The 57,671-nt window shown below is 43.4% G+C and carries 52 protein-coding genes and 1 tRNA gene (2 of these 53 cut by a window edge); 32 read left to right on the top strand and 21 right to left on the bottom strand.

Annotated features, from left to right (window positions below; genetic code table 11):
- The 4 genes in view from AB4Z08_RS00415 to AB4Z08_RS00400 are tightly spaced (at most 18 nt apart) and all read left to right on the top strand, a layout consistent with a single transcriptional unit that may run on beyond the window.
- Window positions 1–27, top strand: the 3' portion of a protein-coding gene (locus AB4Z08_RS00415; protein WP_441571786.1) for a DUF3822 family protein. The gene continues 843 nt to the left of window position 1, outside the view; the window shows 27 of its 870 coding nt (coding positions 844–870); its start codon lies off the left edge, out of view; its stop codon occupies window positions 25–27.
- Window positions 18–572 (top strand): RsmD family RNA methyltransferase, encoded by a 555-nt coding sequence (locus tag AB4Z08_RS00410; RefSeq protein WP_441571785.1) that lies wholly within the window; start codon window positions 18–20, stop codon window positions 570–572. Before AB4Z08_RS00415 ends, AB4Z08_RS00410 begins: the two co-directional genes overlap by 10 nt.
- A gap of 17 nt (window positions 573–589) precedes the next feature.
- The gene (gene coaD / locus AB4Z08_RS00405; protein WP_441571784.1) at window positions 590–1,066 is read left to right on the top strand and encodes a pantetheine-phosphate adenylyltransferase; all 477 of its coding nucleotides are present in this window, start codon (window positions 590–592) and stop codon (window positions 1,064–1,066) included.
- Between the two features lie 18 nt (window positions 1,067–1,084).
- On the top strand, window positions 1,085–1,516 hold the full coding sequence (locus tag AB4Z08_RS00400; RefSeq protein WP_441571783.1) for a hotdog fold thioesterase: 432 nt from the start codon (window positions 1,085–1,087) through the stop codon (window positions 1,514–1,516).
- Between the two features lie 92 nt (window positions 1,517–1,608).
- Here the strand turns inward: AB4Z08_RS00400 and AB4Z08_RS00395 are convergent, their stop codons facing one another.
- Window positions 1,609–2,229, bottom strand: coding sequence for an NUDIX hydrolase (locus AB4Z08_RS00395; RefSeq protein WP_441571782.1), 621 nt, complete (start codon window positions 2,227–2,229; stop codon window positions 1,609–1,611).
- Window positions 2,230–2,416: 187 nt separating this feature from the next.
- Between AB4Z08_RS00395 and pyrE the strand changes: the two genes are divergently transcribed.
- From pyrE to AB4Z08_RS00380, 3 genes are all read left to right on the top strand, one after another.
- A complete protein-coding gene (pyrE, locus tag AB4Z08_RS00390) occupies window positions 2,417–3,052 on the top strand; it encodes an orotate phosphoribosyltransferase (RefSeq protein ID WP_441571781.1) in 636 nt (211 codons plus the stop codon).
- Window positions 3,053–3,104: 52 nt separating this feature from the next.
- On the top strand, window positions 3,105–3,482 hold the full coding sequence (locus AB4Z08_RS00385) for a heavy-metal-associated domain-containing protein (protein WP_441571780.1): 378 nt from the start codon (window positions 3,105–3,107) through the stop codon (window positions 3,480–3,482).
- Between the two features lie 208 nt (window positions 3,483–3,690).
- Complete coding sequence (locus tag AB4Z08_RS00380) at window positions 3,691–4,116, top strand: hypothetical protein (protein ID WP_441571779.1); 426 nt, start codon at window positions 3,691–3,693, stop codon at window positions 4,114–4,116.
- Here the strand turns inward: AB4Z08_RS00380 and AB4Z08_RS00375 are convergent.
- Window positions 4,102–4,557, bottom strand: coding sequence for an LEA type 2 family protein (locus tag AB4Z08_RS00375; protein WP_441571778.1), 456 nt, complete (start codon window positions 4,555–4,557; stop codon window positions 4,102–4,104). The genes AB4Z08_RS00380 and AB4Z08_RS00375 overlap by 15 nt on opposite strands.
- Before the next feature lie 415 nt (window positions 4,558–4,972).
- On the opposite strand from AB4Z08_RS00375, the gene AB4Z08_RS00370 reads away from it, so the two are divergent.
- Entirely contained in the window at window positions 4,973–5,602 is a 630-nt protein-coding gene (locus AB4Z08_RS00370) for a WbqC family protein (protein WP_441571777.1), read from the top strand.
- Window positions 5,603–5,863: 261 nt separating this feature from the next.
- Window positions 5,864–7,264 carry an arginine decarboxylase gene (locus tag AB4Z08_RS00365; RefSeq protein ID WP_441571776.1) on the top strand — a complete coding sequence of 467 codons (1,401 nt, stop codon included), beginning with the start codon at window positions 5,864–5,866 and terminating at the stop codon, window positions 7,262–7,264.
- A gap of 377 nt (window positions 7,265–7,641) precedes the next feature.
- Here the strand turns inward: AB4Z08_RS00365 and AB4Z08_RS00360 are convergent, their stop codons facing one another.
- Window positions 7,642–8,475: a hypothetical protein gene (locus tag AB4Z08_RS00360; RefSeq protein ID WP_441571775.1), complete on the bottom strand. Its 834-nt coding sequence runs from the start codon at window positions 8,473–8,475 to the stop codon at window positions 7,642–7,644.
- A gap of 328 nt (window positions 8,476–8,803) precedes the next feature.
- The gene (locus AB4Z08_RS00355) at window positions 8,804–9,256 is read right to left on the bottom strand and encodes an Hsp20/alpha crystallin family protein (protein WP_441571774.1); all 453 of its coding nucleotides are present in this window, start codon (window positions 9,254–9,256) and stop codon (window positions 8,804–8,806) included.
- Window positions 9,257–9,493: 237 nt separating this feature from the next.
- Between AB4Z08_RS00355 and AB4Z08_RS00350 the strand changes: the two genes are divergently transcribed.
- The 15 genes from AB4Z08_RS00350 (at window position 9,494) to AB4Z08_RS00280 (ending at window position 23,418) form a co-directional block, all read left to right on the top strand.
- On the top strand, window positions 9,494–9,907 hold the full coding sequence (locus tag AB4Z08_RS00350) for a BrxA/BrxB family bacilliredoxin (protein WP_133811681.1): 414 nt from the start codon (window positions 9,494–9,496) through the stop codon (window positions 9,905–9,907).
- A 127-nt stretch (window positions 9,908–10,034) separates the two neighbouring features.
- On the top strand, window positions 10,035–11,357 hold the full coding sequence (locus AB4Z08_RS00345; RefSeq protein ID WP_441571773.1) for a prolipoprotein diacylglyceryl transferase: 1,323 nt from the start codon (window positions 10,035–10,037) through the stop codon (window positions 11,355–11,357).
- A 9-nt stretch (window positions 11,358–11,366) separates the two neighbouring features.
- Window positions 11,367–11,798: a hemerythrin domain-containing protein gene (locus tag AB4Z08_RS00340; RefSeq protein ID WP_441571772.1), complete on the top strand. Its 432-nt coding sequence runs from the start codon at window positions 11,367–11,369 to the stop codon at window positions 11,796–11,798.
- 169 nt (window positions 11,799–11,967) lie between these two features.
- Window positions 11,968–12,903, top strand: a complete 936-nt coding sequence (locus AB4Z08_RS00335; RefSeq protein ID WP_441571771.1) for a DUF2167 domain-containing protein — start codon at window positions 11,968–11,970, stop codon at window positions 12,901–12,903.
- Window positions 12,904–13,236: 333 nt separating this feature from the next.
- Entirely contained in the window at window positions 13,237–15,714 is a 2,478-nt protein-coding gene (locus tag AB4Z08_RS00330) for a TonB-dependent receptor domain-containing protein (RefSeq protein ID WP_441571770.1), read from the top strand.
- 337 nt (window positions 15,715–16,051) lie between these two features.
- Entirely contained in the window at window positions 16,052–16,618 is a 567-nt protein-coding gene (locus AB4Z08_RS00325; protein WP_441571769.1) for an RNA polymerase sigma factor, read from the top strand.
- Window positions 16,618–17,175 carry a hypothetical protein gene (locus tag AB4Z08_RS00320; protein WP_441571768.1) on the top strand — a complete coding sequence of 186 codons (558 nt, stop codon included), beginning with the start codon at window positions 16,618–16,620 and terminating at the stop codon, window positions 17,173–17,175. Before AB4Z08_RS00325 ends, AB4Z08_RS00320 begins: the two co-directional genes overlap by 1 nt.
- Window positions 17,159–18,244, top strand: a complete 1,086-nt coding sequence (locus AB4Z08_RS00315; RefSeq protein ID WP_441571767.1) for a hypothetical protein — start codon at window positions 17,159–17,161, stop codon at window positions 18,242–18,244. The genes AB4Z08_RS00320 and AB4Z08_RS00315 overlap by 17 nt, the downstream gene beginning before the upstream one ends.
- A 41-nt stretch (window positions 18,245–18,285) precedes the next feature.
- Entirely contained in the window at window positions 18,286–19,020 is a 735-nt protein-coding gene (locus AB4Z08_RS00310; protein ID WP_441571766.1) for a head GIN domain-containing protein, read from the top strand.
- Between the two features lie 93 nt (window positions 19,021–19,113).
- Window positions 19,114–19,605, top strand: a complete 492-nt coding sequence (locus tag AB4Z08_RS00305; protein WP_089900782.1) for a YajQ family cyclic di-GMP-binding protein — start codon at window positions 19,114–19,116, stop codon at window positions 19,603–19,605.
- A 74-nt stretch (window positions 19,606–19,679) separates the two neighbouring features.
- The gene (locus AB4Z08_RS00300; RefSeq protein WP_079473370.1) at window positions 19,680–19,931 is read left to right on the top strand and encodes a type B 50S ribosomal protein L31; all 252 of its coding nucleotides are present in this window, start codon (window positions 19,680–19,682) and stop codon (window positions 19,929–19,931) included.
- Window positions 19,932–19,999: 68 nt separating this feature from the next.
- Complete coding sequence (locus tag AB4Z08_RS00295) at window positions 20,000–21,178, top strand: putative sugar nucleotidyl transferase (RefSeq protein ID WP_441571765.1); 1,179 nt, start codon at window positions 20,000–20,002, stop codon at window positions 21,176–21,178.
- A 13-nt stretch (window positions 21,179–21,191) separates the two neighbouring features.
- Window positions 21,192–21,953, top strand: a complete 762-nt coding sequence (gene tpiA / locus AB4Z08_RS00290; RefSeq protein ID WP_441571764.1) for a triose-phosphate isomerase — start codon at window positions 21,192–21,194, stop codon at window positions 21,951–21,953.
- A 135-nt stretch (window positions 21,954–22,088) separates the two neighbouring features.
- Window positions 22,089–22,685 carry a 2'-5' RNA ligase family protein gene (locus AB4Z08_RS00285; protein ID WP_441571763.1) on the top strand — a complete coding sequence of 199 codons (597 nt, stop codon included), beginning with the start codon at window positions 22,089–22,091 and terminating at the stop codon, window positions 22,683–22,685.
- Window positions 22,686–23,130: 445 nt separating this feature from the next.
- Window positions 23,131–23,418 (top strand): acylphosphatase, encoded by a 288-nt coding sequence (locus AB4Z08_RS00280; protein WP_133811668.1) that lies wholly within the window; start codon window positions 23,131–23,133, stop codon window positions 23,416–23,418.
- Between the two features lie 346 nt (window positions 23,419–23,764).
- Here AB4Z08_RS00280 and AB4Z08_RS00275 read toward each other — a convergent pair whose 3' ends face one another.
- The 7 genes from AB4Z08_RS00275 to AB4Z08_RS00245 all read right to left on the bottom strand — a co-directional run bounded on the left by AB4Z08_RS00275 (window position 23,765) and on the right by AB4Z08_RS00245 (window position 32,562).
- On the bottom strand, window positions 23,765–24,892 hold the full coding sequence (locus AB4Z08_RS00275; protein ID WP_441571762.1) for a C1 family peptidase: 1,128 nt from the start codon (window positions 24,890–24,892) through the stop codon (window positions 23,765–23,767).
- A gap of 113 nt (window positions 24,893–25,005) precedes the next feature.
- Window positions 25,006–27,387: a M56 family metallopeptidase gene (locus AB4Z08_RS00270; RefSeq protein ID WP_441571761.1), complete on the bottom strand. Its 2,382-nt coding sequence runs from the start codon at window positions 27,385–27,387 to the stop codon at window positions 25,006–25,008.
- Between the two features lie 10 nt (window positions 27,388–27,397).
- Window positions 27,398–27,787: a BlaI/MecI/CopY family transcriptional regulator gene (locus tag AB4Z08_RS00265; RefSeq protein WP_441571760.1), complete on the bottom strand. Its 390-nt coding sequence runs from the start codon at window positions 27,785–27,787 to the stop codon at window positions 27,398–27,400.
- Window positions 27,788–27,888: 101 nt separating this feature from the next.
- A complete protein-coding gene (locus tag AB4Z08_RS00260; protein ID WP_441571759.1) occupies window positions 27,889–28,854 on the bottom strand; it encodes a sterol desaturase family protein in 966 nt (321 codons plus the stop codon).
- A 24-nt stretch (window positions 28,855–28,878) separates the two neighbouring features.
- Window positions 28,879–29,745 (bottom strand): DUF4249 domain-containing protein, encoded by an 867-nt coding sequence (locus tag AB4Z08_RS00255; RefSeq protein ID WP_441571758.1) that lies wholly within the window; start codon window positions 29,743–29,745, stop codon window positions 28,879–28,881.
- Window positions 29,746–29,766: 21 nt separating this feature from the next.
- A complete protein-coding gene (locus AB4Z08_RS00250) occupies window positions 29,767–32,148 on the bottom strand; it encodes a TonB-dependent receptor (RefSeq protein WP_441571757.1) in 2,382 nt (793 codons plus the stop codon).
- Window positions 32,149–32,349: 201 nt separating this feature from the next.
- On the bottom strand, window positions 32,350–32,562 hold the full coding sequence (locus AB4Z08_RS00245; protein ID WP_441571756.1) for a hypothetical protein: 213 nt from the start codon (window positions 32,560–32,562) through the stop codon (window positions 32,350–32,352).
- Window positions 32,563–32,668: 106 nt separating this feature from the next.
- Here AB4Z08_RS00245 and AB4Z08_RS00240 point away from each other — a divergent pair, with 106 nt between their 5' ends.
- On the top strand, window positions 32,669–33,667 hold the full coding sequence (locus AB4Z08_RS00240) for a helix-turn-helix transcriptional regulator (protein ID WP_441571755.1): 999 nt from the start codon (window positions 32,669–32,671) through the stop codon (window positions 33,665–33,667).
- A 54-nt stretch (window positions 33,668–33,721) separates the two neighbouring features.
- Here the strand turns inward: AB4Z08_RS00240 and AB4Z08_RS00235 are convergent, their stop codons facing one another.
- The 8 genes from AB4Z08_RS00235 to AB4Z08_RS00200 form a co-directional block, all read right to left on the bottom strand.
- Window positions 33,722–34,351, bottom strand: a complete 630-nt coding sequence (locus AB4Z08_RS00235; protein ID WP_441571754.1) for an NAD(P)-dependent oxidoreductase — start codon at window positions 34,349–34,351, stop codon at window positions 33,722–33,724.
- A gap of 333 nt (window positions 34,352–34,684) precedes the next feature.
- Window positions 34,685–36,898, bottom strand: a complete 2,214-nt coding sequence (locus AB4Z08_RS00230) for a sodium-translocating pyrophosphatase (protein WP_441571753.1) — start codon at window positions 36,896–36,898, stop codon at window positions 34,685–34,687.
- Window positions 36,899–37,081: 183 nt separating this feature from the next.
- Window positions 37,082–38,599, bottom strand: a complete 1,518-nt coding sequence (locus AB4Z08_RS00225) for an NAD(P)H-hydrate dehydratase (RefSeq protein WP_441571752.1) — start codon at window positions 38,597–38,599, stop codon at window positions 37,082–37,084.
- Between the two features lie 100 nt (window positions 38,600–38,699).
- On the bottom strand, window positions 38,700–39,233 hold the full coding sequence (locus AB4Z08_RS00220; RefSeq protein WP_441571751.1) for a hypothetical protein: 534 nt from the start codon (window positions 39,231–39,233) through the stop codon (window positions 38,700–38,702).
- Window positions 39,234–39,321: 88 nt separating this feature from the next.
- Entirely contained in the window at window positions 39,322–40,533 is a 1,212-nt protein-coding gene (gene nhaA / locus AB4Z08_RS00215) for a Na+/H+ antiporter NhaA (protein ID WP_441571750.1), read from the bottom strand.
- Window positions 40,534–40,648: 115 nt separating this feature from the next.
- Entirely contained in the window at window positions 40,649–42,535 is a 1,887-nt protein-coding gene (locus tag AB4Z08_RS00210; RefSeq protein ID WP_441571749.1) for an OstA-like protein, read from the bottom strand.
- 6 nt (window positions 42,536–42,541) lie between these two features.
- The gene (locus tag AB4Z08_RS00205) at window positions 42,542–43,543 is read right to left on the bottom strand and encodes an MlaD family protein (protein ID WP_441571748.1); all 1,002 of its coding nucleotides are present in this window, start codon (window positions 43,541–43,543) and stop codon (window positions 42,542–42,544) included.
- Window positions 43,544–43,670: 127 nt separating this feature from the next.
- Window positions 43,671–44,903 carry an N-acetylmuramoyl-L-alanine amidase family protein gene (locus AB4Z08_RS00200; protein ID WP_441571747.1) on the bottom strand — a complete coding sequence of 411 codons (1,233 nt, stop codon included), beginning with the start codon at window positions 44,901–44,903 and terminating at the stop codon, window positions 43,671–43,673.
- Window positions 44,904–45,088: 185 nt separating this feature from the next.
- Here AB4Z08_RS00200 and AB4Z08_RS00195 point away from each other — a divergent pair, with 185 nt between their 5' ends.
- Window positions 45,089–47,863: a putative LPS assembly protein LptD gene (locus tag AB4Z08_RS00195; RefSeq protein WP_441571746.1), complete on the top strand. Its 2,775-nt coding sequence runs from the start codon at window positions 45,089–45,091 to the stop codon at window positions 47,861–47,863.
- Window positions 47,864–47,974: 111 nt separating this feature from the next.
- Here the strand turns inward: AB4Z08_RS00195 and AB4Z08_RS00190 are convergent, their stop codons facing one another.
- Both AB4Z08_RS00190 and ung read right to left on the bottom strand, forming a co-directional pair.
- Window positions 47,975–48,721: a lysophospholipid acyltransferase family protein gene (locus AB4Z08_RS00190; protein WP_441571745.1), complete on the bottom strand. Its 747-nt coding sequence runs from the start codon at window positions 48,719–48,721 to the stop codon at window positions 47,975–47,977.
- Between the two features lie 11 nt (window positions 48,722–48,732).
- Window positions 48,733–49,404, bottom strand: a complete 672-nt coding sequence (gene ung, locus AB4Z08_RS00185) for a uracil-DNA glycosylase (RefSeq protein ID WP_441571744.1) — start codon at window positions 49,402–49,404, stop codon at window positions 48,733–48,735.
- A 135-nt stretch (window positions 49,405–49,539) separates the two neighbouring features.
- Between ung and AB4Z08_RS00180 the strand changes: the two genes are divergently transcribed.
- From AB4Z08_RS00180 to AB4Z08_RS00155, 6 genes are all read left to right on the top strand, one after another.
- A tRNA-Arg gene (locus AB4Z08_RS00180) sits at window positions 49,540–49,613 on the top strand.
- Window positions 49,614–50,371: 758 nt separating this feature from the next.
- Window positions 50,372–51,190 carry an AraC family transcriptional regulator gene (locus tag AB4Z08_RS00175; protein ID WP_441571743.1) on the top strand — a complete coding sequence of 273 codons (819 nt, stop codon included), beginning with the start codon at window positions 50,372–50,374 and terminating at the stop codon, window positions 51,188–51,190.
- Window positions 51,191–51,230: 40 nt separating this feature from the next.
- A complete protein-coding gene (locus AB4Z08_RS00170; protein WP_441571742.1) occupies window positions 51,231–52,796 on the top strand; it encodes an FAD-dependent monooxygenase in 1,566 nt (521 codons plus the stop codon).
- Window positions 52,797–52,947: 151 nt separating this feature from the next.
- A complete protein-coding gene (locus AB4Z08_RS00165; RefSeq protein ID WP_441571741.1) occupies window positions 52,948–53,190 on the top strand; it encodes a hypothetical protein in 243 nt (80 codons plus the stop codon).
- Window positions 53,191–53,229: 39 nt separating this feature from the next.
- Window positions 53,230–55,083, top strand: a complete 1,854-nt coding sequence (locus AB4Z08_RS00160) for an outer membrane protein assembly factor BamB family protein (protein WP_441571740.1) — start codon at window positions 53,230–53,232, stop codon at window positions 55,081–55,083.
- A 284-nt stretch (window positions 55,084–55,367) separates the two neighbouring features.
- Window positions 55,368–57,671, top strand: partial view of a DUF3320 domain-containing protein gene (locus tag AB4Z08_RS00155; protein ID WP_441571739.1) — the 5' portion only. The gene runs 2,328 nt beyond the window's last position; 2,304 of the gene's 4,632 nt are visible here — the first part of the coding sequence; the start codon lies at window positions 55,368–55,370; its stop codon lies off the right edge, out of view.

Genomic DNA, 57,671 nt, shown 5'->3' with positions numbered 1-57,671 from the left:
TTATATGCGTTAGCGTTATGCGTATAATCGGAGGAGCTAGTGGAGGACGAAAAATACAACCACCTGCAAAAATGCCGCATACCCGCCCTACTACAGATTTAGCAAAGGGAGGGTTGTTTAATATCATTGAGAACAACCTTGATATTCCGTCTTTAAAAACACTTGATATTTTTGGAGGTACCGGAAGCATCAGCTACGAGCTGGCTTCCAGAGGCGCAACAGATATAACTGTAGTGGAGAAAGATCCCGCAATGGCTGCTTTTATCAGTAAAACAGCCCTGAGTTTAGGGATTTCTACCCTGAAAACGGTAAAAATGGACGTTTTTAAGTACCTGCAGCAGTGTACAGAAAAATTTGACCTGATCTTTGCCGACCCTCCTTATATGATGGAAACACTGGACCAGCTGCCATTACTGGTATTTGAGAAAGAACTCCTGAATCCGGAAGGCTGGCTGATAGTAGAGCACACACAACACAAGAAGTTCCAGGACTATTCTTATTATCGTTCTGAAAGAAATTATGGTGCTACGGTTTTCTCTATTTTTATTAACCGGGAAGCATTAAAACGCTGACAAATAATTTATAAATCATGAGGATTTGTTTATTCCCAGGTACATTCGATCCCATTACCCTGGGGCATACGGATGTAATTAACCGTGGGCTTGATTTGTTTGATCGCCTGGTGATTGGCATTGGTGTAAACAGTAGCAAAACGCCTATGTTTGCACTGGAAGAGCGGATGGCCTGGATCCGGGAAATTTATAAAGATGATCCCCGGGTAGAAGTCGCTTCTTACTCCGGGCTCACGATTGACTTTTGTAAGAAACTGGATGCCCGTTTCATTCTGAGGGGCATTCGTTATGTAAGTGATTTTGAGTACGAAAAGGCGATTGCCGATGTAAACCGCACGGTGGCGCCGGAAATTGAAACTATTTTTTTAACGACCGTGCCGCAGTATTCAAGCATCGCTTCTACCCTGGTAAGAGATCTTTATCGTTATGGGGGAGATGTATCACCTTTTCTTCCTAAAGCCGTACTGGAAGGTATTAAGCGCGTTAAGCAATAATTTTTTAAAGTAATTGATATGAAAACGATCTGGCATAACACCAAAATCTCACTGGACCAGCTGAATGAAATGGGGGAAACAACGATGGCTACCTGCCTGGGGATGGAGTTCACTGAAATAGGGCCGGATTATCTTAAAATGATGATGCCGGTTGATCACAGGACAGTACAACCATATGGTTTACTGCATGGTGGTGCTTCTGCAGCACTGGCGGAAACTGTAGGCAGCATGGCATCGGGATTAATTATTGATCCGGAAAAACAGATTTGTGTTGGAATGGAAATTAATGCCAATCATGTAAGAGGTGTGAGAAGTGGCTATGTACATGCCTGCGCCCGCCCTTTGCATATCGGAGCCAACAGTCATGTTTGGGATATCCGTATTACAGATGATCAGCATAAGCTGGTATGTGTAAGCCGGCTTACAGTAGCGATTCTGGCGAAACGATAAAGGTCAGCAGCGCCGATAGCTTCATAACAGGCAATGAGCAGCTGGTTATTTAATGCGATAATTATTACAGCAAATAACCAGCTGATAACTCGCTATAGATTAGAAGCCCTGAATACTTCCCTGATATTTTCGTAGGAAAACTTCAGATACTTGTCTACGTTTTCCGGTTTAACCCATTCCAGATCCTGTATATCTTCTTCTATTTGTGGTACAGTTAACTCGGTGCCTGTAAATAACATGCGGTACCAATGGGTATGTTTCAGGACCTTTTTATTTTTCATTGGGTAATAATGATACGTTTCCGTAATCTTATTTTCCAGTGAAACGGTATGTAGACCTGTCTCTTCAGCTACCTCGCGCAGTGCGCAGGTTTCCAGGTCTTCTCCCGGATCCTGTTTACCCTTTGGCAGGTCCCATTTACCTCTGCGGAACATCATCAGTACCTCTCCGGCAGGGTTGGTAATTAAGCCACCGGCAGCTACGAGTGTGGTGAAGTGAAGGGATACTTTTTTAAAGAGTTGTTTTACATCTGGTGCAATAAAAACCGCTGCTTCCTTTTTTCCATCTTCCAGCTTCTGCAATACGCTTTCCATCTTGATAGGATCCGGGTTATCGTACACTTTCGCTTTTGGAAATTGAGCCGGAATATTGGTTGTATCTGCACTCAATAAGAGTGGCCGCTCGTTGAGATAGATAGTGATAGTTGCTTGCATGCCGCAAATGTAACGAGGATCAGAATAAGTAGATAAAAAAGAGCGTGGAAATTTGAATTGGTAATATGGACATAAAATATTCCGGGTGGGGAAACTCCTTTCTGGTAGCTATTTTGCCGTTTTACTAGTTTACTCAATTACTAGTTTACTAGTAAAATAGTAGAAATAAACTACTTTTGGCGATTGTATGAGTAAAGTTAGCGAAAAACAAGTTGCAGAAAAATTACTGCAGGTGCAGGCCGTAAAATTAAGTCCTGCACAGCCCTTTACATGGGCTTCCGGCTGGAAATCGCCGATATATTGCGATAACAGGAAAATTTTATCTTTTCCCTACGTGCGCGACTATATTAAATCTGAGTTGTGCAACCTGGTATTTGAAACTTTTCCGGATGCAGCAGTGATTGCAGGAGTAGCTACAGCAGGTATTCCGCATGGTGCACTGGTAGCTGATCAGTTGAAACTGCCTTTTATTTATGTGAGATCCAAGCCTAAAGAACATGGCATGGGTAACCAGATCGAAGGTGTTTTACAACCGGGTCAGTCGGTAGTTGTGATAGAAGATCTGATTTCTACCGGCAAGAGCAGCCTGGAAGCCGTACAGGCCATTCGTGCAGCTGGTGGTGAAGTAATAGGTATGGTGTCTATCTTTAACTACGGTTTCGATGTGGCAGTGAAAGCTTTTGAAGTAGCAGGTGTTCCTTTTCATTCTCTAAGCAACTATGGCGCTATGATTGCGCTGGCAGAGGAAAAAGGGATTGTTTCTGCAGACGAAATATCCACTTTACAAGCCTGGAGAAGTGCTCCTGATCAGTGGGGCAGGTAGTTCATAATTGTATATCACATTTTTTGTATATTCGGGTATTAATATTACAACTATGCGCATCCTAAAATTAGTAATGTTGTTCCTGGTAGCCAGTGTAGGTATGGCTATGGCCCAGCAGAAACAGAAGTCGATTGAAACAGCTAAGATCAGCACGCCCACAGTGCAGTGTGAATCCTGCAAGAATCGTATTGAAAGATATATGTCACACGAAGAAGGTGTGCAGTCTGTGAAAGTTGATTTCAAAAAACATATCACTACTGTTAAATACTGGACAGATCGTACCAATATTGAGAATATTAAGACTGGTATCGCCAATGCAGGATATGACGCAGATAATATTACTGCCAATCCTGAGTCTTACGCGAAACTGCCTACCTGCTGCAAGAAGCCGGAAGATGGCGGCGGCATGGCAAAAGAGAAGAAGAACTAATATAACAATAGCCTTTAGCGGTTGGTTCGCCGGTAAATCCGGAAGAACGGCAGCTAAAGGCTATTTTTAAACCTTTAAAGTTACCACCATTCCCATCCTGTTCAACCCGCTGAAACATCATCTCGCTGCACTTCAGCAAACGCTTTCTCTTTTAGATCCATCTGACATCAATTTTCACCTGCTGGCCCTCGGTGGCTCGCAAATGGATATGTATGCCGGTGATCTTCCCACTACAGCTATTTTCAATGAAGTAAGAAGCCAATTAGAGATGGCGGGAGTGCGCAGCCGTGCTGACTATGAAGGGTTCCTGGCACAAACAAATGATTATGGGACACTGACATTATCCGATACTTCGAAGTGGATATTGCGGTTGGCTGCAAATAAAGACAATTATATTCATCTGCACCCTGGAAGGTATAGTCCACATACTTTTCGCGTAAAAGCATCCGCACTTAAAACTGCCCTTGCCTGGTGGATGGCAAAGCAACATCATTTATTGACAGGAAATTTGTTGGACGACCTCAACCATCTACGACATGGATTAAGGTTGTCTCCGCTTAGAAATATAGCAGAAAGCAGTCACATTTTGGAAATAATGTCCTTATTGGAAGATACTGGATCAGAAGAAATTTAAGGCTTGTTTGGTTTCGCATTTAATAGGGAAGGGCAGAAAAATGCCAGCTTTACCTACTTTACAATTGCCCGTTGCTTTTATGGTCACTTCTTTATTGGCAAAAGCGCTCAATGCATTTTTAAATACGTTCGCCATATTTACTTCCAGTTTTACCGGGAAGTAAAAAGTATCTCTGGCTGGAATAGAAATAGTGGTATCCTGCATGGAATGGCCGACTTCGGTATCATCAAAAAACAGGTCAAAATTGGCATCCTTTAATTGCAGGCGAAAATTATTCGGATTGTAATATGCCAGGGTCATCCGTACGATACTTTTGCTCATACCGATCTCATCCAAATCGATACCAGCTACTCTCACAAACTGAATATCTTTCGTTTTTTCGCAAGAGCTTGCTACTCCCCAAATCACAAAAACTGCCACTAACAATCGGAAAATTTTCATCGGCTGACCAGGTATTTTAATTTATGTCAAACCTACTGCAAAGGTTTTAGTTATCAAAAAAGAGAATCTGAATTGGGAAACTTTTAACGGAGGGATTTTTATCTCAGGGGAGGTGGATTAAAGAATGAAGCATAAAACACATATAAATAAAATAGTTCTTTAGAAAAATAGATTATCTTCGTATTTCCTCCTCTGTTCGCTAAAAATGAACAAAAAAGCGACTAATTTCTTTAGTATTTTTGCATTTTGGTAACTTTTGACGAAAGTAATGGTATGCTAATTAATTTAGCATATGATTAATAATCCTATGAATTGTTAATCATTTACTTAAAGTTAATTGTTAAGTATTTACGTATAAGTGATTGTCAGGTGAGGAGAACCATTTTCCTACATATGACTATAAAATTTTGACATTATGACAGAGAATGCAGGAGAGAAGGTATTACTGATTGAATCTCAGTATTTTCCACCAATTGATGCATATAAAACTTTAGTAAAACACGACATATTAAAGATAGAGAAATATGAGCACTATCAAAAGCTCAGTTACAGGAACCGTTGTTATGTTGCCGGGCCGAATGGCCGTATGATTTTAAGTGTGCCTTTGGCGAGAGGAAAAAATCAACGGACTGTTATGAAGGATGTACGGATCAGCAATGAGGAGAAATGGCAGGGGCTGCATTGGAAAACGCTCGTGTCTGCTTATCGGCGTTCTCCCTGGTTCGAATATTATGAAGCGGACCTGCAGGAACTGTTTGAAAAGCCATTCGATTTTTTGCTTGACTGGAACATCGCCTGCTTCGAATGGGTGAACAGCAAGCTCGGCATTAATATGCCAGTGATCTTTACGGAGAGCTATCAGAAGGAAGTCAGTAGTGTAACAGATGCCCGGGAAAGTATTTTACCGGGAGCCGTAGTGCAGGAGGCAGAGCCAGAGTATACCCAGGTATTTCAGGAGCGTACCGGCTTCATTCCCGGCCTTAGTATCCTGGACTTGCTTTTTTGCGAGGGAAAACAGGCAATGGAAGTACTGAAACAGGGATAAATAAAATATTGAATAATATTATTTAACTGCCTGGTTTGTAATTGTTTGTATATTTGCCCGGGTAATTGTACTTTTTTAATGAATACCTCCCGAAAAAAATTGAGGTGGCAATCAACAAAATATTTAGATTTGCAACCTATTTTGCTGGGGTTCGAACTGACGTAGGTGTGTAAACCAGGAGTTTCCCAGTGAGGGAAAAAAGGATTGTTATCCTGTTATTTTTTTCTATTACTAATTCCTAAAATTCATTTGCAGTACTAAATGAACAACACCTACACAGACCTCGTTAAACAAACCTTTGAATTTCCCCAGGAGGGCTTTGAAGTAAAAGACAACTACCTGGAGTTTAATGGTTTGGACATTAAGGCTTTGATTGACAAGTATGGAACGCCCTTTAAGTTGACCTACCTGCCTAAAATCGGGATGCAAATCAACAAGGCCAAGAAAATGTTCCAGGATGCTATCAAGAAGAACAGGTACGAAGGAGAGTATTTCTATTGCTATTGTACTAAAAGCTCGCATTTTTCCTTTATTATGGAAGAAACGCTGAAGCATGGTGTGCATATTGAAACTTCCTTTGCTTATGATATTGACATCGTCAATAAGTTATATGAGCGAAAGAAGATAAATAAAGAAACCTACGTCATCTGTAACGGTTTTAAGACCAAGTCTTATACAAGGTCTATTGCACGACTGATTAATAGTGGTTTTAAGAATGTAATACCGGTACTTGACAATAAAGAGGAACTGGAAGACTATAAACGGAACATCAGAAGCAAGGATAAGGTGAAGCTGGGACTGCGCGTAGCAGCAGAAGAGGAGCCAAGCTTCGATTTCTATACTTCCCGTCTTGGTATACCTCCCCGTGATATCCTGGAGTATTACGTAGATAAAATTAAAGGGAATGAGAAGTTTGAGCTGAAAATGCTTCACTTCTTTATGAACAAGGGTATAAAGGATGACATTTACTACTGGAGCCAGTTTAACCGCGTAATAAACCTTTATTGCCAGCTGAAGAAGATCTGTCCTGAGCTGGATAGCATTAACGTAGGTGGCGGTTTCCCGATTAAACACTCTTTAGGTTTTGATTACGACTATAATTACATCGTAAACGAAATTGTTGCCAACATCAAAAGCATGTGTAAAAAGAATAAGGTACCTGTACCTAACATTTACACAGAGTTTGGTTCCTTTACTGTAGGGGAAAGCGGTGCTGTAATTTACAGTGTGATTGGTGAAAAAATGCAGAATGACAGGGAGTCCTGGTATATGATCGATAGCTCTTTCATTACTACTTTACCTGATACATGGGGCATTGGTGAAAAGTTCCTGATGTTACCTATCAATAAATGGGACCAGGAATACCAGGAGGTACATCTCGGTGGACTTACCTGTGATGGATACGATTTTTATACATCTGAAGAACATATTAATGCTGTGTTTCTGCCTAAGCAACAAGCATCCGGTGAGCCACTGTATATAGGATTTTTCCATACAGGTGCGTATCAGGATCAGCTCAGCGGGTATGGTGGTATTAAGCACTGCCTCATACCTTCGCCTAAGCATGTGATTGTAGGATACGACAAAAACGGTCAGCTGAAAGATTGGTTGTATGCGAAAGAGCAGACTTCCCAGAGCATGTTAAAGATTTTGGGTTATTAAAAAAATGGGTTAGTAATCCTACTGAAAGCCCCCCGATTATTCGGGGGGCTTATTTTTTTTCATTTTTTCTTTCAGTATGATAAAAAAAGGCTTTCATTTTACTGAAAGCCCTATCATGGCATAGGTTAGATGATATTCATCGGGCATAAGGAAAATAGGAGATGAATATTGAGATTGTAAAGATATACTTATCCGCAGCCATCGATAAGCCCCGAAAGTTGTAATTTTTTCTAATCTTATTTTAATAGAAATACTTGTATTAGCAACAATATATTATCATTATGTCCAAAAATGGTGCAAATGGTAATATTTACTTATCCATATAATATAAATAGTATTAATATGGTGGCTTTGTTGTATAACACAGATGTGTAGGTCTATCCTTCCTTAGAATCATTCAGATAGTCAATAGCGGTACCGCATTGCTTCTCTATTTCCGTAAAACATACTTCCAGCAATTCCAGTTCCCCCTTTAAAAAAGCAGATTTACCAGAGCGGGAAAAGCCTTTTACGAGGAGAAATTGTTTGGTGAGGTGCTGATTAATCAGCGATAAGTGCTGTTGTTGTTTCTCTGCGGTTCTCTTTTGCTCCATGGATATAATGTTGCGGTAATATTGTCCGAGTGCCCTTATCAGGAACAACAGGTACATGCCAACAATAAAAGGATTGGCGAAGTATTGGAAGGCAGAAGAATACCCCGGACTTACATACACACCTATGTTGTTGAGTTTCACATAGGCAATGGCTACCAGGTATCCGCAGAGGGTCAGACTCCAGATAAGCGCAGTCTTCAGATTAACGGTGATATAACAGAGTAATATGCTCATGACCCATATCAGCGTGTATTTGGGACTAAGGTCCTGGTTATTGAAGAAAGATGAAATGATGGGAATACATAAGGTGGTGAAAGAAGTTAACAGACCTACTTTTCGGGCGCTGACTCTTTTTCTCAGCATCAGAAGGCAAGCCATCAGGATGGTGATCATCAGCGGGATGAGCAACATGTTCACTACGTTCTGGCTGAGCATATTGATGAAAAGAAGACTCATCAGCAAAACGATATAGAAGAAAGCGTAGTCAAAAATGAGTTTGATCTTTGCCTGTTCGTATGTGTTTTCCGTATGAAGGATAACCTTCCCAATCACTGCTTTCTCTGTGTTGAGGTATATATTTTTTATAGATAACCAGCCTTGCCGGAAGAGCTTTGCCATTGTTGCGTGCTTAGGAAAGCAAATTATCGTATAATAAACTATGGCAGATTCAACGTTCGTGGGAATTTTACCAGCTGTTAGCTTTTAGCCATTAGCTTTTAGGGAAATGCAGCGCAGATTGCATTTGTTGTATTTTGATAAAAAAAACAGGAAAGACTACCGTATGATAGCTGTTAATGATAGCTGTTAGCTTTTAGCTTTTAGGGAAATGCAGCGCAGATTGCATTTGTTGTATTTTGATAAAAAAAACAGCAAAGACCACCATATGATATATGATGRTCTTCGCTGCATTTCCCTAAAAGCTAAAAGCTAATGGCTAATAGCTATTTTATTCCACTACTATTTCTTTCGGGGCATCCTGTTTGTTTTCCTTTTTGCCAAGAGTTACTTTCAGTACACCGCTATCATATTTTGCGTTGATCTTGCCGGCATCTACCAATTCGCTGATGGTAAATGAACGTTTGAAAGATTTGAAGCTAAACTCACGACGTACTTGTTTGTCGCTTTCGTTTTTAGTTTCAGCTTTCTTTTCCGCACTGATAGTGATCGCTTTTTCATCGGCGCTGATCTTAAAATCTTCTTTGGAGAAACCTGGTGCTACTACGTCCAGTAAGAAGGCTTCTGGTGTTTCAACGATGTTTACCGGAGGATGTGTGGTAAAATAATCGTTGGTCAGAAAATCATCTTTCACGTATTTGTTTAATCCTCCATTGAGAATGTCTTCAACAATTCCACCAAATGATTTAGGAAGGGGGCTGTGGTTAAATTTAATGTGTGTCATAGTTTCTATAAATTTTTTAGTGTGAAATCAATTTTTGTTTGATATCCGGTACAGATCAAATGGGATACCATGCCGTAAAAACTGCTATTTTGTTAGTAAAAAGGTTACAGATTATGACATTGTGTCATTTGTATTGTAGTTATTATGTCAAAAAGTCTAATTGTTCATCCATTTTTTTACTTTCTGGGTTCATATAATTAACTTTGTAAAAAATATAAACAGAAAAAACTATAACATATGTATCCAGCGGAATTAGTAATGCCAAGAAAGGCGGAGTTAACAGATAATGGTTTCCAGGAGTTGCTGACAGCAGATAGCGTTGACGAAACACTGAAGCAGGACGGAACTACCCTGGTAGTAATCAACTCAGTATGTGGTTGTTCTGCAGGTACTGCACGTCCGGGCGTACTGATGGCGGTAGCACACAGCGAAAAGAAACCAGACAGGCTGACGACGAGCTTTGCAGGTTTTGACGAAGAAGCAGTAAGACAAATCCGTACTCATCTGATGCCTTACCCACCTTCTTCTCCAGCGATTGCGTTATTTAAAAATGGTGAATTGGTGCACTTTATTGAGCGTCATATGATTGAAGGTCGTTCTGCGCAAATGATTGCTGCAAATCTGGCCGACGCTTTTGAACAATATTGCTAAATATTCACATTTCTAAAAACCAATTTAGAAATTCGAAATTGCATCGTACTTTGGTGGTTTGATTTTCCTTTTGATTAAATTCGGCTTTGTTCATAGGAAAGTTCAGATCACCAATTTTTTTACGGCTATGTATCCTAATTTATATTACGCGTTCAGAGATCTGCTTGGCTTAGAGATTCCGGTTTTTAAAATTTTACAGACGTTTGGCTTTTTTGTGGCCATGGCCTTCCTGGCCGGCGCCTATATCCTGACGCGTGAGCTGAAACGCTATGAACAACAGGGATTGCTGAAAGGTATTCCTGAGAAAGTAGTCGTAGGACTTCCTGCTACCCAGGGGGAAATTATTGGTAATGCGGTGGTAGGATTTATCATCGGATATAAGATATTGGGTATATTTTTTCAATGGGACACCGCTTCCCCTGATTTGCAATCATTTGTATTTTCCAGTCAGGGCAGCCTGATTGCCGGTATCCTGGTAGCTGCTGCTATGGCGGGGTATAAATATTATTCAAAGAAGAAACAGGCATTGTCCAAACCAGTAGAACAAACCGTGATGGTGATGCCCCATCATCGGGTACCCGACATTATCGTAATGGCGGCTATCGCTGGTTTACTCGGCGCCAAAATTTTCCATAATCTGGAAAACTGGAACGACTTTGTACAGGACCCGATTGGCGCCCTCTTATCTTTCAGCGGACTAACCTTTTACGGAGGCCTGATCGTGGCAGCCATTGTGATTATCAGTTATGCCCGCAAAAAGCAATTTAATATCCGTGCATTGATAGATAGTGCGGCTCCTGCACTGATGCTGGCTTACGCCATTGGCAGAATGGGTTGTCATTTTTCAGGAGACGGCGACTGGGGAATCTATAACAGTGCCTATACAATCGACACTAATACCGGGCATACTGTGAAAATGGCACCAGCCAACTTTACGGACGCAGTACAGAAAAATGTCGGGTTCTTTCATCAACAAGCCGGGTTAGTTCAGCAGCAACAAGTCATCGTTGAAAATATACCACATGCTGCCTTTGAAAAACCAGCTGCACTGGGCTTTATGCCCGACTGGCTTTTCGCCTACGGTTATCCGCACAACGTTATTAAAGAAGGTGTGCAGATAGCTGGTTGTGATGGGCCCTATTGCAAAGTATTACCAATTGCCGTATATCCTACACCGTTATATGAGATCATTGTATGCCTGGCACTGTTTTTTGTGCTCTGGGGCATTCGAAAAAAGATAAAAATACCAGGAGTAATATTTGGTATATACCTTGTATTAAATGGTGTAGAAAGATTTTTTATAGAGAAGATAAGGGTAGATACCCGTTACGACATCTTCGGCTTTCATCCCACCCAGGCGGAAATTATATCTACACTCCTGGTGATTGGTGGTATTATATTGATTGTCATTTACCGTAAAAATAATACTGCCACAAATAAGCTTTCCTGATATTATTATATGCAACGTCACCCTTCTTTAGTTCCTTTGTCGCATGAGCACAAGCGCCTTTTATTTGTATGCCGCTACCTGAAAAAAGATGCAGCCCCGTACGAAGGCTTTCCTTTGGAAACACAGGCCAGATTTGAATATATAGTAAAGGTATTCCAGGAACTGATGGTACCACATATCCAGAAAGAAGAATACCTCTTCGAGAAATGCGCTGGTAAAAATACTGCTATTGACGCTATGATAAGGGAATTACAGGAAGAGCACCTGGTTATTTCCCGGATGTACAGTACCCTCACCGATAGCACAGACCTGGATACTTCTATGGACATACTGGCGAACGCCCTTGAAACACATATCCGTAAAGAGGAAAGGGAGTTTTTTGAACTCCTGCAGCAGGAATTACCGGATCTCCTGGCCGGTCTGCAACTGGAAAACCAATAAATGTATTTAACGTGCTATTGTACAGATTCAATTTTAAAACTAATTTTTCAGCAGAGTTATAGTAGCACTATCTATTTGTATTTTTAATCTGACTATTAATCGTAACCTTTTACTGGTTTATCCTTGTTTGTTGAGCTGATAAATAACCTGTGGCTATTTAATTAGAGTTATGCGTACGTTTTATTGCAGCTTCATCGCGTTTTTTTGTTTGACTATCAGCCTCAAATCCCTCGGATTATCCAGGGAAGATAGTCTGAACAGGTATGACAAGCTGGATTCGTCTGACATTATAGTGGCATCTTTTTCTTATAAGGTGGGTGAACAGGAACTGGGACAAGGAGCTACTTTGCAGGTGCCGGAAGGATTCCGCTTGCTGGATGCTGCCCAAAGCCGGTTGCTAGTAGAATCTTTATGGGGTAATCCCGAAAATCCTAATACGCTGGGCGTGCTGTTACCAGAAAGGGCAGGTCCTATGGATAAGGATTTCCGTGGCTTTGTGATTTCCTTTGAACCTTCCGGATACCTGGACGAACGGGAAGCCGGGAAGATCAATTATGGTAAACTGCTCCATGACATGAAGGAGGAGCTGAAAAATGTAAATGTATTACGCAGTCGTAAAGGGGCTGGAGTAATTACCAGTATGGACTGGGCATTCCCTCCTTATTTTGATAAAAACAGTCTCACCCTGCACTGGGCCAGGATATTGCATTTTGACGGAATCACCCCTCCTGTACTTAATTATGAAGTACGACTCCTGGGTAGAAGAGGTTCCCTCTGTTTTACCGCTATTGGTAAAGCGGGTGACATCGTGAAAATCAGGAAACAGTTACAACAGATTGCCTCCCAGGCGCATTTTACCAATGGAAATAGTTACGCAGATTTTAATCCCCGTACAGACCCATCTGCCCGCTGGACACCTGAAGAAGTGTTTATCAGCAGCAGGGTATTGTCTCCGGATAACCTTTTATTAGGGTTACGCAGTACCTTATCAATGTTGCTGGTATTCCTATGCATGGTCTTATTTATATATGCGATGCATTTCTACCATCATCGCCGCAAGCCTACCTATCGTAAAATGATGGATTTTGATGAGCGACTGAATTAAGCAGCCCTTTCCTTTACCATCTTCCTACTTTCTTATCCCCTTATAATACCGGTCATCCTGTATTAACACCGCTATTTTATATAGGGCAGGATCTCGTGCAACTTTATTTCTCCTCAGTCGTCTTTTTAATCGTTCCATAGTTTTTTACCATTCGTCCCTTTCTATAGACCGCTTGTGTAATGCTATGTACTGTGTAATACATAATACCTACTTTTACATCGTAGTAGTTAATCTACTGTAGTAAGTCTAACTACTGTAGTATATAAGCTAAGGATCTAAAAAAGTATGTATTTAAAAGACCAAACAACATCTAACACTCTAAATCGCCCTTATATGAAAACAAGTTTTAAAGCTATAACATTAACAATGAGCATGTTAGCTACAGCTTTAACCTCCATGGCTCAAAATACCCCTGGCGTAGCCGGACAAGTTAATCAGGCAGGTAATAAACCTGTAGAGTTCGCTACCGTAACCTTATTAAAAGCAAAAGATTCTTCCCTGGTGAAAGGAGCCATCGCAGATATCAATGGTAAGTATGAATTTGAACAGGTAAAACAAGGTCAATACCTGATAGCGGCTGTGTCCGTTGGTATGTCCAAAGCATATAGCAAAGTGTTTGATGTTGCCGGCAGCTCTGTTCGGGTACCAGCCCTGTCCCTGGAAGTTGCTTCCAAAGCACTGAAAGGCATCGATGTAACCGCACGCAGGCCATTTGTAGAGCAGAAAGCAGATAAAATGGTGGTAAACGTGGAAAGCAGCATCACCGCTTCCGGCGGCTCTGCAATGGAAGTACTGGAAAAATCGCCAACTATTAATGTAGACAAGGATGGTAATATTTCCATGAAAGGCAAGGGAGGCGTGGTTATTATGATAGATGGCAAACCCACCAACATGACACCGGAAGATGTGGCCGAATTGCTGAAAAGTATGCCAGCTACAAATATTGATCAGATCGAACTGATTGCCAATCCTTCCGCCAAATATGATGCGGCCGGTAACGCAGGAATCATTAATCTGAAATTAAAGAAGAACACCAGCTACGGCACTAACGGTAATATTACCCTGGGTGGAGCTATCGGTAAATGGCCCCGCATGAACGGTGGACTAAACCTGAATCACCGGAACGAAAAGTTTAACATATTCGGCTCCTATAATTATAGTCACCGTGAGCAACAGCAGGATCTGGGTCTTTATCGCTCTATTCAGGATAATAAAGGACTTAGCGTATACGACCAGATAAACAACATGAAACAAACATCTGATTATCATGGTGGTAAAATCGGAGCAGATTATTTCATCAGCAAGGGACATACCATTGGCGTAATGGTGGATCTGGCATACAGAACCCGTGAATTTCCTTCTTACTCTGTGACCAAAATAGGTAATGGTAAAACTGTAGATTCTATTTTAAGTACCAACACCAACTACGATGCTAAATGGAAAAGAGGCGCTTACAACGTGAACTATCGTGGTATCCTGGATAGCACTGGTAAAGAACTGAACGTGGATCTGGATTATGCACGGAACACCGACAAACAGTTTAACAGTATCTATGCAATTTCCCGTGATGTAGAAGGAAAAAGAATGCTGGGCGCAGATACTTCCCGTAATAACCAACCTTCCAGCATAGAAATAAAAACTGCCAAGATTGATTATGTACACCCCCTGAAAAACCAGGCCAAGCTGGAAGCAGGTGTGAAAGTGAGCTTTGTGACTACGGATAACGATGCACGTTTTGATTCATTAAGAAGCGGAAACTGGATACTGGATGAAAACCGCTCCAATCATTTTATATATAAAGAGAATGTCAATGCTGCCTATATTAACTTCAACAAACAGTATAAGAAATTGAATGTGCAGTTAGGCTTGCGGGGAGAACAAACCCATATTACCGGTAACTCCACCTCCATGCAGGGCAAGGAAAATAAGGTGGTGAAAAATGACTCCTCTTATTTTAATCTGTTCCCAAGTGCGGCGCTGACATACACCCTGAACAAAAGCAATACCCTTGGATTCAGCTATAGCCGTCGTATTGAGCGTCCAAGCTACGAAGATCTTAATCCATTTGAATTCTACCTGGACAGATATACCAAGGAAGCAGGTAATCCAAATCTGAAACCACAATACTCCAACAACTTTGAAATCACACATACTTTCAAGGAATTCCTGATCACCTCTATTGGCTATTCACGTACAAAAGATATGATGACCAGGATCCTGGAAGCGGATGTGGATAAGTCAACAGGAGATACTTCCATTCTCCGGTACAAATACATGAACGTGGCCAATGCTGATAATTTCAACCTGAATATCTCTTTGCCAATGCCTATAACCAAATGGTGGATGAGTTTTACCACTGTATCTGTTTCCTACGGAAAATATGAAACGGTAGTAAATAATAATCCGGTAAAACTCTCTTCCGGCGGGTTCTTTGGCCGCACACAACAAACATTTACCATTAATAAAGATATGGCAGCCGAAGTCACTTACTTCTATGTTTCGCCGCAGGTAACCAATGAAGGATTATTTAGAATGAAATCTATGTCTTCACTGGATCTGGGTATATCAAAGAAAGTATTGAAAGGTAAAGGCTCCCTGAAACTGAACGTGGCCGATGTTTTCAAAACCAATTACTTCCGCGGATCTTTTGAAAATGCAGGTAAATACACTTCTGTATCGAGTGGTCGGGATAGCCGGCAGGTGAGACTGACCTTTAACTATCGTTTTGGAAACACAAACGTAAAGGCCGCCCGTACCCGTCAGACAGGATTGGAAGCAGAACAAAATCGTGTAAAACAGGGTGGTAACTAACGGCCCCCTGTCCTAAAGATGGTTTTTTAGGTATATAAAGGATGGAAAAACGTAGCCTCTCATTGGGCTGCGTTTTCCTTTCAAACTTCCGGACCAGGGATATATTGGTTTCGTCACAGAAAAGAGCCCTTTGGTGTAATTTGATAGCAACGGACAGGACATTAGTATAATTTTGGAAAATATTTTATACCAGATATAATTTTCATCCATCTCTATAAATAATTAATAATTAAATAGATAAGAGAGTCGTAGCTGTTTTGAAGACGGGCTAAAGTCACAATAAGCCGGAAAATCCTTTCAACGACATGCAACCTTTTTTACAATTACTGTCTTTATAATGAAAGCATCAGCCACTAACTTGAATCAAACGCAAATAGCAGAGAATGTAGTAGACCGCTGCAAAAAAGGGGATGTTCGCGCATTCCGTGAATTGTACGACGCGTACGCTGCTGCTATGTATAATATCTGTCTGCGTATGACAAATAATGTGAGCGATGCGGAAGACACCTTGCAAGAGGCTTTCATCCAGGTGCACAAGCACATTCATAAGCTGGAACGTGATAACAGCGTTAGTGCCTGGATTAAGCGGATCGTGGTAAATCATTGCTTAAATACACTTCGTAAAAAGAAAGTGTATTTTGAAGATGTAGACGAAGTGGAAGTGATGACAGAAGAGGGAGTAGACGAAGCCCAGTTTACCTGGACCGTTGCAGCCGTAAAATCTGCCATTCATGGTTTACCGCAGGGATATCGTACCGTATTGAATCTCTATCTTTTTGAGGAGTATTCACACCGGGAAATAGCAGAAATGCTGGGTATCACCGAGTCTACCGTGAAAACGCAGTATATGCGTGCCAAAGAGAAAGTAAGGCAAATTGTAAAACAGCAAAATGTAACTCGTTAATGCCAGACAATTTTGAAAGTTTTATCCAACAGCACCGTGAAGAATTTGAGGTGCCCGGACCTTCACCAAGGGTTTGGGAGGCAATGGAGAAAGAACTGAATAATCAACGCAAAGGTAGGGTAGTACAGCTTTTACAGAAAAACTGGTTTAAAGCAGCTGTCATATTAGTATTACTGGTAAATGCCGGTGCCTTGTTTTATTTTGCCAAACATAAACAGCATCAGCAACAGGAGCTGGCAGTAATAGCGCCTGAGATGCAGGAAGCAAAAGCATACTATACCTCACGTATAAACGAAAAGCTGGAGCTGATCAATGCTTATCCGGTGAATGAACTGGGATTGGACAGCGCCGCCCGTAAAGAACTTGAACTTCGCAACGATACTTATAAAGCGCTGGAAAAAGAATTAAAGAACAATCCCGGCAATGAAAGAATCCGCGCTGCGCTTGTGCGCTACTACCAGTTGAAGCTGGATTTACTTGACAAAATATTGGAAGAGTTACAGCATAAACGTGTAACTCCCGCTCACACAAAAAAGCAATATGAAGCTGAGATTTAAATGCTTGTTATTCCTGTTGCTTCCGTTACTGGCACAGGCTCACAATGGAGGGACGGCTTACAAAAAAACAATCGTTAAAGATTTTACAGTAAGCGACAATGCTACTTTAAGCATTGCGAATAAATATGGTAAGATTATTTTTCATGCCTGGAACAAGAATGAAATTAAAGCGACCATTACTATTACCGGCTTTGGCAAAACGGACGAGCAGGCCCGGTCTATCGCAGAACTGGTAGATATTGACACTGATAAAAGCAGTAGCACTGCGATTTCTATGCGTACCGCATATAGCCCTAGTAAAGGAGGTTCCAGCTGGTTTTCCTGGGGTGGTAAAATGGATTCCAAAGATTATGTGAATATTGACTATGATGTATATATTCCGCAAAGTCTGCAAAAACTGGTAGTAGAGAATCAGTTTGGAGATGTGATGGCGGACAAGTTTACATTCCCTGCTATGCTGGATATGAACTATTGTACGTTTGATATCCGGGAAGCTGAAGACCTCACCTTTAAAATCAATTATTGTGATAAAGGAAAAATCGGGAAAGCTGGTAAAGTGAGTGTGAGAGGCAATTATTCTACGATACGTGCCGATAAGCTGGAAGCACTTGAAACCAGCTCTAACTACAGCGAATATACGGTGGGCAAACTGGGAAGTCTGAAGATAGCCGCTAACTATGATGATTATAAAGTAGAAGCAGCAGATTGGGTAGAGGGCCGTTGTACCTACTCTGATGTAAGAGTAGCCGAACTGCAGCAGGGGATGAACATGAGAATGACCTATGGAGATGTAAAGGTATTGAAAGTGGGGAATGGCTTTAAACAGGCTGATTTCCAGCTGACCTATTCTGACTTGAAAATGGCTTTTTCCCGTAGGCAACCGCTGAGCATTCGCGCAAACCTGGTCAATGGGGACCTGGATACAGGCGGACTGGAGCTGAAGAACACCGTATCTAACAAGAGAGGCTCCACATTGAATTTTTCAGCACAGGCAGGTGGTGGGAGTGAGTCATCTCCTTATATAAAAATACAGGGAACAAACTCCGATGTTAATCTTGATATTTTCTAAAATATAGCATCATTCTAAAATCTTAAAAATACAGTTACACTATGAAACGATTCGCCACGTATTTGATGATCGCGCTGCCATTGCTGTTAGCCGCCGGTGTATTTGCTTCCTTTAAACATATAACAGAGGAAAAGATCAGGGGTAATGGAAATGTGAAACAGGAATCGAGAGATGCATCTGTTTTTACAGATATCGGTACTTCTGGTGTGTATAAAGTAATTATCACACAGGGAAACACGCATAGTATCAAGATAGAAGCAGAAGAAAACCTGCTGCCTTATATTATTACAGACATTTCCGGAGGTGAGCTGAGTATCCATTCTAAAAAGGGATATAATATTCAACCTACCAAAGAGATCAAGGTATATGTAACCTTGCAGAAGGTCGATAAGTTGTCTGCCAGTGGTGCGGGTGGGTTTACCAGTACCGGTGTTTTAAGCAGTGATCAGATTCGGCTGCAATTCAGCGGCGCTGCAGATGCTGATCTGGACATCAAAGTGCAATCCCTGAAAGTAGGATTATCCGGCGCCAGTAATGTAAAGCTGAAGGGGAGTTCAGAAAGTGCCGAATATGGTATTTCTGGTTCGGCCGACATCGAGGCCCTGGATTTCTCTGTCAATGATGTAAAAATCGGCATTTCCGGTACCGGTAAAGCAAAGGTGTTTGCCCAGAAGAAACTGGATGTAAGCATTTCCGGTATGGGTAACGTAAAATATAAAGGAGATCCGGGCGTAACAAAGGCCATATCAGGCATGGGCCGGATCAGTAAGATTTAATAACAAGTTAGATTTAGAGTATATATGCGGCAGGTAGTTCTCTACCTGCTTTTTCTTTTTTATATTTGCTGTTCGAATATAAAATTTTTAGTTATGCCGTCCTTTGATATTGTTAGCAAAGTAGATTTACAGACACTGGATAATGCGATTAACACGGTGAAGAAAGAAATTACCAACAGGTTTGATTTCAAGGGTTCACATGTGGAAATAGAGCTGAATAAGAAAGAACTGGTGCTTAATATAGAAGTAGATAGTGACATGAAGCTGGGTCAGGTGTTGGATGTATTGGTGAGTCGCACAATGCGCCAGGGGCTGGATGCTTCTATTTACGATTTAAGCAAGGAGCCTTATCAGAGTGGGAAGGTGTTTAAAAAGGAGATACCTGTGCGTAACGGTATCAAACAGGAAGATGCCAAGAAGATAGTGAAAATGATTAAAGATGCCGGGTTGAAGGTACAGGCGGCCATTATGGACGATATTGTACGGGTAACCGGCAAAAAAATTGATGACTTACAGGAAGTTATACAGAAAGCGAAGGAAGCCAATCTGGGCATACCTTTGCAGTATATAAATATGAAATCCTGATTTTTTTACGAATAATCTTTGGGTGTTAAAGAAAATTAGTTAACTTTGCACCCTGTATTTACAATAATTTTGATATGAAACAGGGAATCCATCCAGAAAGTTACAGATTTGTGATATTTAAAGATATGTCAAACGGTGAGAGCTTTTTAAGCCGCTCTACTGCTCCTTCCAAAGAAACTGCAAAGTGGGAAGACGGCAATGAGTATCCGTTGATCAAGTTGGAAATTTCCAATACTTCTCACCCTTTTTATACTGGTAAGAACGTATTGGTGGATACTGCAGGACGTATTGACAAATTCAACAAGCGCTACGCTAAGAAAGCATAGTTTCTAAGTAAAATATTTTTAGGGAAATCCCATCGGCTTATCGATGGGATTTTCTATTTTAGCCCCTTATGGAGCGTAATTATATTCTTTTTGACACGCCTGTACGTGAACTGTTATACCCCTTTACGCATACAAGACCCATCGCCGCCTGCAGAGTAGGAATACTCACGATACAGGAGAAATGGGAACTCTGGCTGGGTACAGGAGTTAGTCATTTTACTGTACCGCACTTACAGAATAAATATCCTTTGCTGCACAAAGACGGCCAGGCTGTAAACATATTATTGAGCGGACATATATTACCGGATGCCGGGTTGGTAGCTGCCATTGCGGCGCTGCAACCGGATCAGGAACTGTATAAAGATGACCAGTTACTGGCCAAAGCGGTGTTGGGAACAGAGCCTCCCATGTTATTATCGGGCGACCGGAAAAATTATCCGGGAGAAGTACTGGGAATTTATAAGCCTTGGGATATCTTTGCGCTCAACGACAAAGCAATCAGGGCAGATTATAAGCTACTGACAGCAGGCCGGACATCGGCTCTCTTATCACACACCAATCAACAAATCAATCATACGGATATTTTCCTGGAGCCCGGCGCTAAGGTAGAGTGCAGTGTACTCAATGCCAGCACAGGGCCTATTTATATAGGGAAAAATGCGGAAGTGATGGAAGGTTGTCTTATCCGGGGACCTTTTGCATTGGGAGAAGGGGCGGTGTTGAAAATGGGTACAAAAATATACGGGGCTACTACCCTTGGCCCCTTTTCTACCGGTGGTGGTGAAATCAAAAACAGTGTATTGTTTGGCTATTCCAACAAGGGGCATGATGGTTACCTGGGAGATGCCGTAATAGGAGAGTGGTGCAACCTCGGGGCTAATACTTCCTGTTCCAATCTGAAAAACAATGTATCCACCGTAAAAGTATGGATGGAAGCGCATGGGGAGGCGGTATCAGCAGGCATGAAGTGTGGGGTGCTGATGGGGGATTACAGTCGTTGCGGCATTAATACGATGTTGAATACCGGGACGGTGATAGGTGTGTCCAGCAATGTATTTGGAGGGCATTTTCCGCCTAAGTTTGTGCCTTCTTTCAGCTGGGGCGGCAACGATACCTACCGTTTGGAAGAAGCCCTGAAAGATGCCGGCAACTGGATGGTTTTAAAGGGACAAGCCTTGTCAGAAAAGGATAGTGAGGTATTGAAAGCGGTATATGAATTAGTAAAACAGAAAGACCTTAAAACTTAATATCACAGTATTTATGAGAAAGAAAATTGTTGCAGGTAACTGGAAAATGAATCTTACGCTGGCACAGGGCGAGCAGCTGATCAATGACATTCTGCAGGCAGGACTGACATTGAAAGAAGGACAGGAAGTAGTAGTGGCTACCCCTTTTCCTTATCTGCTGAAAGCAAAGGCGTTGCTGAAAAACTATCCTGGTTTTTATGTAGCCGCACAGAATTGCGCAAGTGAAAAATCAGGTGCTTATACAGGAGAAGTATCTGCAGAAATGCTGCAATCAATAGGAGTGGATTATGTGATTCTGGGTCACTCTGAAAGAAGAGAATATTTCCAGGAAAGTAATGCAATGCTGGCAAAGAAGATCGACCAGGTACTGGCCAATGGACTGAAACCAATTTTCTGCTGTGGCGAACCCCTGGAAATAAGACAGGCGGAAACACAGAATGACTATGTAGCGAAGCAGCTGGAAGAGAGCCTGTTTCATCTGACAGAAGAACAACTTAAGCAGGTGGTGATTGCCTACGAACCTATCTGGGCTATCGGCACTGGTCTTACCGCCAGCTCTGCCCAGGCACAGGACATGCACGCATTTATTCGTTCACAGATTGCTAATAAATTTGGCCGCGAAGCAGCTTTACATACTTCTATTTTATACGGAGGCAGTGCGAAGCCTGGTAATGCAGCAGAGCTGTTTTCCTGCCCTGATGTAGACGGAGGCCTTATTGGTGGTGCTTCTCTGGTGGCTGCTGATTTTGTGGCGATTATAGAAAAGCTGTCATAAATAAATAATTGAGAAATACGCAGTTAGTAAAGCTGCGTATTTTTTTAGTAAAAAATGCTAAAAAAATTAGTAATTCTGAAAAAAGGTTGTATATTCGTATTGTCATTCTAACAGGGAGAATTAAAATATCAGGTTATGAATACGAATTATGAAATTTCGGAAGAGTTATTTGATTATTTATTGGTAGTGAATCCGGATGCTTTGGTATCTAAAGACGTGACCCGTATCCGGCAGTTTGTAGCTGCGGAGTTAAACGATACAGGAATGTCGGGAGCGCCGGTTCATGTGGCATTGTTCAGATCAGCCTTCCCGGAGCGTTTTCAGGAAGATTTTGTTACCATGCTGGAAGAGGTAGCGCGTAAACAGGCAGGTTTTGCCATTTACACGTCTAAAATGGATGCGTTCAGGCATGCAGATGGGCACAACAGTGTTTTCATCAATGTAGCGAACCCCAAGCCTCTGATTGAGTTGCACCGTAATATTTTGCAGGCTTTTGAATTGAAGCCGCAGACCTTCAAGCCACATATTATGCTGGCGAGAGGATTACATGATGCAGAAGTCAATATGGTCATGCCATTACTGGCGCAGCAAATATTTGTACGCAGCTTTAATTGTCATTGTTTTAGTTTGCTGAAAAGGCCTGCTGCAGGCGGTAAATACGAACGTGTAAAAGATTTTGTATTTGGAGATATTGAACACATGGTTGGTTCGTTGTTTAATTATGCTGCATAAGCAACCATAAAATTGTCTGATTCAGGGATTGCCGGGTGGTAGATTCGCAGAATTGATGGACTTGGGACGGATAAATAATTTGTTATCCCTTCCCTATATCAATGTTCATCAGTGTTTGTTTCCCTCAAGTTAACCATCCTTTCATACTGTTGCGTTGCAGTCCTTAGCTGCTATCCTAGGATGGTAGCCAGTTGCAACCGTTATTGATCCGTTAGCACCCCAATTTCATATAATGCTGCGTATCCATTATCCGGTAAACCCTGGTTCAGATTAATGTTTGTATGAATGCTTTCCTCGTCTTTGTTCTATTCATTCCCTTTTGTAATAAGTTTTTAGTTGTTTGTATCTTAGCGGAAATTTAGAATGTTTTTTGAGAGTGTCCTTCTCCATTTGTATAACATGCAGTCAGGAATTGGGCAATTACCGCGTTAATCGAATAAAATTTATGGCAACTAAGACAATTGTACACAAGGAAATTATTGTGAAAGGCCGTGTGCAGGGAGTAGGATTCAGGGCTAATGCAAAACGCGTAGCCGATTCAATGAATGTACAGGGACAAGTAAAAAATCTGCTGGATGGAAACGTATGGATCCTGGCAGAAGCAGAAGAACAGGCAATGGAAGATTTTATTGACTGGTGCAAATCAGGACCTGCCATGGCAGCAGTAAAAGAGCTGGAAATTACAACTGGCGACGTACAACATATTAAAGGCTTTACTATCCTTTATTCATAAATCCCTGGTCCGGTTTACAGCGGGTGTTCAGATACCTATGTCAATCAATCGCAGAGAAAAAGTTAACCGTGACCTGTTGACAACAGGCGCAAAGAAATTTAACGGGGCAATGCAACTGAATACGACCGTATAAATTTCTTTGCGCTTTCGTCATGTGATATAGTAGGTGCCTGCTATGAAACGTTGCACTTTCATCGGTGATATAATAACTTTTTTTCGGTAAAACACTAGGCATTCATCACGTGTAATAAGCGTTTACTATAAAACACTTAAAGGTAACTATAACCCCAGGCAACACGGATGTGGCATGAGTGATAATACCGCAAAGTATGCGCTGTAATAAGTATTAATTAATACTATACTTCTTCTGTAAAGACTTATCCAATGCAGCTTTAGGTACCACTATTGTAATTGTATTCACGGCAAAATAAGCCTCTGAAACATTTACGTAACCACCAAATGGGCTGGAATTGGTTCCCCATGAATTCTTTACCAGGAAGAAGGTTTTACCCTTGGGTGTTTTCTCAATCCCTGTAATATGCATCAGGTGATCATCCTGCGTAATCAATTCTTCGTATAGCTGTTGACGTGAGTCCTGTGTGTAGGAAGGTTCTGCCATATCCGGATCGATACTATCTTTCTTCGGCGAAGCACCTGGTTCAGGTAATAAAGCAAAGCCTTTGCTGGAAGCGAATCCTCTGTTGCTCACATCTGCATCCCACAATACCGTATAACCTTTTTGCAGTGCAGTTTCCGTGATACCGGTGAGTTCCTTTAATGGCACATTGTAGTAGGCGCCGTTAGAGAAATTATCCGGTACTTCTATGATGAAAGATTTGTAGAAAGGATGATGCGTAAAGGAGGTGAGAAATACATAATCATCCGCATTGAATTTCACTACTTCTTTCGCAAACGTTTGTGGCGTATAGGTTTTGCCATTGTACTCAAATGAAGCAGGTGGCTGTCCCATGTAATTGTCCAGAATGCCGGTAAATTGTGTCACCCAGTTATCAGGTACCGGTGAAACCTTAATGATGCTATCCAGGTATTTCTTCATGGCTACCACCATCTCTCCGTGGTTGTGCGTAGTGGCGTTGCCTTTCAGCCCACTGTACACACTTTCAGGTTCTATGCCGTAGGCAGCAATAGATTGGATGACATCGTGTGCCAGACCGCCTTCGTCAAAACGGGCAAAGCCCTGCCGCCGTACGTAGTTTTTTGCTTTTTCTATATAAACATTACGGGCAGTAAACATTTCAGAGAGATCCAGCTCTGGCAGTCCTTTACGCAAACATTCCGATTCTACCATAGAAGTAGATGAAAATGACCAACAGGTACCGGTCATTCCCTGATTTTTTACCGGGGTAGTTGCGTTGATTTTTCCATTTACCAGGTTGTTGATTACTACGCTTTTTTCCTGTGCATTCGCCATGATGGCGGTAAACATGGCAAGTGTAATACAAAATGCTTTCATATACTATGTTGTTAAATAATTAACCTAAAGATAAGTGAACCGCTATAATAAAAAATACCATTACCGTATGAACGGTAATGGTACGGATGCAATCTGCAATAGAATGGCAGTAATTAGTTTTCTATATCGGTATTATAAGTGTTTGAAGATCCTTTTATATTTACACGTTTTGCTTTCAGGTATTTGCTGTATTTATTAGCTACCTTATCGGATTGCTTTACACCATTGATAAATAAGCCTTTATCATTTTTTTCCACGTTGTAATCCTTCTTTGTATCCAGCAGGTTGTCGGCCTCCATTCTGCGGAGCATTTCCCGGTAACTGTCAGCGACTACCCGTTGTTCATTCGCTATTTTCCGGGCTTTGTCTGCAACATCTCTTTGTTCGGCGGCTGTCTTCCGGGCTTTGTCTGCAACATCTCTTTGTTCGGCGGCTGTCTTCCGGGCTTTTTCTACAACATCCCTTTGTTCAGCGGCTACTTTCCTGGCTTGTTCTGCTGCATGCTCTTGTTCAGCGGCTTCTTTTTTACCATCGTCTCTTGACCGGCCATTTTCTTCCCTTGTTTTTCCGGCTTCCCGTCTTGTTCTGGCAGCATCTGCCAGGGCTTCCGCTCTATGTCTGCGTACTTCCTCCAATTGATTAGACGTGTATTCCTGCGCGTTGCCAGCCATTTTGCGGGCTTCGTCCAGTTCTTTCCGCACCTGGTCACTTACATTCAGACTGGTATAAGCCTGGGTCAGATTTTTACTGATGGAAGCGAAGTCAATATTTTTCAGTGCAGCCGCTGCTTCAGCCTGGGCTTTATTGATCTGGTTCCAGTCAATATTTTTAAGGGCGGCCACGCTTTCTGCCTGTGCTTTGCGGGTTTCGGCAGATAGACTCTGCCAGTCGATATTTTTAGTAGCTGCCTGGATTTCCGCCTGTACTTTCTTCATATCCACTTCTTTCAACTGCTTCATGGCCTGTTGAACACTGCGTTGTGCTTCCCGGATCTGTTTGCGGATCTCTTCTTTGTCAACCTGCACATCATTGGGGCTATACACGTCTGTGTGGACGTTGGTGTTTGTATTGACATTTACTTTTGAAGAGACCACAATGGGTGTGCTGTCTCCGATTTTATGGAAACTATAGTTATAACTGTAGGTCTGTGGTGCTATCGGCGTGAAGTCGGCAGACAATTCTCCGTTTAAAGGAGCTATGGGTGCCAATGGTTTCATCGGAGCCGGATTAGGGGCAGCTACAGGAGCTGCTGCCGGCATGATATCCGGTTTTGCAGGTGTGCGCGGTACTGGAATGGCGGGATCTGCAGTATCGATGATCACACTATCCAACTGCTGTTTGAAACGATCGGTTCCGGCACTGGATGGGTCCACAACATAATCTATGGCCGTAGTAACATTTTTGCGTGGTACGGAATCGATATGCTGCTTTTCTGCTATTTTCTTTTGTTCAGTTTCATTGCTCTTTCCTTTGGCAGGGTTTAACCAAGCGATGGATACCAGGCCGGTGGCAATAATTAATACTGCTAAAAATTTCTGACTATAATTAAGATGTTTTGTTTTCATTTCCATGATGCGTTTAATGCGGTGAAACAGATGTTGTTTACTATCTGCAGCAGCCATGGTAAGCCGGTTGGCGGTCAACCGGTATTGTTCCAGCGCAACCAGTGCATGCGCATATTGCAGCGGTTGTACGGTATTCGCTATTACCAGGTCATCGCAGCAGTGTTCTCTTTCTATACGGATGGTTTTGGAAATCAGCCATACAAAAGGATTAAAGAAAAGAATTGTTTCAACAATTGATTGGAAGATATTCAACAGATAATCATTGCGTTTGATATGCGCCAGTTCGTGTAGTAACACGGCTTCCAGCTGTTCTTCAGTAAGGTTGTTGACCATCGCCACCGGCAACAGGATGAGTGGTTTTAAAAAGCCTAACATAACAGGTACCTGTACATGTCTGGAGATCAACAGTTTCACCTTGCGGGGAATTTGCAGTCGGGCCGCCAGCTTATCCAGGTGCTTATCCCATGCGGCGCCCATAGGCTCTATCCTGGTAGTGCGGATCTGGTGAAGCTGAAACAGATCGGAGAACAGTTTAATGGTCATGCCTGTCATGCCCGCTATGTAAAGCGTTACCAGCAGTGGAAAACATAACTCCAGATTGGGAAACAGCCATATTAACGGATCCTGGCTGGGATATACCGCCTGCATGGGTACAGGACCCTGCAGCGAAATATTACCGTGAATTTGAATAATCGTTTCTCTTGCTTCCTGCAGCCGCTGTACATGCATATACAACGTAGCGAGAAACCAGGTAAAAATGCCGGAGAGTGATAAGAGTGATAAGTTATATCTGATCCTCGCACCAGCCAGCGGCCAAAGTTTTAATACTATCCGTAAACAGGCATAGATAAAGAATGCCTGCCACATGGAATGAAGGATCGTCCATCCCAGGGCGCGTACAAAGTCGCCCGTAATAGGTAATAAGTTCATGGTACCAGATTTACCTGTTGTTCTTTTGTTGTTTTTCTATTGCTGACAAATACTCACGGATCTTTTCCAATTCCTCGTCTGATGACTGATGATGACCAAGGGCCTGCATGACCAGCTGAGAAGCTGAACCACCAAAAACCGTGTCTATCATTTTATTGAGTAATTGTTCCTGTGTTTTTTGCTGTGAAATGGCGGCGGTATACACATGGGTTTTGCTGCTGGTATCGCGTTGCAACAGCGCTTTCTCATGCATGATCTGCATTAGCTTAAGTGTAGTGGTATAACCGGCATCTTTCGTTTGAGATAAAATATCATGTACCTCACGAACGGTGCTGGGGCCCTTTTCCCAGAGTACACCTAAAATTTCCAATTCACTTTCTGTAGGCCGGATCTGTTTCAAAACAATGTGTATTAATGATGATTATTGTTGTACGAATATCTTCGTAAACGAATGTACGATAGTTTTCGTAAATGCCAAATAATTTAAAGGATTATTTTCTTTCAGATGCCATTTTGCTCCCGCCGCAGCTGCCTGGTCGTTTTCCTGCTGCCATCCGCACTCCAGCCCGGTGCATCAAAAATGTAATGCCATGCCTCCCGAAGGGAATGGGAATGCCGCACGTCCTGCCATATATCTACCCATTCGTGGGTAGCTATACGGAAAGGATTGTAGCTATGGATATTTTTAGTAAGACCATATACCGGTCGTTGTTTTTCGGGTGTGAAAGTTCCAAACATGCGATCCCAAATGATTAGTATACCCGCGTGGTTGCGGTCCAGGTAATCCAGGTCAGAACCATGATGTACCCGGTGATGCGAAGGCGTATTGAAAATGTATTCTATGGGCGCCGGCAATTTGTTGATGACTTCCGTATGGATCCAGAACTGGTAAATCAGGCTGATGGCCTGCATGCTCATCACCATCACCGGATGAAATCCCAGTAAAGGCATCCAGAGCCAGAATGTAAATGTGCCGGTTAAGTTACCGGTCCAGTTTTGCCGCAGGGCTGTAGCCAGGTTATATTTTTCAGAGGAATGATGGATGACATGAGAAGCCCAGAAAAACCGGATGGTATGACTGCTGCGATGAAACCAGTAGTAACTGAAGTCATCTGCAAAAAAACATAAAACCCATGCCCACCAGGTAAAGCCCAATGTAAACAGCCGGAACTGGTAAAGGAAAAGATAAATCCCGAAAATGACGGCTTTGGTAAAAATACCGATGAATACATTGCCCAACCCCATGGCAATACTGCTGAGGGCATCTTTGGGCTCATACATATTCTTCTTATCGATAGTGGTGAAGATGATCTCCAGCAATAAGAGCAGCACAAATCCGGGAATGGCATATGTAATCAGGTCGGGAGGCATATCGTTGTAACTTTCTGCTACTGAAGTTAACGAATTTTTGGGGCCATTGGATGGAACCGGCTTAATAAAAAAATGCAGCGGAAATTTCCGCTGCATTTTCACTAAAACTATACCTAAAACTTACTTACTAAAGCTTCGTTCCGCCCTGCTGACCGCAGAAGTGCCGAACCAGCCTAATATCCTTATTTGTCCTTTCGGGGTAGTATTCTTTATATTACTCTTCACGTTTTCCAGCACTTTGGCAAATAACCCACCAGCATTTACCTGGGCATCTACCTGGGTCAGGAAATCATGAGCAGGGTAGGTTACTGACATCAATTTTACAATCACCTTTTCACCTGTCAGGAAGGGTTTACTGTAGTTGGTAATTCCTTCTTCTATTGGTAAAATAAACGGATCTCCATCGGAAACACCGGCATCATAAGAGCCATCTATTGAGAAGTTATCTTCTAAACGTTTGATGGTATCATTGCGATAAGAACGGATCCAGTAATAATCTACGGTATCCTTGAGATCCCGGGCATAAAACCTGGCATAGTAACCTTCTTTATTACTAATCGATTCTTCTTTTGTTTTGAATTCATAAGAGATAGAATCAATGCGGGGTACCCTTTTGATACTGTCTAATGCTTCGAAGGTTTCTCCTTTGTATAAAATCCGGAGTTTGTACGCATGTCCTATTACACCAATCGGCTTAGCAGTTGCATCGTAGCTATACATTTTGTCTTTAAACAAAAACGGATAGGTAGCACCGGTAGTCAGGTCATATAAAGTGATCTGGGCATCATCAATGATGGGAGCCGGGTTGTTATCCGTATATGGTACGGACATGGTGAACTTTATTTTCTGCAATCCGGGCTCGTTGGTAATCCATGCATCCAGCACGGGAAAAGAGGTGCCTTTCGCAATGTTCAGGTCTACCTTGTCTTCGCAGGCGGTTAAACCCGCAATGGCAGCAAATAATATGAGAAAGAATGATTTTTTCATCTGATCTTGAGTTTTGGACAATTAGAACTTAAAGTTGTACGTGATACCCGGGATAATAGAACCTATGATAGACAGGCGGGTGGCTTCACGTTGGGTTGGATCATCTTCATTCTGTTTAAAGTAGATGGTGTAGGCATTTCTGCGGCCATATACGTTGTACAGCGAAAATACCCATTCTCCCTTCCAGCGTTTGAGTTGTTTGCCTTTCAGGGTCATAGACAGATCCAGGCGATGATAAGCAGGTAAACGATAGTTATTACGCTTTTCGGTACTGTTATAAGGGATGTCCCAATCCTGGAACTCCAGTCTGTTATCCGCGAAAGTACCTGGTGTGCCGGATGCAAATACCCAGTTGGCAGACAGCGAAGTACGTTTCGTGAAGGTATGTGTTAATACAAGGTTCAGGTTGTGGGTACGATCGTAGCGGTTCAGGAACCACTCATTCATACTGATACCTGGTGTTTTTCTTTCTGTACGTGACAGGGTGTAACTTACCCAGCCGGTAGTTTTGCCGATATCTTTTTTAACATACAATTCCAATCCGTAAGCGCGTCCCTGTGAAGGCAGCAAATCTGCTTCGATTAACGGGTTGAGCTGCAGGTTGGCATTATCTATATAATCCACCTGGTTATCAGTTGTTTTATAAAATACTTCAGCAGATAATTCATAAGCGTCGTTAGGAGCATTATAGAAATATCCTGCTGTATACTGATCCGACACCATTGGCTTGATGTTGTTGGTGCTGGGGGTCCAGATATCCAGTGGGGTAGGAGAAGCAGTATTAGACAACTGGTGCATGAACTGCGTAGTTCTGCTGTAAGCTATTTTCACCGCATGTTCGTCTGTAAAAGCATAGCGGGCGCTGATTCTGGGTTCAAAGTAGTAATAACTTTTAATCACATCATTGTCACTATAGTCTTTCATACCGGTCAGCCTTTTGCGGATACCAGGGGTGGTGTCAGCATAGAAGTAAGCGGTGCTTTTGCCAAGAAACTGATAAGCAGAAAGGCGGCCGCCGTACTGGATACCGAATTTTTTAGAGGGCTTGTACTCATGATCAATATACACTGCAGACTCGAGTGCATGTTGGTCATATAGTTCTTTCACATGTTTGATATCACCATTCGTGCTGGTACCAGTTCCTGGTTTGAAGGTATAGTAGATACCCTGTACACCAAAATGGAGGCTGTTGGAAGAGTTGATATAATAAGTGAAAGATGGTTTTAAGCCGTAGTTAATGATATTGGAAGTCCAGTCGTAGGCCTGGGATTCTTCATTGGTCTTTTTCTTGGAGTCGTTGCTGAAGGCTAGACTGTAATCGTATTTACTATAATAAGTAGTCAGGTTCAGGAACAGGCGGTTGGTGAAAACGTGGTTCCAGCGAACAGTAGCAGTACTGTTCCCCCAGTTCATGTTCACGTCTTTTCCGAATCCGAATACATCCCTTCCGAAGTAGCCACTTACGAAGAGGGAGTTGTTTTTATTGAATTTGTAATTGGCCTTGGCAGTGATGTCGTAGAAATTGAGTTTGGTATCTTTCATATCTCCCTTTACAAAAGGCTTCATCAGCAGGTCTATATAGGATCTTCTGGCAGCCACAATGAAAGAGGCTTTATCTTTTACCAGCGGTCCTTCTACAGACAGGCGACTGAAAATATTACCGATACCACCATTTACGGCGAAGTTTTGGTTGTTACCATCTTTCATACGTATATCCAATACAGAAGAGGTACGTCCACCATATTCAGCGGGGAATCCACCTTTAATCAGGTTGAGGCTTTTTACAGCGTCCGGATTGAACACAGAAAAGAAGCCGAGCATGTGGGTGGAGTTGTATACGGGAGCTTCATCCAGGAGGATGAGGTTTTCATCGCTGTTACCACCACGGACATTAAAGCCGGAAGCACCTTCACCTACGGTATTTACACCGGGGAGGGTCTGAATAGCACGCAGTACGTCTACTTCACCCATGAAGGTGGGCATTTTTTTCATCTGGGCTATATCCAGTTTATTGATACTGGTATTGAGGGTATTTACGGTCCTTTCCTGTTTCTGACCGTTTACCGTTACAACATTCAGCTGGCTGCTGGTAGCTTCCAGGCTGACGTCTACAGTTGCATTCTTTTTTAGGTTGACAGTTGTTTTATAAGTTCCGTAGCCCATATAAGAAAACTGCAGTTCGTGTTCGCCTGCCGGAAGCGTGAGGGAGTAAAATCCGTATTGGTTGCTCACGGTACCAACGGAGGTGCCGGTTTTTCCAATAGAGATACCCACCAGGCTTTCTCCGTTTTGTTTGTCTTTTACATAGCCGCTTACGGTATATCGTTGCTGCTGTGCGGTTGTTGTTTGTCCTGCTAAGAGGAGAAGGAGCAGTGACAGCAACATGGTTGCCTTAGTTTTCATAAAAATTAAGTCCGTTTTATTATAATTTCCATTGCCTTTTTCGAGCATGTGCATATAAGACGTGGCAAAAATATTATACCCCTACGCGAATAAATTATTTTTTTTATAAATGGAATAAAGCTACCTGAGCGAAGGAATAACAGGCTAAACCGTTGTTATTTCTTCGCTTAGGTAGCTTTATATGTTGTGCAGTATATTTATTTAATCCAGAATATCACAGTTGAACCCGAGCCGGGTGACAAATTCTATGATTGTTTGTTCAGCTAACGATTGAGGGCTAACAACACGTAATACTTTGTCACAGTCTTCCAGATCTACACTACAGGCGTTCACGGTAAATTGTGCGGAAATTGCGTTTATGACATTGTTTCTATCCTTAACAGTTGTAATATTGGTACGGAATATTCCCATCATGGCGTAATTAATTTAGTATTCGGAATATTTTTATGCAAATTTGCTCCTGTTATCCCATATAACTGTTACACGAAACGGATTAATACTTATACGAAACGGATTTTTTATGGGCATAGTTATTACAAATGATGCCAACCATGTACTGCTGACGGAGGACACACCTTTTGACTATCAGAAAATCCGGTCCCGGGCTATTATTGAGGAAACCCAGGAAATGAAACATGATTTTGGGGAGGCCAGTTTCCGGGAGTATTGCTTTGATGGTATCAGTATCGCCTGTTGCAAGGCTGATGTGTATGAAAATATTCATATCCACACAGACTTTCAGGAACCCAGGGTATTTATGATGTTTATGGAGCAGGGAGACGTCAGTACTTCCCTGGAAGGGGTGAGCGACCATTTTAAATTCAGTACCCTGGAGCATAATCTCCTGTTCAATCCTTACGAGTCAGAGACCGCAGGAGTAAAGAAACAGCGGGATATCCAGTTTTTTGGATTGAATTTTATGCCTGGTCGTTTCCTCGAACTGGCGGAAAACAACGGTAAGGTACTGGGCGATCTGGCTGATAATGTGGCAGGAAACCGTACAGCGGCACTGGCAACAAAGTTTAACCCCCGTATTACGCCCCGTATGCGGATGGTGATCGAAGAAGTACGTCAGTGCAAGTTCCAGGGAGGTCTTAAAAAACTTTTCCTGCAGTCAAAAGCCATAGAGCTGCTGGCTTTACAGTGTGATCAGATGGAAACAGACCATCTTTCTGCTGCCCCTGCAAAACATAAGATCTCCGCCAGTGATGTGGAGAAATTATATTTTGCCCGTGACCTGTTGCTACAGCATGTACAACAGCCGTTGAGTCTGGAGCAGTTGTCAAGGAAAGCAGGATTGAATGAGTTTAAGCTGAAGTCCGGTTTCAAAGCTGTTTTTGATAATACGGTATTTGGTTTCCTGAATGATCACCGGCTGGAACTGGCGCGGGAGATGATTTTGAGTGGACATCAAAGCATGGCCATGATTGCGGAAGAGGCGGGGTATTCATCTCCACAACACTTCAGTACGGCATTCCGTAAGAAATTTGGTACGAGTCCGGGAAAAATGAGAAATTAAAAAAGTACAGGACTAGCCTTGTTGCTAATCCTGTACGTACAATAAGTTATATTATTAATAGGCCAGCGTGAAACGTTGTTTAATATGTTTAGGCTGTTCCAGTTCATCAATTAACGCGATAGCATAATCTGCTGTAGAGATTTTGCTCTCTCCTTTATCATTAAATACTACCTGATCTTTACCCAAACGGAATTTGCCGGTACGTTCGCCGGGTTGGATCATCATAGCCGGGCTTAACACGGTCCAGTCCAGATCATCGGTTGCTTTAATGACGTGAAAAGCGTCACGGGTAGCGGAAGCGCCTTCTTTCCATTCTGCCGGAAATTCCGGGGTATCCAGCAACTGTACGCCAGGAGCAATTTCCAGGCTACCGGCACCACTCACAGCAATCAGTCTTTTAATACCTGCTTTTTTGGTACCATTAATAATGGCGTGTATAGCTTTGAGGTAGGTAACTTTATCGTGAGCACTGTAGGAGCTGACTACTGCTTCATTGCCCGCTAGCAGCGCCGCCACTTCTGCTTCATTGGTCACATCCCCTTTTTTTACCGTCAGATGAGGGTTCTGAACAGTTATCTTTTCCGGGTTACGAACAATAGCGGTCACCTCGTGACCTCTGTTGAGTGCTTCGTTTAGAATGGCTGATCCTATAAATCCTGATGCTCCGATGATAGCTACTTTCATTTTTTAGTTTTTTATGGTAATTAATAATAATACAGCCTGCCCGTGCTGATTGTTTTAATTGTTATAATGTTTATTACAGTTTTGAAGTAAAAAAAATACAGATGATTAATCTGTAATAATTTTAATTACAGTACAAATGTAGGAAAGTTATTTTAAACACCAAAAGGAATTATATTTTTTTGTTGCAGAAGGGGAGAAATAGATAGTTGCTGTAGGGGAGACAGTTGCCCGCAAGGGGCTAAACCTGTGCTTAGCTGTTATTGACGATGCCTTAAAACAAAAAATCCCGTCAGGGAACAAACCTGACGGGATTTTTTGTTTTATAATATGGTATTACTTTTTTTCGAGGAGATAGGCGGTTGCCTTGCTGCTAACGGTTTTGGCCGCTGGCTGTACGATTTCTGTTTTAGCAGTAGGTGGCATCGGTGGTTGCTTAGTATGGAACATTTCCGCCAGAGTAGGCGCAATCACCAATGATACGATAGACATCAGCTTGATGAGGATGTTCATAGAAGGACCGGAAGTATCTTTAAACGGATCACCAACAGTATCACCGGTTACAGATGCTTTATGCGGCTCTGACTTTTTATAGTAGGTTTCGCCATTAATTTCCACGCCTTTTTCGAACGATTTTTTTGCGTTATCCCAGGCGCCACCGGCATTGTTCTGGAAGATACCCATTAATACACCCGTTACAGTGGCTCCTGCCAGGAACCCGCCCAGTACTTCCGGACCGGCGATAAAGCCTACCAGTAAAGGAGAGATCAGGGCAATAGCGCCAGGCAGCATCATTTCACGGATAGATGCCTGGGTAGAGATGGCCACACATTTGTCGTATTCCGGTTTACCGGTACCTTCCATAATGCCTGGTATTTCGCGGAACTGACGGCGAACTTCTTCTACCATGGCCATGGCAGCACGGCCTACTGCCGCAATGGCGAGAGAGGAAAATATAAATGGAATCATACCGCCTACAAATAAGCCGGCGAGTACATTGGCTTTATAAATATCGATGCCCTGAATACCTGCTACACCAACAAAGGCCGCAAAGAGTGCCAGTGCAGTTAGCGCAGCAGAAGCAATGGCAAAACCTTTACCGGTAGCAGCAGTAGTGTTACCCACCGCATCGAGGATATCGGTTTTTTCTCTTACTTCTTTAGGCAGTTCGCTCATTTCGGCAATACCACCGGCATTATCGGCGATAGGGCCAAAGGCATCAATCGCCAGCTGCATAGCAGTAGTAGCCATCATACCGGCAGCGGCAATTGCTACTCCGTATAATCCTGCCAGGTGGAATGAACCTGCAATACCCGCTGCCAGTACCAGTATAGGTAAGGTAGTAGATTCCATCCCTACAGATAAACCACCAATGATATTGGTAGCAGCACCGGTGGCTGACTGACGGATAATGGATTTCACCGGGCGTTTGCCCATAGCGGTGTAATATTCTGTAATAATACTGATCAGGGTACCTACGGCCAGGCCCACCATGATCGCACCAAATACCTGTCCGCGGGTAAATTCATGGCCACGTAAAACCATGGTACTATCCGGCAGTATCCAGTTTACCAGGAAGAAGGAAACAACAGCGGTTAAAATAATGGAACCCCAGTTACCCATGTTCAGCGCTTTTTGTACCACAGCAGTGCTTAAACCTGCGGTATCGCTTATTCTTACAAATAAAGTTCCGATCATGGAAAAGATGATACCTGCACCTGCAATGATCATTGGTAGCAGAATGGGTGCAATGCCTCCGAAAGTATCGTGTGATATGGTTTCAGAGCCCAGTACCATGGTGGCTAATACAGTAGCTACATAGGAACCGAACAAATCGGCGCCCATACCGGCAACGTCACCTACGTTGTCTCCTACGTTATCCGCAATGGTGGCGGGATTACGGGGATCATCTTCCGGAATACCAGCTTCTACTTTACCTACCAGGTCAGCACCCACATCGGCGGCCTTGGTATAAATACCACCACCCACACGGGCAAATAACGCAATACTTTCAGCACCCAATGAAAAACCAGTGAGTACCTCAATGGTCTTAATCATCTCCGCTGTATTGGCTTCCGCCCCGAAATATGATTTCAATATAATGAACAAAGATCCGAGTCCAAGTACCGCGAGACCGGCAACACCCATCCCCATAACAGAACCGCCGGTGAAAGATACCTGCAGCGCTTTCGCGAGACTGGTACGTGCGGCGTGTGCAGTGCGTACATTGGCTTTGGTGGCGATTTTCATGCCTATAAAACCTGCGGTTGCGGAAAATACAGCACCTATCACAAAGGCCAATGCAATAGACCAATGGGAATTTTCATGTGTTGCCCCCATATAACCTAACAGCAAGGCGGCAATAATTACAAAGTAAATAAGGACTTTATACTCAGCTTTAAGAAATGCCATAGCGCCTTCAGCAATGTGCTGAGCTATCTCTTTCATCTTGTCGTTGCCGGCATCCTGTTTGGTAACCCAGGAACTCTTGACGGCCGTATATAACAAAGCCAATAATCCAAAACATGGTACGAGGTAAACTATATTCATGTAAGCGAAATTTATAAATACGTGGTTGACAAAAAAGTTTAATAATGAATAAAAACAGGATTCCAAAAAAAATATTCAAATGAATATAAAACATAAATTATTAATTGTGTACGTAATAAATAAAATTATTGCACACATGCCCCATCAGTAAGTGTTTCGGGCAAAAAAAAATAACATGCATTGTCAGATACCTTCCTGGAATGCTTTACCCAGCCAACTGATGATATCGGCCGCTGTCATTGCTTCCTGCGAAAGATGGGCAGCGGCCAGATCTCCTGCATAGCCGTGTAGCCATACACCCAGCAGCGCCGCCGCTTTGGGGGAATAATCCTGGGCCAGCAGACCGGTTAATATACCCGTTAGTACATCTCCGCTGCCGCCGGTAGCCATACCGGGATTGCCGGTGTTATTAAAATATACAGCGCCATCAGGACAGGCAATGGCGGTATACCGGCCTTTCAATATAATATAAATCTGCAGACTTACGGCCTGCTTTGATAATAATTCCAGTCGCACGGTATCGTTTTCACAGGTGCCGAAAAGTCGTTCAAATTCTTTTGGATGCGGTGTGAGTATAGAACCCGCGGGTACCTTATATAACAGGTATGGATATACGGAAAGTAGATTGAGAGCATCCGCATCAATGACCATGGGGCGTTGCCAGCTATCCAACAACAGCTCCAGCGATTTAGCGGTACCCGGTTGTGTATCCAGGCCCGGGCCAATACCGATTGTTTTATAGGACGCGGTGTTAATATCGGGATGAAAGTTCGTGTTGTAGTGGGCATCTTCATCTGTAATACACATGGCGCATGGCTCACTGATTTGCATAATATCATAACCACATTGGGGTATGTGGCAGGATAGCAGCCCCACACCCGCGCGTAAACAGGCTTTGGCACTTAATACCGCTGCACCCATTTTACCATAGCTGCCGGCAATCAGCAACGCATGACCATAGGTGCCTTTATGGGCAAATGGGTCACGGGGACGGTAAATAGTCCGCATGATTTCTTTATCAGACAGATGATACCGTGCAGGCGTTTGCGTTATATAATCCGGATGAAGGCCAATGGGTAAAATATGTACCTCGCCTGCATAAGGGGCATTTTCAGGTAGCAGGAAAGCCAGTTTGTAAAATTCAAAACTAAGGGTATAATGTGCACGTACCACGGCGGCATGCCGGTTGCTGTCATCTGCTATCAGGCCGGAAGGCATGTCTATTGATATAATAGTGTGCTTTTGTCGCTGGTCATTGAGGTGATGTACCACGCCGGCTACCCATCCTTCTATTGGCCGGCTCATGCCTGTACCAAAAATGGCGTCTATAATTACAGCATTGGCTGGTAAAACAGGAAAGTCAGATACATCTCCAATTTCATAGGTGACCGAGGGATAATGTTCCTGCAAGGCCTGTAGCTTGAGTTGCTGATCTGCACTGGCTTTGCTGCTATGTTGCAATATGCCGGCACTAACCGTGTAGCCATGATCGAGCAGTAAATGGGCGATGACCAATCCATCTCCTCCATTATTTCCTTTTCCGCAAAAAATATAAATGGGATGTCGGGGGGAATAATGATCTTCCAGCCATGCAGCACATTTGCCCGCAGCTCTTTCCATCAGGCTGGGGCTGCTGATGGGTTCGTGAGCTATCGTGAAAGCATCTGCCTCCCTGATTTGTGCTGCTGTGAAGATTTTCATGTCCGATAGTTGAACATTAAAAATACTTCAAAATAAGGAACATAAAAAAACGGACCATGCTTGCCTCATGATCCGTTTGTAAATGAAGTGGTCGCCCGGCTTAAAAAGTATACCTGGCAGACACACCGCCAATCTCCTCACCCATATAGTTGGTGGGTCCAACAAACTGTACGTAAGGTTTCAGATCGGCACTGATATTTAAAGGAATTTTTTTGAAAGTATATTCAACACCAATGATACCGTCCAGACCTGGAGATACGTAAGTGCCATTTTTATAGTGGTGGTCTTCATAACGACTCCAGTCATAATCCCGACGGTCGTAGAAGCCCAGATGTGCACCACCGCCTACATACATGTTCAGTTCAGGTAAACCTATATTCCAGTTGTATTCATATAATCCGGTAATAGTAAGGTTATTTCTGTGAGAGTGATTGGTGGTTACCAGTCCTTCAATAGCATGAGGGCCCTGGATAAAATGCTTGATGGTAAAGCCCACTATCCATGGGTTTAAACGTACGCCCAGCGCAGTGCTGTAGTTGGACGGATCGCTGTTCTTGTAACTCTTTTTTTTCTGCGCGTTGGCCTGAATTGCGAGCATAGCGATCAGACTGAAAAATAACACGACTTTTTTCATAGATGTGTTGTTTGAATTGAAACTTAAAAATACACGTTAAGAAACGTTGGCTTTTTCTCTAAAGTATATATGCACGACGAAATTTAAATCACGGTTGCTTTGCAATAACAATGCCAACCGGCTTTAGTAAGCGAAGAAAAATAAATCCTGCAATACCAGCCAGCAGGGAGGCGGCTATGACAGAAATGATGGCAATGATCTGCAATTCCCGCTCTTGATAAGCTAATGAAGAAATAAATATAGACATGGTAAATCCTATCCCGGCAATAAGCCCAACGCCTATCAGCTGTAGCCAGCCTGCCTTTGAAGGAAGTGCCGCCAGTTTTAATTTTACTGCGAGAAAAGAAAGTGTAAAGATTCCCAATGGCTTACCAAGTACCAGTCCGGCTATAATGCCATAACTGATATTATTGTGCAGTGCGCCGGCAATATCCGAAGGCAACTGTATGGCAGTATTGGCCAATGCAAAAACGGGCATGATGACAAAATTTACCGGATCGTGTAAACTATGCACCAGGTGGGCAATCCGGTCCTGTGGAATGCAGAATGCCAGCAGCACACCTGCAATAGTGGCATGTACACCGGAATTAAAAAGGCAGTACCATAATACCAGCCCGGGGATATAATAGAATATGAGTCGTTGTACTTTAAAATAATTCAGTAACAAGGGTATTAATAATACCGCGCCGCCAATCAGCAGGTATTTTACATCCAGATGTGGGGTATAAAATACCGCAATGGTTAATATTGCCCCCAGATCATCGATGATGGCCAGGGCCATCAGGAATATTTTTAAACCTACCGGTACCCTTTTGCCCAGTAAGGATAAAATGCCCAGGGAGAAAGCAATGTCAGTGGCCATGGGGATGCCCCAGCCATGAGCATATGGTGTGTTTTTATTAAAGAGGGCGAAGATGAGTGCGGGAAACAGCATGCCGCCAACGGCTGCCAGCACGGGTAAGATAGATTTTCTGACGGAGGAAAGTTCTCCTACAGTCAGTTCCCGTTTTATTTCCATGCCTACCAGAAAAAAGAACAACACCATCATGCCATCGTTTATCCATAACAGGTAGGAGTTGGGAAGGTGCAAAGCCCGGTATTGATAATGATGTCCGCCGGCCGGATCGAACAGGGTATTCCAGAATCCTACATAATCCGTTTGAACCGCTGAATTGGCCAGTATCATAGACAGGAGTGTGCATACGATGAGTACAATACCTACCGCACGGCTATCTTTCAGAAATTGGTGGATAGGAGAAATCAGTGTTTTCCGGATAATGTTAATAGAGTTCTGAATCATTAGAAGAAGAATTACGAATTACCAATTACGAATTACGGATTAGTGGGGAGAGTAACTGATAGCGTTTATCTACCTGTTAGTCCCGTAATTCGTAATTGGTAATTGGTAATTCTTTTTATTGCATTAACTCGTACTTACTTTTCGGCTGCCGTTTGATGTCCCATTTGAAATTTTCCAGTTGTAGCTGGTCTTTAGGGCGTTGTGTAAACGGATAAACCACTCCTTCAGGATCTTTGATCAGCACTACTTTATCTACTTCTCCTTTTTTGAAAAAGATATTGATAATGGCGCATTGTGCTTTGTTAACGCTCATATAAGCGCCACCCTGATCTTTGATATAATTAATTGTTTCCGCATTTCCTTCCACGTGCATCCAGTCGAGGGTTTCACCTGCTACGTAGCCGGTGATGAGGTTACCTTTGATCTGGTTAAACATGCCTGGTCCGGCTTCATTGATAATAAAGCCATTATTTTTCAGCAGCATTTTATCAGCGGTCTGGTTCTTTGTAAACATCAGAATGGTGTCGCCACTGAGTTGTGTGGTATTGTTTGACCAGATCACCGGGTTGCGGTAGAAGCGGAAGATAGAATCTTTGGAAGAATAGAATACGCTGTCTGCCACTGCCTGCAGGGAATCCGAAAACACCCTTACGTGATGATAGGCCAGTATATAACGTTGTTCTGCGGTGTCTTTAGGCGCTTGCAGTGCCATGCTGTCTGCATGATGTTTGATGCCCGGGAGGGAATCCTGCATTACTACAGTGGGGATGGCAGCTATTTTCACATTTTTCACCAGGGAGGTATCGAGTTTTTGCCTGGTTTTAGCCAGGGCGCTGTCTGCCATGAACATCATAACGTTGCCGGCTATACTATCCTGTTGTTTTCGGGCAATAGAGTCTCCTTTGGTGATGGGTGAAATAGTGGCGGTGAATCTCTCCGGCGGTCGTATGGTATTGAGTGCCCGCAGGTTTTTGGTGGGACCATCCGGAACGCGCTTCAGTCCTGCTACAGATGGAATGGATAAGCTGTCGTCCGGACGGATCACACCTGAAAACAGGGTGTCGGCGGCCATATACAGGGTATCCTTATTTTTTTCCATGATCAGCAATGGTTTCTGTGTGGCCAGGATGGTTTTCTCACGTTGATTCACCACACCTTTGTTGGCCAGCAGCGACATTTTGCGGGCGGTATCCTTGTACACCATATTGCCGGTGGCATAAGCCATACCGGTTAATTTGTCCATTTCTATATTGTCGGCGGTGATGGTGCCGGTGCTGTCTTCAATAGTAGGCCGGTTTCCAAAATTGCCATAGCCTTTATCTGTATCATAATAACCACTGGTAGCATACATGGTGCTCTTGTCGTTATTGTTGATAGTGGTAGGGGCAATGATGGTAGCTATTTTAGTATTGGTATTATACAGCAGTTCGCTGGTACTCAGGGTGTATTCGGGATCTACCAGTAACACATTCTGCATGAAATGCATTTCTTTGGTTTCTGTATAGTAGTAGCCTTCATCGCTGGTGAGTACACTTTTGCCGTTTACCAGTCTTCCGCTTTTCACATAGGAACCAATTTTGGCATTCATATCATACTGCAGTTCGGGGCCGGTGATGGTTACTTTACCGTCTGTTAGCCGGGCATTGTCTCTTAACAGGGCGATGCGGGTGTTGGCATCATAGTTAAGGTAATTACCGTAGATGTGTACACTATCTGCCTGGTTAATGTGAATATTGCCATAGGCGTCGATAATATTGCTTTTATTGTTCTTCACGGCGCTGTCACAATTAAACAGGGTGGTGCCCTGTTTAAAGATGGTGTGGCCAAGGAAGCGGGTCACGTCAACAGAATCATGTTGGTTCATGATAAGTGAGTCCGAATGAATAATTTCAATAACAGACCCTGTTTTCGGAGCTGGTTTATCCGGAAACTGGGCGCTGGCCGTAAATGCCAGCAGGCATATTACGGCCAGAGAAATCCCTGATTTTATGTATCGATGCATTGATTCTTATTGTTGCGCCGCTGCTGTATCAGAAGGTAACGGCTTCGTTTTATCTTTTTTGCCAAACAGGGAGAAGTGTACGTAGCGTTTTGGATTGACGCGGAGGTCTTCCAGCAGCTTATTCAGATTTCCCAATGAATACTGAAGGTTGTTGTACACTTTTTTGTCGTTCAGCAACATGCCGGCAGTGCCATCAGTGGTATTCAGTTTGGCAATGGTGGCATTCAGGTTAGTGGCTGTTTGCTGTAATTGTGCCAGAGTTTTGTCGATGTTACCTTTTGCCAGTGCATCTGTTGCTTTCTGTGCATTGTCGAGGATACCGGTAATTTTTGCGTTATTGTCTTTCAGATTACCGGTTACTGCAGCCAGGTTGTTGAATGTTTTCTGGATATTACCTGTGTTTGGATCCAGCATACCATTGAGGGATGCAGAGGTGTGCGTGAAGTTACGCATGGTGGTATTGAGGCTGCGGATAGCATCCTGCAGGTTACCTTTTGCGGTAGTATCCAGGATGGCGTTCACAGACATTAATACAGAGTCAATATTGGAGAGGGTACCTTCCAGTTTTTTCACCAGCGGGCTAAGCTGTGCTTTCAGTGCGTCTGTCATGGAGCCATCTACAGCTGCGTAGATGGTATCACCGCTTTTCAGATATTCGCTGGCGTTACCCAGTTCCATCTGTACTGTTTTGGTGCCCAGCAGGTCGCTGCTGATGCGGGCTACAGAGTTGCGGGGAATATCAATCTTTTTGGTAATGGTGATGGCTACCAGGATCCTGGAGGCATCTTTATCCATTACTTCCAGGTTAGATACACTACCCACCACCAAACCATTTACCTGTACGGCGTTGGCCGGTTGTAAACCGTTTACCTGGTTACAAACAGCATAAATGGTTTTATTATGTGAAAAAAGGCTCTTTCCCTTCAGTAAATTAAAGCCCAGCACAAGTAAGGTTATACCCAGCACCGTTAATATACCAACTTTGGTTTCATTAGATAATTTGAGCATGAGATTCGTATACGTTCACGCAAAAATAATCAAAAAGCATGCACGGGAAGTGCTCGTGTAAAAATGTTAGTAATAAAAAAGAGGAAAGGGGGAAACTATAGAGGGGTATCGGGGGGAGGGGGGCAGTCTAGCAGGAGGTAACAAAAGCGTCTTTGAATCCCAGTTTACGGGCCTTACGCAGGGCACCGGAGGCTTGTTGATCTGTTTTGAAACGCCCCCACATATATTTGTTTAGTTTTTTTTTATTCATCACGATCTGTTGGCGGTTGATATCACCATGGAGCTTCCTGAAAATGGAAGCTCCTGGTTTATAAAATTTATCTGTGATCAGCAGTTGTACACAATAGCGGTCTTCCTGTTGTGGTGTTCCTGGCTTGCCATTGGAGGTTTTACCAGGTTTCAGGAAAGCGTGTGTATTGTTGTTTTTAGAGGAGGTGCTGGTAGTAGCTGGCTGTGAATTGCGGTTGTTGGTGAACCTGTCGAGTTCATCACGGTAACGCTTAATCGCTTTATAGATACAGTTGGCCAGTTCCTGTTGTCCATTGCTGGAGTTGAGGTAATCTTCCTCTTCAGGGTTGCTGATGAATCCGAGTTCCACCAGTACACTTGGCATTGCAGTGGCAGATAGTACCCAGATACCTTTTTCATTTCGTTGTCTTGCTCCGCGGCTGATACGTCCTACCCGGGTAAATTCGTCCTCAATAAGGGTAGAGAGGCGAAGGCTTTGATCGAAATAGGAGTTTCTCAGGGTATTGAGCAGGATGAATGTTTCGGGGTCATCACCCAGCAGTTGTTTGCTTTCTTCTGAGTTGTCATCCAGTACGATAACGGAATTTTGTTTAAGGGATTCCATTTTGGCGTTGTTCTTACTGGTAGCCCATATATACGTTTCCGTGCCTTTGGCGTTGCTGGGGTAGTAGGCATATACCGGTTGTTTAACGGCTATTTTCTTTCTTCCTTTTTTACGGTATACGGTTTTATAGTCTACTACTTTACGGATCTTACCAGTTGAGTTACAGTGGATAGAGACGAACAGTTCCCCTTTGTTGTCATTGGCGATCTGGGCTTTTACGCGGGGATCGTCAAACCGGTCACTTTTTCGTGTATACACTACCTTTACATCGGGCATGTTTTCTTCCAGGATCTTTCCCAGTTTCAGTGCTACTTCGAGGGTTACTTGTTTTTCGGTAGAGTAGCTGCCTTTGGCGCCGGGATCTGTACCGCCGTGGCCGGCATCAATAACAATCGTTCTTATAGGCTTATCCTGTTTAGTAGGAACAGGATCATTTTTGGCCTGAATAAAAAAGGTACAGGTGAATAGTGTTCCCAGTCCTAAAATCCAAAATCGGTTCCAGCGCATGATTCTCATTTTAATGGGTGCTGTTTATCACAAAAAATAAAAAAATAAGTTTATCTGTTAAATTAATCATTGTCATGCTCCATGCGAGTTTAAACCACCTTTCTATACATCGTCTATCAAACATTACAAGTTACCATTTGTAATAAATTGTATAAAATCTTGTAGGTTTGTGGCCGCCGTAACACATGAACGCTAGCTACAAAAATAATTATAAAAAGTTTTTTCGACATACATACCTGGTTTTTGCCGGTATGTTCATTGCCATTCCCTTTATTATAGATGCAGTTGCAGGGTCCAGGCCACATGCTGTATCGTTTTTTAACAAAAGTTTGGCAGATACAGCCCCTTTGACCAGGAAAGATACCGGCAAAATCAAACGACCTGCTGTGATTCCTCCTGCTGCAACGGACACGAATGTACTGTCAAAAGGGACGGATACCAGCGGAACAGTGACTGTCGATACCCTCTTTGTTCCAAAGATATCAAAAGACACGCTGGATGCGCCAGTTAATTATAAAGCGAAGGATTCTATTATCCTGATGGTGCCTGACAAACGTTTCTATTTATACGGTACTGCCAACACAAAATACAAAACCATTGATCTTTCGGCCGAAAAAATGAATTTCGACCAGGAAACCGGTATCCTGGAAGCGACCAACGCGAAAGATACCGCTGGTAAATTGTTTGGCGGACCGGTGATGAATGACGGTGGCCAAAGCTTCGAATCGGATACCCTCCGCTATAATTTTACCTCCCAGAAAGCAAAGATCTATAATACCCGCTCCCAGTATGGAGAAGGCTACATTCATAGTGCACAAACCAAAAAAGCGGCGGATAATACCATCTTCGGCTTTAAAAATGGCTATACTACCTGTAACCTGGACACTCCCCATTTCAGCTTCCGGGCCCGCAAAATAAAGGTTATACCTGATAAACTGGTTATTTCCGGTCCGGCTAACCTGGAAATTGAAGGAATTCCTACCCCCCTGTTCATACCTTTCGCCATTTTTCCTATCACGCAGGGACAACGGTCGGGTATTCTGCCTCCGCAGTATGTGGTGAACCAGCAGAAAGGGATTGGACTTGAAAATGGTGGGTACTATATAGGTTTGGGCGACAATTTTGACCTGACGATGCGGGGAGACGTGTACTCCTATGGTAGCTGGAGCCTTACAGGAAGCCCTACTTACCGCAAACGGTATAAATACAACGGGGGCCTCAACCTGAGTTTTGCCAATACCCGCTTCGGCGATCCAGCGGTAAAATCTGAGTTCAGCACCTCCAAAGATTTCCGGATCACCTGGAATCACAGTATGGACAGCAAGGCCCGTCCGGGTGTGAACTTCGGGGCTGCCGTGAACTTTGGTACCTCGTCCTATAATAAATACAACGTGTATGATTATAATACCCGTGTAAATAATAACATCGGATCTTCCATCACCTTTTCAAAAACCTGGATAGGAAAGCCTTATAACCTGACTTTGGGATTAAACCACTCTCAGAACTTAAGTACCCGCGATGTGTCGATTTCCTTCCCGGATGGAACATTCACGGTGAATACCATCTATCCTTTCCAGCGGAAAGAAATGATAGGTAGTCCTAAATGGTTTGAAAAAATAGGGGTTTCTTATAATACCGTTCTGCGTAACCAGGCTAACTTCAAAGATTCCCTGTTTGGTAAACAGGCCATGTTTGATGCGATGCAAACGGGCATGCAGCATAATATTCCGATCTCCTTCTCGATCCCGGTATTTAAAACCTTTACGTTATCTCCGGGTATTAACTATACAGAATACTGGTATACCAAGAAGTTTAACCGTACCTGGAATCCTAATAAGCCCAACTTTGGAACAGGGACCAATGGAGCTATTGACACTGCCTACCAGGCTGGTTTCTTTACCGCACGTGATGTAAGTGCCAGTATGTCGTTGTCTACTGCCCTATACGGTATGTATGCATTCAGCAAGCACTCCAAGATTAAGGCGATCCGTCACGTGATGCGTCCTACTTTGAGCGCCAGCTACAGGCCGGATCTGAACCCTAACCTCTATAAGGAATTACAATATAATAACGCAGGTGACAAGTCCATGGTATCTGTATATGATGGTGCTATTATCGGTGTACCTTCTCCTGGTTCGTTTGGTGGTTTGAACTTCGGTTTGGACAATAACCTGGAAATGAAGGTGTTCTCAAAAAAGGATACTACGGGGAACCATGAACGAAAAATAAAGTTGCTGGATGGTTTTGGTATCAACGGTAGCTATAACCTGGTGGCAGATTCCTTTAAGCTGTCGACTTTCAGTTTATACGCACGTACCAATTTGTTTGATAAATTAAATATCTCCGCCAGTGGTAACCTGGATCCTTATCAGACAGATGCCCGTGGCCGTCGCCTTGATAAATATGTTTGGCAACAGGGGAAGATCAGTCTGGGGCGTTTAACCAACGCAAGTATCTCGATGAGTACTTCATTCCAGTCGAAGGATAAAAAGAGCAAGGCAAAAGAACAGACAATAGATTCTATACAGAACGCGCAGAGTACAGATGCTGCCTTTGCTGCGCAACAGCGGCAGTTGGCAATGGTACGTAACAACCCGGGTGAGTATGTGGATTTTGATATTCCATGGCGTGTGGATCTCTCGTACAGCTTATCTTATACGAATACTATTATACCGGATTCCGGTGGTGTTGTAAAGCGTATCACCCAATATGTTAGCTTTAATGGTGATTTTAGTCTTACGCCGAAATGGAAGATTGGATTAAACAGTGGTTTTGATTTTACCAATATGCAGATTGCCTATACGAATATGTATATCTCGCGGGATATGCACTGCTGGCAGATGTCTATTAACCTGATACCGTTTGGTACTTTCCGGCAGTTTAGCATTACTATTAATCCGAAAGCGGGTATCCTGCGTGATTTGCGAATAAACCGATCGAGACAGTTCTACGATTTATAACGGTGATGGATATATGATTTTAATAGTAGCCTGATGTGAAAAATATTTTATAAAAGAGAAAAGCCCGTTTGATATTTTATCAAACGGGCTTTTCTCTTTTATAACCGGGTATTAATTTTTTGTATTGTGTGCTAAGTAGTATGTCCACATCTGGTTGAATACTTTTTCTTTCAGAGCCGGTATATCCTCCCTGCTAAGGCCAGCTGTAGGCACAGGCGGCAGAAAATGATAGTCGATATGATGAGGCCATGCAAAGAATTTTCTTCCTACTGGTAATATCTTTTTAGTATGAAATAACAGTGAAGGAATCAAGGGCAATTGTGTATCGATGGCCAAGGCGAAAGCGCCATCATAGAAGGCTTTTAAGGGCTCTTCTGTGCGGTTGCGGGTGCCCTCCGGATAAAGCAGGATGTGTAAGCCCTGTTTCAGCGCCTCTTTCATATCTGTTACGCTTTGCTTTCTGCTGGCTTCACTACTGCGGTCAACCATAATACCACCTATTTTATATAACACACCAAAGAGCGGAATTTTGCCCAGTGAAGCTTTTGCCAGCGTTTTATTTGCGCCTGGTATTTTGGCGGTGGTAACAGGTACGTCTATTAATGAGTTGTGATTGCATACTACCACATAGGTTTGTCCCGGTGCAAAATATCCTGTTCCTTTTCTTCTGACAGGGCAGCCGATCAGGGGCATATATACAATCATCCATACCCTGCCGATAGCGAGGAAGCCTTTAGACTTTGTAGGATCCGGCCAGAAGGAGATAATCCAGATAGGAATAAATACGATCAGCATGGTGCCTGCAAATAACAACAACATCCAGGCTGCGAATATTCTACCAAGGATATTTTTCAACATAGCTTTTACTTTTATAGTCTCCAGTCTACCGGTGCAATCCCTGCTTTACCGAGTATTTCATTGGTTCTTGAAAAATGCCTGCATCCGAAAAAACCTTTATCTGCACTGAATGGCGAAGGATGCGCTGCCTGCAAAATATGATGTTTTGTTGCGTCTATCAAATATTGTTTATCCTGTGCAAACCTTCCCCAGAGCAAAAATACAACGTCTGTGCGTCGTTCGGAAATGGTTCTGATAACAGCATCTGTAAAATCGCCCCAGCCTATTTTACTATGTGAGGCAGGTTCTCCGGCTCTTACTGTTAAAAACGCATTTAATAATAATACACCATGTTCTGCCCATTTGGTAAGATTGCCACTGGTAGGAATTTCCAGTCCAAGGTCCGTTTTCATTTCCTTGTAAATGTTCACCAGTGAAGGCGGTGGTTTTATACCATCCGGTACGGAAAAACTGAGTCCATGCGCCTGTCCTGCACCGTGATAAGGGTCCTGACCCAGAATGACCACTTTTACCTTGTCCAGCGGCGTTTTATCAAATGCATTAAAGATCAGGTTACCAGCGGGATAAATCACTTTATTCAACGCTTTTTCATGTTTAAGGAACATGACGATCTGATCGAAATAGGCCTTATGAAATTCATCTTTTAGCGCTTCCTTCCAGCTAGATTCTATTTGTACATCCATGGTATTCACAACTATATTTAAAGAAAAATAAATTAAATTTGATTTATTGAGAGAAATTTACATAAATTTGCACTCCCAAAACGCGAGATAAATATAACAATTTATTTCACATTACAAGGGAAAAGGAACACATAAGTCTTGGTAGCTCAGCTGGATAGAGCAACTGCCTTCTAAGCAGTAGGCCATTGGTTCGAATCCAATCCAGGACACAGTTTGGGACAAATCGGTTTAATCATCGGTTTGTCCTTTTTCTTTCCTCCAACAGCTGTCAGCCTGACAGTTTCGATTACACTATTAATTCAAAAAGGATCAAGTTGAAAATTGGTGGATAGTGTAAATTTTAAGTATAAAGTTTAGTCAATCTATAAAGAAAAAATGCTAAAGGTTTCAGTCTGCCAGCTGCCCGAAAGCCTGCATCACGGATATTTTACCTTCGTTGTCTCTAAATACTCTTTTAAGATGTAATACCTTAAGCACCCCATCATTATCTTTTCATTATGTAAACGCCGCTGAGCCAGTGCCTGAAACAGGCGATGTACATATAGTAGTACCGCAGCAGAGGTGGACTTGATGTGGACTTGAGGTGGACTTGATGGGGGGATGTATAACCCCGATAAAATTGCATCAGCAAATGGATGAAGGCCAGAACTGGCCATAGTGGCGCTGCTTCAGTACAGGGGGAGCAGTGGAAAGAAATATACTATTGACAGGAAGCAGGAATAAAGGGTAGGCTATTGAAAAAAGGATATTTCCCAGGTTTTCAACCTCATCTTTTAAAAACTGGCCTCATCAAAAACGGATTTTTTCGGAAAAAATGAATCCAGTATTAATCGTTTTTTTCATTCCCGGCTTTTATTTTTTTGTCGTGAGTACCATCAGCTACATCAGTGTTGATGTCTGCTTCGTAGAAGGGATAAAATGAATGACCATGAGGTGGATGATGAAGAGATTTATGCTAACTTTAAAAATGCTGCATCAAGAATTTGACCCTCCTGAAGAGCTGAAAGATACCATCAAGTGCTTTTGGTACAACAGGGAAGATTTCGGAGAACAATTAACAAGTTTTGAGGTATTACCTGACGGCTACGCTGAAATTATCTTTCATTTCGGCAGCGGCTGTAGCACTTTTTACAATGGAAGTCTGCAGCCATTGCCGTCACCATTTATGATGGGGCTACTCAATCAGCCGGTTCGTTTTTACAGCAAAAATCGCTTCGAAATTATTGCTATCAGGTGCTTTCCCTGGACCGTGTTCGATTTGCTTGGATTACCATCAGGTAAAGACGGTGTACGCATCTTTGAGCATCCTATTGCACGGCTTCAGTCTGCCTTGAATCAGTGCATGCAGGCCGGGAGGATAGATGAAGCAGTGGATCAGGTAAGACAGTATTTCCTGGATGCACGGTCTCACGTTGCTGCCAACAGTATGCTATTCAAAGCGGGTGTGGCTATGAGAGCCGCAAACGGCACCATGCCGGTAAGCCAGGTAGCGGCAGCGGCTCATGCAACGGTTCGCACACTGGAACGGAACTTTAAGCAATCTTCCGGCTATACAGTTAAAGATGTGTCTGGTCTGATGCGCTTTGAGCAGGTACGAAACCACTTATGGCTTTATCCGGATGCCAACATAGCCGGTTTAGCTCACGAGTTGGGTTACACGGATCAGGCGCACCTGAGCAGGGAGTTCAAGCGTTATAGCGGGACTACGCCAGCGGCATTTGCTCGAAAAGCCAGGAAGGGGAAAAAGGCGGTAAGCAATGATTTTGTCGCGTTTGTACAAGATTGAGACAGGGGCATTCCGGAATTTTGTGTCTCAATCATTCGATATGACAACAACACCTGACAACAACAAAACCGAACAACATCATCCTATTTACGATGTAATTATATCCGGTGCAGGCCCAGTGGGTCTGTTCCTTGCCTCTGAACTGGCCCTGGCCAAATGTTCCGTACTCATACTGGAAAAAATGGAGGATTCTCATTCGCAACTGAAACAACTTCCTTTCGGGATGCGGGGACTTTCTGCGCCTACTATCGAAACGCTTTATCGTCGTGGACTGCTAAAAGAGCTTGAGCTTCATAAGGTCCTTAAAAACCCTCACCAAAAAGCCCAGCAAGGCCCCCGTCGTCAGTTAGGGCACTTTGCCGGCATTCCGTTCCATGCGGGCGATGTGGACACCTCACAGTGGAAGTATCGGCTGCCAGGTGCTACAGACACCAGTTTATTATCTTCCATGGAGGAGATGGAAACGTTGCTGGGCCGCCGCGCCGAAGCCCTGGGTGTAGTCATCATGCGGGGCCTTGCCATTACTGATTTTCATCAAACGGAGGACGAGGTAACTGTTCATTCAGGAGCCCAATCTTTTAAAGGCAAATGGCTCGTTGGGTGCGATGGAAGCCGTAGTGCTGTTCGCAAGCTGGGTGGTTTTGAATTCGCTGGTACCGAGCCGGAATTCACCGGCTACTCTGCCCTGGTAGATATTGCTGACCCGGAAAAGCTCAAGCCAGGCCGAAACGTGACAGCAACAGGTATGTATCTCCAATCTCAGCCAGGGTACCTGGTGATACAGGAATTTGATGGCGGAGCGGCTCATGGTTCAAAAAAGCCAATCACACTTGAACATGTGCAGGAGGTGTTACGCCGTGTATCGAATACGGATGTTACCATCAACGCCCTCCATATGCTAACTACCTGGACTGACCGGGCACGACAGGCCACGGCGTATCGCAACGGACGGGTACTTTTGGCCGGCGATGCCGCACATATTCACGCGCCATTAGGCGGCCAGGGACTTAATCTCGGGCTGGGCGATGCCATGAATCTTGGCTGGAAGCTGGCTGCTACCATCCACAACAAAGCGCCGGAAGGCTTATTGGATAGCTATTATACAGAACGGCATCCAATTGGAGTACAGGTGCTGGATTGGTCACGCGCCCAGGTGGCCATCATGATGCCACAGCCCGAAGCCCGCGCATTGCATGCCATCATCAGTGATCTTATGAATACACGCGATGGCGCCACCTATTTTGCAGGAAGGGTATGGGGTATTTTCACACACTATGATCTCGGTGGTGACCATCCGCTGCTGGGTTACAGCGTTCCCAACTTTGAGTTCGAAGACGGGACAACCATTGGCGAATTAATGCACGATGGCCGGGGAATACTGCTTGATTTTGATAGGAATGATTCACTTAAACCTCTGGTGGGTGAATACGATGACCAGATCAAATATATTTCAGGCAGTGTAAAAGACCGGTTAGGTGTAAGCGCCTTATTGATACGCCCTGATGGGATTATCGCCTGGGCTTCAGACAACGCCTCTGATAGCGGCGAATTCCAGGAGGCTATCGATCGTTGGTTTGCTTATAATTCAGTGATCACACAGTCATAGAACACATTTAAAACTATTTGTCCGGTACGATTAAAGACCTGCATCAGTGCGGGTCTTTTCTTTTTTGCAAAGATGGTTATTTACTAAGCGGATGCGGTTTGTGTATAACCCCTTAATATTTTCTGATTATATTTAAAGTAAAATAATAACCATGGCAGACTTTATAAAATCATGCGCCCCGCAGTCACATATTTTCATCAACCTGGAATTTGTAACCGACATAGAAATTGCAGCGGATAAAAAATCCATTCAGTTTCATTATTCCAAGGACAAAAGCGTGGAATGGAAATATGAAGATGAAAAGCAACTGGAAGATGATTTGAACTTAATCAAACATCGCAGTTCCGACAAGTATAAAAGCCGGCAGAGTGGCTTCAGAATGGCGAATGACTGAGGCATATCATCACTTACTGTACTAACATAAATGGAGTACATGAAATTTTATCCGAAGTTATTGGCAGGGATGCTATTGTTAACCGGCATTTTGCAAGCAAAGGCACAGACCACTTTTAAATTTGCCGAGGTATCTGATACACATGTAGGCAGTGACAATGCATTGGAAGATCTGCAACGTACAGTGAACGATATTAACAGTCAACCTGATCTTGCTTTTGTGATCATATCCGGTGATATCACCGAATTTGGTGCAGATGCAGAACTACGACAGGCCAAAGCCGTGCTGGACGGGCTGCATAAGCCCTGGTATATCATCCCCGGTAATCACGATACCAAATGGTCTGAAAGTGGGGGTAATACTTTCCGGAAAGTATTTGGCAATGAAACGTTTTCGTTTAGCTATGGAGGTTATCATTTTATTGGTACCAACAGTGGCCCAAATATGCGGATGGGGCCCGGACAGGTGCCCCGCGAAAATATTGTATGGCTGGATGATATCCTGAAAGGGAAAGATAAAGCGATGCCCATTATCTACATTAATCATTATCCACAGAATGAAGACCTGAATAATTGGTATGAAGCCATAGACCGGTTGAAGCAACACAATATCCAGCTGATACTTTGTGGCCATGGGCATGCAAACCGTGTATTTGATTTTGAGGAGATACCCGGTGTAATGTGTCGTTCTAATCTTCGTGCGAAAGACAGCATTGGTGGGTATAATATCGTTGCCATCACTAATGGTAAAGCTGCTTTTGAAGAAAGAACTCCTGTAGCTGCGAGGAACAGACCATGGGCAGAAGTATCTTTGTCCAGCCACGCAGCAGGAACGGGTAAGGCGGCATTTCCCCGGCCTTCTTTTGCGATGAATGATTCCTTTCCAAATGTAAAAACGGCCTGGGTTTACCAGGACAACAGTGATATCGGCGGAGGCATGGCACTCTATGGAGATCTTATTATCTCTACCAATACCGCTGGTGAAATTTATGCGTTACAGCAAAAGAGCGGCCGGAAAAAATGGACTTTTTCTACCAAAGGAAAAATATATGCGACCCCGGTAGTCGCTGGCAATAAAGTGGTAGTAGGGTCTTCCGATCATTTTATTTACTGCCTGAATGCCGCCAATGGTAAATTGCTATGGCAGTTTGAGACGGATAAACCATTGGTAGCAAGCACCCGGATTGTGGATGGAATTACTTATACCGGTTCATCAGACGGGCATTTCAGGGCAATTGATTTGAATACAGGGAAACTGATATGGGAGTATGCGGATGTGAACGGGTTTGTGGAAGACAAGCCGCTTTTTTACCAGGGTAATATTTACTTCGGTAGCTGGGGGAACGACTTCTATGCCCTGGACGGACATACCGGCGCATTAAAATGGAAATGGAATAATGGTGCTGCTAACCGGATGTTTTCTCCGGCAGCCTGCTGGCCGGTGGCGGCGGATAATAAAGTGTTTATAGTGGCGCCTGATAGATTTATGACAGCATTTAATGCTGCTACCGGTGACGTGATATGGCGCAAATCCAGACCCGATGTACGAATGCGGGAATCGTTGGGGCTCTCCGCCGATAGTAGTGAAGTATTTATTAAAACGATGGAGGGGCGCCTGTACGGTGTTTCTACCAGGGCAGATAGTTTGCAGTTGTTGTGGCAGTCGCCCGTGGAAATAGGCTACGAGCTGGATCCGGCCGCACCGGTAGAGCGGGACCAGGTGATTTATGTACCTACTCACTCAGGTGTGGTGTATGCGATAAATGCAAAGGATCATTCCCTGTTGTGGAAATTCAAATTATCTAACTGCCTGGTAAATGAAGTGTTACCTGTAGGAGATAAGCAGGTGCTGGTAAGCACCATGGATGGGAAACTGGCGTTACTCCGGTATTAAACAGCTTATCAGGAACGAAAAATAGGAAGGATCAGCGTAAGAACTGATCCTTTTTTATTTCAATTTCAGTGATATCATTTTTCTACCCGCTTTATAGATAAATGTCCTGAACCGTAGGACGGGGTTTGGTTTCAGGGCCAAATATAATTATATTCCTTTTAGTGAATAATCACCGGAAATTCTTCCGGCATAATAAAAAGCAGGATTTTCTGCATTTATATACTTCTTACCGATGTTCACCGTTTATTAAAATTATATTTGTAGCGTTTTTCATTATTGCTATTATGATCGCATCCATATTAACCAGGCTTGAATCTTCCCGCAAGGAATTACTGGATTTAGGTCTCAGGAATCCATTGTTGAATTACAAGGTGCCCGTAGGCAAAGGTTTACATATTGTAGAGGAACAATCCGCCGCCATTTATGATATACTGGTGAGGGAAAATAAAACTATGTCCTTCCTCGGACGGCCTGAAAAAAAGCAGGACGAAGAAGTGGTGGAATATAATGAACCGGTGTCTAAAGAAGCGTATAGTGATACCCGTTTGCAGACGAATGAAAACCAGGTGAATCTGCATGCGAAATTGCTGAATACGTATTATGCTGCCCGCATGAGCATGGAAGAACAAGGGGTGAATATCCTCTACATTTCCCTCGGCATGTTGCAATGGTATGAAGAAGCAGGTAGTGAGGAAGCCCGGCTGGCGCCATTAATCATGGTGCCGGTGTCGCTGGACAGGTCCAGTGCGCGGGAACGTTTCCGTTTGAAATATTCTCTGGAAGAAGTAGGCGCCAACATTTCCCTGCAGGCAAAAATGAAGGCAGATTTTAATATTCACATACCGGACCTGCCGGATACAGAAGATTTTGATGTTAACGCTTACCTGGCGGCAGTAGCCGAAGCGGTAGACGTGATGCCCAAATGGAAAGTAGCACCCGATGCCATTGAGCTGGGCTTTTTCTCTTTTGGTAAGTTTATGATTTACAACGACCTGGACGCCTCCAAATGGCAACAGGAAGATGATATACTCACACACCCGATTATTCAAAGTCTTTTTGGTGGCGGTTTTTCAGATGATACTCCGCAAATACCGGAAGATGCCTTTATTGATCATGATACCAAAGCCCATGAACTGTTCCAGGTAGTAGATGCCGACAGTTCCCAGATCATGGCCATGCTGGCCGTGCAGGAAGGACGTAACCTGGTGATACAGGGGCCTCCGGGTACCGGGAAATCTCAAACGATTACCAACATTATCGCTGATGCCATTGGCCGGGGGAAGAAAGTGTTGTTTGTAGCCGAAAAAATGGCGGCGTTGGAAGTGGTGAAACGCAGACTGGATAATATTCAACTGGGAGAAGCCTGCCTGGAATTACACAGCCATAAAGCCAATAAAAAAGAACTGCACCAGGAGCTGCGGCGGGTACTGGAACTGGGCCGCCCTTCTATCCAGAAACTCCAGGAAGAAGTATTACTGTTAGATGGTTATAAAAAAGAATTGAATGACTATTGCCTGTCGGTGAATGGTGCCATTGAAAAAAGTGGATTGACGGTTCACCAGGTAATAGGCTACCTGTTACGGTTAAACGAAGAAACTGCCGGGATCACTTTACCGGCCATACAGTTAACGCAAATAGGAGACTGGGACGCTGTGGCAATGAACAAGGCCACCGCTATGGCATTGCGCATACAGGCCTGTCTCCAGGAAATTGGAGTGCCTGCCGCATTGACTTTCCGTGGTAGTGAACTGACGGTGCTGTTGCCACACGAGCAGGTGGCTTTATCCAATTTACTCACAGCAGCGTCGGCAGCACTAACAGCACTTCTGCAGGCGACCACTGCGATCGCTCAAAAAATCGGGATCCCATCTCCCAAAGATATTCCAGCTACTACAGTACTGATAAACATATGTGAGCTGCTATCACAACAGCCGGATCTGCAGGAGATTGATATCACCAATAATGCCTGGATGCTGCATCAGCAGGATATTGCAGAATGGCTGACAGCAGGTGTGGCGGCAACAGCGGTACAACAGCAATACCAGGATATTTTTATTCCGGAAGCCTGGGAACAAAATGTGATGGAGATCCGGCAGGATCTGCTGGCACATGGTGGTAAGTGGTATAAGTTCCTGATTGGCGCCTATAAAAGGAGTAACCGGCAACTCGCCGCATTGTGCAAACATCCGCTGCCCGGCAATAATGAAGAAAAACTACAGTATGTAGATGCCATCATGGAGTTCCGGAGACAGGATGCCTTGCTGAAAGAACATGCTGCACTGGGTAAAACACTGTTCGGCAGTCGTTGGCAGAAATCGCAGACCGACTGGGAAGCATTACAAACTGCTACGGTATATCTCACGGATATGCATAAACGTATTGCGGCAGGTACCTGCCCGGCAGCAGTTGCCACTTACCTGCAAAGTAACCGGGATGCGGCAGCAGCATTGACAGACAAAGAGCAATTGTTGCGCTTATTGCAGGATCAGCAGCAACGCAGCGGGGCTGTCTTACAAAAACTGGAAATGAACAGCCGCCATTACCCGATATTGTTTACCGAACAACAAACTACGCTGCAAACATGGACA

It is taken from the genome of Chitinophaga sp. RAB17 (genome assembly GCF_052114225.1).
Taxonomy (GTDB): Bacteria; Bacteroidota; Bacteroidia; order Chitinophagales; family Chitinophagaceae; genus Chitinophaga.
This window is presented reverse-complemented; position numbering and strand designations above follow the sequence as displayed.

Excerpts from the sequence above, each read along its gene's own strand:
- AB4Z08_RS00410 (WP_441571785.1), top strand. The coding sequence starts at position 18 with ATGCGTATAATCGGAGGAGCTAGTGGAGGACGAAAAATACAACCACCT.
- coaD (WP_441571784.1), top strand. The coding sequence starts at position 590 with ATGAGGATTTGTTTATTCCCAGGTACATTCGATCCCATTACCCTGGGG.
- AB4Z08_RS00400 (WP_441571783.1), top strand. The coding sequence starts at position 1,085 with ATGAAAACGATCTGGCATAACACCAAAATCTCACTGGACCAGCTGAAT.
- AB4Z08_RS00395 (WP_441571782.1), bottom strand. The coding sequence starts at position 2,229 with ATGCAAGCAACTATCACTATCTATCTCAACGAGCGGCCACTCTTATTG.
- pyrE (WP_441571781.1), top strand. The coding sequence starts at position 2,417 with ATGAGTAAAGTTAGCGAAAAACAAGTTGCAGAAAAATTACTGCAGGTG.
- AB4Z08_RS00385 (WP_441571780.1), top strand. The coding sequence starts at position 3,105 with ATGCGCATCCTAAAATTAGTAATGTTGTTCCTGGTAGCCAGTGTAGGT.
- AB4Z08_RS00380 (WP_441571779.1), top strand. The coding sequence starts at position 3,691 with ATGTATGCCGGTGATCTTCCCACTACAGCTATTTTCAATGAAGTAAGA.
- AB4Z08_RS00375 (WP_441571778.1), bottom strand. The coding sequence starts at position 4,557 with ATGAAAATTTTCCGATTGTTAGTGGCAGTTTTTGTGATTTGGGGAGTA.
- AB4Z08_RS00370 (WP_441571777.1), top strand. The coding sequence starts at position 4,973 with ATGACAGAGAATGCAGGAGAGAAGGTATTACTGATTGAATCTCAGTAT.
- AB4Z08_RS00365 (WP_441571776.1), top strand. The coding sequence starts at position 5,864 with ATGAACAACACCTACACAGACCTCGTTAAACAAACCTTTGAATTTCCC.
- AB4Z08_RS00360 (WP_441571775.1), bottom strand. The coding sequence starts at position 8,475 with ATGGCAAAGCTCTTCCGGCAAGGCTGGTTATCTATAAAAAATATATAC.
- AB4Z08_RS00355 (WP_441571774.1), bottom strand. The coding sequence starts at position 9,256 with ATGACACACATTAAATTTAACCACAGCCCCCTTCCTAAATCATTTGGT.
- AB4Z08_RS00350 (WP_133811681.1), top strand. The coding sequence starts at position 9,494 with ATGTATCCAGCGGAATTAGTAATGCCAAGAAAGGCGGAGTTAACAGAT.
- AB4Z08_RS00345 (WP_441571773.1), top strand. The coding sequence starts at position 10,035 with ATGTATCCTAATTTATATTACGCGTTCAGAGATCTGCTTGGCTTAGAG.
- AB4Z08_RS00340 (WP_441571772.1), top strand. The coding sequence starts at position 11,367 with ATGCAACGTCACCCTTCTTTAGTTCCTTTGTCGCATGAGCACAAGCGC.
- AB4Z08_RS00335 (WP_441571771.1), top strand. The coding sequence starts at position 11,968 with ATGCGTACGTTTTATTGCAGCTTCATCGCGTTTTTTTGTTTGACTATC.
- AB4Z08_RS00330 (WP_441571770.1), top strand. The coding sequence starts at position 13,237 with ATGAAAACAAGTTTTAAAGCTATAACATTAACAATGAGCATGTTAGCT.
- AB4Z08_RS00325 (WP_441571769.1), top strand. The coding sequence starts at position 16,052 with ATGAAAGCATCAGCCACTAACTTGAATCAAACGCAAATAGCAGAGAAT.
- AB4Z08_RS00320 (WP_441571768.1), top strand. The coding sequence starts at position 16,618 with ATGCCAGACAATTTTGAAAGTTTTATCCAACAGCACCGTGAAGAATTT.
- AB4Z08_RS00315 (WP_441571767.1), top strand. The coding sequence starts at position 17,159 with ATGAAGCTGAGATTTAAATGCTTGTTATTCCTGTTGCTTCCGTTACTG.
- AB4Z08_RS00310 (WP_441571766.1), top strand. The coding sequence starts at position 18,286 with ATGAAACGATTCGCCACGTATTTGATGATCGCGCTGCCATTGCTGTTA.
- AB4Z08_RS00305 (WP_089900782.1), top strand. The coding sequence starts at position 19,114 with ATGCCGTCCTTTGATATTGTTAGCAAAGTAGATTTACAGACACTGGAT.
- AB4Z08_RS00300 (WP_079473370.1), top strand. The coding sequence starts at position 19,680 with ATGAAACAGGGAATCCATCCAGAAAGTTACAGATTTGTGATATTTAAA.
- AB4Z08_RS00295 (WP_441571765.1), top strand. The coding sequence starts at position 20,000 with ATGGAGCGTAATTATATTCTTTTTGACACGCCTGTACGTGAACTGTTA.
- tpiA (WP_441571764.1), top strand. The coding sequence starts at position 21,192 with ATGAGAAAGAAAATTGTTGCAGGTAACTGGAAAATGAATCTTACGCTG.
- AB4Z08_RS00285 (WP_441571763.1), top strand. The coding sequence starts at position 22,089 with ATGAATACGAATTATGAAATTTCGGAAGAGTTATTTGATTATTTATTG.
- AB4Z08_RS00280 (WP_133811668.1), top strand. The coding sequence starts at position 23,131 with ATGGCAACTAAGACAATTGTACACAAGGAAATTATTGTGAAAGGCCGT.
- AB4Z08_RS00275 (WP_441571762.1), bottom strand. The coding sequence starts at position 24,892 with ATGAAAGCATTTTGTATTACACTTGCCATGTTTACCGCCATCATGGCG.
- AB4Z08_RS00270 (WP_441571761.1), bottom strand. The coding sequence starts at position 27,387 with ATGAACTTATTACCTATTACGGGCGACTTTGTACGCGCCCTGGGATGG.
- AB4Z08_RS00260 (WP_441571759.1), bottom strand. The coding sequence starts at position 28,854 with ATGCAGCGGAAATTTCCGCTGCATTTTTTTATTAAGCCGGTTCCATCC.
- AB4Z08_RS00255 (WP_441571758.1), bottom strand. The coding sequence starts at position 29,745 with ATGAAAAAATCATTCTTTCTCATATTATTTGCTGCCATTGCGGGTTTA.
- AB4Z08_RS00250 (WP_441571757.1), bottom strand. The coding sequence starts at position 32,148 with ATGAAAACTAAGGCAACCATGTTGCTGTCACTGCTCCTTCTCCTCTTA.
- AB4Z08_RS00245 (WP_441571756.1), bottom strand. The coding sequence starts at position 32,562 with ATGATGGGAATATTCCGTACCAATATTACAACTGTTAAGGATAGAAAC.
- AB4Z08_RS00240 (WP_441571755.1), top strand. The coding sequence starts at position 32,669 with ATGGGCATAGTTATTACAAATGATGCCAACCATGTACTGCTGACGGAG.
- AB4Z08_RS00235 (WP_441571754.1), bottom strand. The coding sequence starts at position 34,351 with ATGAAAGTAGCTATCATCGGAGCATCAGGATTTATAGGATCAGCCATT.
- AB4Z08_RS00230 (WP_441571753.1), bottom strand. The coding sequence starts at position 36,898 with ATGAATATAGTTTACCTCGTACCATGTTTTGGATTATTGGCTTTGTTA.
- AB4Z08_RS00225 (WP_441571752.1), bottom strand. The coding sequence starts at position 38,599 with ATGAAAATCTTCACAGCAGCACAAATCAGGGAGGCAGATGCTTTCACG.
- AB4Z08_RS00220 (WP_441571751.1), bottom strand. The coding sequence starts at position 39,233 with ATGAAAAAAGTCGTGTTATTTTTCAGTCTGATCGCTATGCTCGCAATT.
- nhaA (WP_441571750.1), bottom strand. The coding sequence starts at position 40,533 with ATGATTCAGAACTCTATTAACATTATCCGGAAAACACTGATTTCTCCT.
- AB4Z08_RS00210 (WP_441571749.1), bottom strand. The coding sequence starts at position 42,535 with ATGCATCGATACATAAAATCAGGGATTTCTCTGGCCGTAATATGCCTG.
- AB4Z08_RS00205 (WP_441571748.1), bottom strand. The coding sequence starts at position 43,543 with ATGCTCAAATTATCTAATGAAACCAAAGTTGGTATATTAACGGTGCTG.
- AB4Z08_RS00200 (WP_441571747.1), bottom strand. The coding sequence starts at position 44,903 with ATGCGCTGGAACCGATTTTGGATTTTAGGACTGGGAACACTATTCACC.
- AB4Z08_RS00195 (WP_441571746.1), top strand. The coding sequence starts at position 45,089 with ATGAACGCTAGCTACAAAAATAATTATAAAAAGTTTTTTCGACATACA.
- AB4Z08_RS00190 (WP_441571745.1), bottom strand. The coding sequence starts at position 48,721 with ATGTTGAAAAATATCCTTGGTAGAATATTCGCAGCCTGGATGTTGTTG.
- ung (WP_441571744.1), bottom strand. The coding sequence starts at position 49,404 with ATGGATGTACAAATAGAATCTAGCTGGAAGGAAGCGCTAAAAGATGAA.
- AB4Z08_RS00175 (WP_441571743.1), top strand. The coding sequence starts at position 50,372 with ATGCTGCATCAAGAATTTGACCCTCCTGAAGAGCTGAAAGATACCATC.
- AB4Z08_RS00170 (WP_441571742.1), top strand. The coding sequence starts at position 51,231 with ATGACAACAACACCTGACAACAACAAAACCGAACAACATCATCCTATT.
- AB4Z08_RS00165 (WP_441571741.1), top strand. The coding sequence starts at position 52,948 with ATGGCAGACTTTATAAAATCATGCGCCCCGCAGTCACATATTTTCATC.
- AB4Z08_RS00160 (WP_441571740.1), top strand. The coding sequence starts at position 53,230 with ATGAAATTTTATCCGAAGTTATTGGCAGGGATGCTATTGTTAACCGGC.